Below are 57671 nucleotides of genomic sequence, written 5' to 3'. Positions count from 1 at the left end.
GGGATTGCTGCAGACGATCTGCCCTACGCCTTATCCTCCGTCGCCTGCAGCGCCACGAGTGCCGCCTTGGTCTGCTCGACGATTTCGTCCAGCAACTCCTCGCGGCTGATCTGCGCGGACTCGCCGGTCAGCAGTCCCTGCTCGGCGAGCATCACGATGCCGTGCAGCCCGGCCCAGATCTTCAGCGCCTGCCGCTCGCGCAGCAGCCCGACCGCGGGCGCCTCGAACGACTCGATCAGCAGTGCCAGCGTTTCCATCGCCGCGGTGTGCAGCTCGCTGCCCTTCGGCGCGCAGGCCATGGTGCGCGACGCGAACATCAGCCGGTAGATGCCGTGGCGCTCGAGCCCGAAGGCGAGCGCGGCCTGGGCAAAGCGCGACAGCTTCGAGCCCTTGCTCGACTGCTCGATCGCCTCGCGCATGATCACGTTGAACTGCCGGAATGCTTCCGCGGTCACCGCCTCCAGCAGCGCCTCGCGGTCGGCGAAATGCCGGTACGGCGCCGGCTGCGAGACGCCGAGCTGCTTGGCCAGCGCCTTGATGCTGATCGCCTCGGGACCACCGAGCTCGACCTCGCGTAACGCGGCCTGGATCAGGGCTTCGCGGAGGTCGCCATGGTGGTAGGTTTTGAACGGCTTACGAACGATTTGTCCCATTGCGGCAATGATCGCTGAATTTTCGCTTGACGCGCAAGCGCGACGATAATGTAATATACTATAACTTGGCGATCCGGTTAAGAGGGCCGGCCGCCCAAGCAAGCCAAGAGCTTGCCTAAACAAGAACTTGCCTAAACAAGGCTTGCATAAACCGGAATGAGGAAACCCGGCGCAACCCACAATGCGCCAGAGCCGAGGGAGGTGCTTGCATGTCCAAGCTCAGAATCCGCGTCGACCAGGACAAGTGCCAGGGTCACGCCCGCTGCAAATCACTCGCCCCCGAACTGTTCGAGCTCGACGAATACGGCAACGCCCATGAGGTCGGCGACGGGACGGTCCCGGCCGGGCTCGAGGACAAGGCCTGGCTCGCGCAGACCAATTGCCCGGAAATCGCGATCGAAGTCACCGAGGAATGACGGCCAGCCGGGGACGGCCGCGCGCCGCCCGTTGAGCCGACCAGCGTTTTGATCGAACGAGAAGGAAACGAGCTGATGTCCGATTCCCCGTCCGCAAGCTATCTGCCCGAACATCCCCCGGTCTCCGACTGGGTCCATGATTTCGACCACACCGATCCGGTCTGGACCGACGACCCGTTCCCGATCTGGGAGACGCTGCGCGCGGCTTCGCCCGTCGTGCATACCGAGCGCTTCCTCGGCTGCTACATGCCGACCACCTATCAGGCGGTGAAGGAGATCGCCTACGACACCGAGCACTTCTCCTCGCGCCGCGTCATCGTGCGCGACATCCGTCCCGAGATCACCGCTCGCGCGCCGCCGATCACCTCCGATCCGCCGGAGCACAAGCCCGCCAAGCAGGTGCTGCTGCCGCCGTTCACGCCGGACGCGATGAAGCGGCTGGAGCCGCGGGTGCGCGCGATCTGCAACGAGCTGATCGACGAATTCATCGCCGATGGCCATTGCGACGCCGCCGCGCGCTACACCAAGCACATCCCGGTGCGCGCCATCGCCCACATGCTGGGGATTCCCGAGAAGGACGGCGATCTCTTCATCAAATGGATCCACCAGATCCTCGAGCTCGGCATCAAGAACGAAGACGAACTGATGAACGGCGTGCGCGAGATGACCGGCTACTTCGTGGCCCATCTCGAGCAGCGCAAGCTTGAGCCGGGCGACGATCTGATCTCGCAGCTGCTGCGGGCCAAGGGCCCCGGCGGCCAGCCGCTCACCGACGAGCATGTGCTCGGCTCGCTGCGGCTGCTTCTGATCGCCGGCATCGACACCACCTGGAGCGCGATCGGCTCCTCGCTCTGGCACCTCGCCAAAACGCCGACCGATCGCGAGCGCCTGATCGCGGAGCCGGCGCTGATCCCGACCGCGATCGAGGAATTCCTGCGCGCATATTCGCCGGTGACGATGGCGCGCGAGGTGATGAAGGAGACCACGATCTCCGGCTGCCCGGTAAAGGCGGGCAACATGGTGCTGCTGTCCTTCCCCGCCGCCAATCGCGATCCCGCCATGTTCCCCGATGCGGACAAGGTGGTGATCGACCGCAAGGAGAACCGCCACGCCGCCTTCGGCCTCGGCATCCACCGCTGCGTCGGTTCCAACCTTGCGCGGATGGAGATGCAGGTCGCGATCGAGGAATGGCTGAAGCGAATCCCTGATTTCCGGCTCGATCCGGCCGGCAAGGTCACCTGGTCGGAAGGCACGGTGCGCGGCCCGCGTCAACTGCCCGTTCTGTTCGGCAACAACGCCTGAGGAACCGGACAGCGGTTACATCACGTCACCCAATGAGGTAGCTTGCCCCGGAATCGAACCGACGAGTCCGGGAGCAATGCCATGTCCGAACAAACCGCTCAGCCCGCGAGCGATCATCTCGACATCCACGACGTCGAGCGGCGGGTGAAGGCGATCTTCATCGGCTCGGTCGGCAATCTCGTCGAGTGGTACGATTTCTACGCCTACACGGCGTTTGCGCTGTATTTCGCGCCGGCATTCTTCCCGCACAGCGACCCGGTGGTGCAGCAGCTCAATGCGGCCGTGCTGTTTGCCGCGACCTTCCTGATGCGTCCGCTCGGCGGCTGGCTGTTCGGCTTCATCGCCGACCGCTATGGCCGGCGGCTGTCATTAACGCTCTCGGTGGTCTGCATGTGCTTCGGCTCGCTGATCATCGCGGTGACGCCGACCTATGCCTCGATCGGCATCGCGGCCCCGGCGATCCTGGCGCTGGCCCGCGTGATCGAGGGCCTGAGCCTCGGCGGCGAATATGGCGCCAGCGCCACCTATCTCAGCGAGGTCGCCGATCCCAAGCACCGCGGCTTCTACTCCAGCTTCCAGTACGTCACGCTGATCGGCGGTCAGCTCACCGCGATCATCGTGCTGCTGTTGCTGCAAAAGGTGTTTTTGACGCCGGACGAGCTGAAGGCCTGGGGCTGGCGGATTCCGTTCGTGATCGGCGCCATGCTCGCGATCGTCGCGGCGGTGATGCGCCGCAGCCTGCATGAGACCGAGGCCTTCGAGGAGGCCAAGAAGGTTTCCAAGCCGACCGGCTCGATCGTCGGCCTGTTGAACTATCCGCGCGAATTGCTGCTGGTGGTCGGCCTCACCGCCGGCGGCACCGCGGCGTTCTATACCTTCACCACCTACATGCAGACCTTCGTGAAGCTGTCGGTCGGCCTCACCGAGGACCAGACCACCTTCGTGATCTTCGGCTCGCTGATCTTCGCGACCATCCTGCAACCGATCTATGGCGGGCTCTCCGACAAGATCGGCCGCAAGCCGCTATTGATCTTCTTCGGCATCGCCGGCACGCTCGGCACCATCCCGATCCTGACCGCGCTGAAGGACACCAAGTCGCCGTTCATGGCCTTCCTTCTGATCTGCGGCGCATGGATCTTCGTCGCCGGCTACACCTCGATCAACGCGATCGTGAAGGCCGAGCTGTTTCCGACCAATGTCCGCGCGCTCGGCGTCGGCCTGCCCTACGCCATCACGGTGTCGATCTTCGGCGGCACCGCGCCGGCGGTCGCGCTCTACTTCAAGAGCATCGGGCATGAGGACTGGTTCTACTACTATCTCAGCGGCATGATCTTCCTGTCGCTGCTGATCTACTCGACGATGCGCGATACCAAGCGCGACTCCGCGATGCACCGCCACGAATGATGGCCTGACGCGATGACCGACGATAACGAACCGCCCGAGAGCAAGCTGACGCGCAGCAAGCAGCGCTGGGCACGCGAAGGCAAATTCCTCACCGGCAAGGTCACCCGGCCGGAGGAGCAGCGCCTGCCGCCGGGCCAGCATCTGACGGCGGATTGGCCGGTGCTCGATCTCGGGCTGATGCCGAACATCTCCCAGGAGCGCTGGCGGCTCGACGTCTACGGCGCGGTCGAGCAGACCATCTACTGGACCTGGCAGCAGTTCATGGCGCAGCCGCAAACGCAATTCGTCTCCGACATTCACTGCGTCACGACCTGGTCGCGCTACGACAACCAGTGGGAAGGGCTCGCCACAAGCGACCTGCTCGCCGCCTGCCAGCCGCGCGAGGACGCGCGCTTCGTCGCGCTGCATTCCTATGACGGCTATACGACCAACCTGCCGCTCGAAGACTTTGCCGCCGAGGACGCGCTGCTCGCCCATAGCTGGTCGGGCAAGCCGCTGGAGCAGGAGCATGGCGGCCCGGTGCGGCTCGTGGTGCCCCACCTCTATTTCTGGAAGAGCGCGAAGTGGCTGCAGCGCATCGAATTCCTCACCGAGGACGCGCCCGGCTTCTGGGAGGTCCGTGGCTATCACAATCGCGGTGATCCCTGGGCCGAACAGCGCTATTCTGGCGACTGACACACCAACAGAATGATGGAGCCTGCCCGTGCCGCACGAACGCTTTCAATTCACCGGTGTTGGCGGCCATCAGCTTGCCGCCGCGCTTGACACGCCCGACGGGCCGATCAAGGCCTATGCGCTGTTCGCGCACTGCTTCACCTGCGGCAAGGACGTGCTGGCCGCAAAGCGCATCGCGGTCGCGCTCGCGGCCAAGGGCATCGCCACGCTGCGCTTCGACTTCACCGGCCTCGGCTCCAGCGAGGGCGAGTTCGCCAACTCGACCTTCTCGTCGAACGTCGCCGATCTGGTCCGCGCCGCCGACCATCTGCGCGTGATGCGCACAGCACCCGCGATCCTGATCGGCCACAGCCTCGGCGGCGCCGCGATCCTCGCCGCCGCGGGTCAAATCCCCGAGGCCAAGGCGGTCGCGACCATCGCCGCGCCGTCAGATCCCGTCCATGTCACGCATTTCTTCAGGGACCGGATCGAGGACATCCGCACCCAGGGCGAAGGCAAAGTCTCGCTCGCGGGCCGCCCGTTCCGCATCAAGCGCGAATTCCTCGACGACGTCGCCGAGCAGAAGTTGATGGCGCAGGTGAAGCAGCTGCACAAGGCGCTGCTGATCATGCATTCGCCGACCGACGACACCGTCGGCATCGACAACGCCACGCATATCTTCAGCGCCGCCAGGCACCCCAAGAGCTTCGTCTCGCTGGCCGAGGCCGACCATCTCTTGAGCGGCAAACAGGATGCCGCCTATGTCGCCGACGTGATCGGCGCCTGGGCCGAACGCTACATCGATATCGCGCCGCAGCCGGCGGCAGATACCGGCACTGCGCCGCGCAACGTCGTGGTGCAGGAGACCCGCGCCGGCAAGTTTCAGCAGATCATCACGGCAGGCCCGCATCGCATGCTGGCCGACGAGCCGATCGCCGTCGGCGGTCAGGATTCCGGCCCCGGGCCGTACGACTTCGTGCTGGCCGGGCTAGGCGCCTGCACCTCGATGACGATGCGGATGTATGCCGACCGCAAATCGCTGCCGCTCGATCGCGTCACCGTAACGCTGACGCACAGCAAGATCTACGCGAAGGATTGCGAGGAGTGCGAGACGCGCGAAGGCATGCTCGACCAGATCGACCGCGTCATCAGGATCGAGGGCGACCTCGACGCCGACCAGCGCAAGCGGCTGATGGAGATCGCCGACAAGTGCCCGGTGCACAAGACGCTGACGTCGGAGGTACGGATCGTCACCAAGGCCGCGGAGTAAGCCTGCGACACAGCGAGACGGGCCGTGCCGTAGCAGCATCTGGGCGGCGTCCCTCTCCCGCACGGGGGCCGTCGCAGGGGCGTGCTGAAAAATATCGAAAACAACCCCATGCAAAGGAGCCGGCGGCCGCCGGCGCTCGAATGGCGACTGTCCGTAGCGGGTGAAGATGTCGTGTTTTTGTAGCTCGTGATCTGTCGCCTTCGTTTCTGATTTGCAGGGGAGCCGGAAGGCGGGGACGGCTTTCCCTGATTGATCATGCCACGGCTGTTGTGGCGGTTTTAGCCCTGTGGGTGAGTTTCTTTGTTCGACTTGAAGCCCGTTTCTCCGTCCCGCCCCGCGCTTTCTCGACGGCGGCGCGCGCAGGAGCGGTCAAGGACGCGCGCTTGCGCGCCCGCCAGGGCTTGTCCTTGACGGCTCCGAGCACGCCGCCAGGCTGAAGCGCGTCGGGGCTGATCTGCTGTCCGTTGGCGCTAAACATCGCCACAAGGAACACGCTGACGGTGCCATCGGGATACTCATGTAGGCGCACCACAGCCTTGACGAAGTGAGGCCTGAGCCGGCTCTGCGGCAGCTGCAGCCGCCGACCGTTCCATGCAACGGTATTGTCGTTGGCGACGGTTCGCTCCTCGATCACGCACAGCGCCTCGCGCCAGGCCTCATGCCGGTCGGCTACGAATGCCGAGCCTTCCTGTTCGGGCTTGATCGCAAACGCGGCGTTGTGCCCGGGGATGTAATGCGCCTTCAGCCACGCGTTGGCAGCTTCGAGCGTCGTGATCCCGGCAAGCCGCAGCTCCTTCGGCAGCCGATCCTGCAAGGTGCCGAATACCCGCTCGGAGCGCCCGCGCGCCTGCGGCGAATAGGCTGCGATATGCTCGATCCCAAGATGCGACAAAGCCCGTCCCACCTGGGTTTGTTGCGTCTTCGAGACCTTCTCGCCAGCTTTTGGGGTCAGGAAATAATGGCTGCCGCGGTCGGTGTAGAGCGCGCAGAACAGGCCATGCTCGCCAATCACTTCGCGCAAGGCCTGGAAGGTCGAGGCCGTTCCTTCTTCCTCGACCAGCACCATCGAGTAGATCTCGCTCGTCGCATCGTCCATCGTGACGATCAGGTCCCTCGCGGGCAGGCCTTCGATCCAAACGTGGCGCGATCCGTCCTGGTGCAGCAGCATGCCCCGAAGCGGCCGCCGCGGCCGCTTCTTGCGGTGCGCCGAACGCTTCGGAGCCTTCCGCACCAGCCCTGCCGCGTGCAGCGCCAGCTTCGTCACCGTATAGCCCAGCACATAGTCGTGCCGCTTTTGCATCTGCTCGTGGAAGTGCTTCACCGTGAAGTCCGCGTACTTGTCCCGGTACAGCGCAAGCATCCGTTCCAGCTCCTCCTCCGGCGCCCGCCGTGGCGAACGACGCCCCAGCCGGCGGTCGACAAGCCCGTCGTCGCCCTCCGCCTCATAGCGCTCCGCCCAGCGTTGAAACGTCCGAACACTGATCCCAAGAACCTCCGAAGCTGCCTCCTGCGTCAGTTCCTTCGCCTCCGTCCGATCCAGCAAATCTGAAAACCGCATCCTTCGTACACCCTCGTGAATGGATGCCGTGCCCATCGTGCCCCCCTTGTTCCGGAGCACCGAAAACACGACACTTCACGAGCTACAAACAGGCGACAGATCACGAGCTACTGACACGGTCGAGACGGCAACTTGACACGTCGGGCAACTCAGGGATATTCTTCCATTATTCCGAAATCGCGCGAACGCCCCTCTCTCCACGCGCCGCGCTCTTGCCGGTCAGGCAGTTCGCCATGATCCGCACCGCGGCGCCGATCTCGTTCTCGCGCCAGGCGGCGAAGCCGAGCAACAGGCCGTGGTCGCGCGGCCGCTCCAGCGCGAGGCTCGACAGTGCGCGCACCTCGACGCCGGCGGCCACCAGCCGTGCCACGGCGTTCCGGTCCGCGGTGCCATCCTTGAAGCGGGCAATCAGCTGCATGCCGCCCGGCGGCACCTCGGCGGTGAGCACCTCGCCGAGCTGCCGCGCCAGCGCCGCCGCGAGGTGGTCGCGGCGCGCGCGATAGATCCGCCGCATCCGCCTGACATGCGCCGGGAAATGCCCGTCGGCCATGAAACCGGCCAGCGCCTCCTGGACATGCACGGAGGCGATCAGCCCGAGATGGCGCTGCGCGATCTCCATCGTCCGCGCCAGTGATGGCGGCACCACCAGATAGCCGATGCGGATATCGGCGGTCATCGCCTTGGCGAAGGTGCCGAGATAGAGCACGCGTCCCTCGCGATCGAGCCCCTGCAGCGCCGGCATCGGGCGGCTGTCATAGTGAAACTCGCCGTCGTAATCGTCCTCGACGATCCAGGTCTTGCCGGGCTCGGCAGAAGCCAACAGCTCGGTGCGGCGCGCGACCGGCATCACGCGCCCTGTGGGGTGCTGATGTGACGGCGTCGCGAAGATGAGCTTCGGCGCGCGCGCCGCGCGCGTCCGCATCATGCCCCATTGATCGAGCCTGACACCGACGACGTTTGCACCGGCGGCACGAAACGCCGCCGCCGCACCGGGATAGCCGGGATCCTCGGTCCACACCGCATCGCCGGCGACGATGGTGGTCGCGGCGATCAGCGTCAGCGCAGCCTGCGCCGTCGGCAGCACCAGGATCTGATCGGCCTCGGCGCGCACGCCGCGGCTGACTTCGAGATAATCGCGCAAGGCTTCGCGCAGGCTCGGCCGGTTGACCACGGTCTGGTCGTTGAAGCGGCGGCGCAACGCGCTGCGGCGCAGGCAGCGCGCCCAGATCTCGTGTGGAAACTCGCGCGCATCCGCAAGCCCGGGCCGCAGCGGCCGGAAATCGGCCTGGTAGGACAGCGGCCAATCCGTATCGGAGAGCTGCAAGGCCCAGGGCGACAGCAACGGTTTGCGGGCGGCATCACGGCGTGGCGCAGGCAGAGCCTTGGCGAAGCGCGCCTCGATATCGTCGGTCACAACCGGCCGCCGCCGCGCCGCGACCCGCAGATACCCCTCGGCGACGAGCTGCTCATAGGCATGCGTCACGGTGTTGCGCGCCACGTCGAGCTCTGCCGCAAGGCTGCGGCTCGATGGCAGCATGGCGCCGCTCCTGATCCGGCCGCTCGCCATCAGCGCGCGCAGCTGCTGGGTCAACTGCGCGGCCAGCCCGGCATCGTCCGATCGCTTCAGCGCGAGCAATTCGGCGAGGATCAATCTGGCTCCACTATTCTACCAAATCTGGCTCTTTCGAGAGAGCCAGCATGATCCTATTCACAAGCGGTATTGCCTGCAAGGATCCTGCCGTGAACCAGTCACTCTCCCCCGCCAAGGCCGCCGCCCTGTTCATCGTCGTGGTGCTGGCCTGGGGCATCAACTGGTCGGTCACGAAATCGCTGGTCGAGGCGGTGCCGCCGCTGTGGACCGCATCGATCCGCAGCTGGGTCGCCCTGATCGCGCTGCTGGTGATCCTGCGCGCCAGCGGCAATTTGATCATTCCGCGGATCGCCGATGTCCCGGTCGTGCTCAGCGTGGCGCTGCTGCACATGACGTTTTTCTCGACGCTGGTCGCCGCCGGCCTGCGCTATCTCCCGGCCAGCAAGGGCGTCGTGCTCGGCTACACCACGCCGCTCTGGGTCGCGCTTGCCGCGGCCGCCGCGCGCACCGAACGGCTCGGGACGCTCAAGCTTGTCGGCGTCGCGCTGGGACTCGCCGGGCTCGGCGTGATCCTCAACCCGGCGTCGCTGGACTGGAGCAATCTGCATGTCCTCGCCGGCGCCGGCATGATCATCATCGCCGCGATCTGCTGGGCCGCGAACATCATCTATATCCGCTCGCACCGCTGGATCGCGACGCCGCTGCAATTGCTGCTGTGGCAGGTGCTGGTCGCGACGCTGGTGCTGACGATGTCGGCGCTCGTCACCGAAGGCATGCCCGAGGTGAAATGGTCGCCACACCTGCTGCTGCTGTTCCTCTATTCCGGCTTCATCGGTACGGCGTTGGCCTATTGGGCGATGTCCATGGTCAACAAGAGCCTGCCGGCACTGACCACCTCGCTCGGCACCACGGCGACGCCGATCGTCGGTATCGTGACCGCAGCCCTCTTGCTCGGCGAGCCGATCGATCTCTCGCTGGCGATTGCCGCGGCCCTGATCGTCGGTGGGATCGCGCTGAGCTCGCTCGCGGATGCGCCATTACGTGCGTAATTAGGGCCTGTGCTCATAGATTCGTCACGTCCGCTTCGGTCTCGGAAGCTGACGTCGAAACCGACGCGCTGCATGTCGGCCTTGGGCCAGAAGCAGCCATAACGGCTTGTAGCAGACCGCGATCGTTTCCGCGCATTGCACTAGCGAGGTTTGACGCGTGTTTCTGAGAGGTGCTTGTCCCAATGTGGGTGGATTTGGCCGTCTGCTGTTGGCAGGTATTGGACCCATTCGGCTAGTATGCCTCTCGGGTCGATATCTCTGTTCGACACGACGTAGTCAATCTCGCTTCGCGTCGTGCCAATATCCATTAGCTCGCGGTCCGTCAGGCGGCATAATTCCGTCTGCAGCCTCCGGCGTTTGCGCCACATCTGAAATGCCTGCCAGTAGGCTTCGAGCGGACTATAGACCGGCTGGTTAGTAGTTGCTGGATGCTGAAACTTGGTGATCTCGTGGACCGTGCTCATTGCGGTACGTCCTGTCTGCTTTTTCACAAGATGAACATGCCGTACGGTGAGCCACCGCGCCTGACATCCGGCTTACATTTTCCTTACCTCCGGCTTATTCTTTGCCCCCGAACAGCGTTAAAGCCTGAAAATAGAGGGCCGCCTAAGGGATCCTGAGATGCGCTATTTCTTCGAGGAGTACGCATTCGATACTGACCGTCGCGAGCTACATCGCGGGACGATCCCTGTTCCCATCGCGCCACAGGTCTTCGATCTACTCCAATATTTGATCCGGCACAGAGAGCGCGTCGTTAGCAAGGACGATCTCATCAGCGCCGTTTGGAATGGACGCATCGTCTCTGATGCCGCGCTGACAACCCGCCTGAATGCCGCTCGGGCCGCGATCGGTGACGACGGTGATAAGCAGCGCCTAATCAAAACATTGCCGCGCAAAGGCTTCCGCTTCGTTGGCGCAGTGCACGAAGGGCGGAAGCTCTCAACTGCGTCGGTCAGTTCGGCGGTGCAGAACGACGGCGCGGTGCAAAGGCCGGCATCACCGCCTCGTCTTTCCATTGTTGTGTTGCCATTTGCTAACCTCAGCGACGACCCGGACCAAGACTACTTCGTCGATGGTGTGACGGAAAGCCTCACTACGGATTTGTCGCGGATCAGCGGCTCCTTGGTGATCGGGCGACACACCGCATTCACCTACAAGGGCAAAGCGGCTGACCTCAAGCAAATCGGTCGCGAGTTGAACATCCGGTATGTGCTAGAAGGCTCCGTACAGCGCCACGAAAGCCGACTTCGCGTCAACGTGCAGCTGATAGACGCTGAAACCGGCACGCATTTATGGGCGGACCGCTTTGACAAACCCGTCGCCGATCTGTTCGATATGCAAGACGAGATCATATCTAGGCTAGCTAACTCCTTGGACGCGCAGCTCGTCGCAGCCGAGGCCATGAGAGCACAACGTTCGGCGCATCCCAATTCAATGGAGTTGTACTTCCAGGGCAGAGCTAAGCTCAATATGGGCTTGACTTCCGAATATATCTTGCAGGCGCGCCACTTTTTCGAGCGCGCCCTGACGCTTGATCCCGGCAATATCGAAGCGCGTCTGGGCTTAGCGCATGTTGATGGCACTGTTGGTGCCGGCTACATGACCGACAATCGGATGAAGTACCTTACCGTGGCAGAAGTGGCCGTTATGCATGTCCTGACCCTCGCGCCGAGCCACCCCTTGGCTCACTTACATTTGGGAACAGCAAAAATTTTCACGAACCGCGTGTCCGAGGGCATTGATGAACTACAACACGCTTTGGGGCTGGACCGAAATCTGGCCCATGCGCACGGGTTAATCGGTCAAGCCAAGATTTTCCTCGGTCGCGGCGGGGAGACTGAGGCGCATGTCCTAGAGGCACTCCGCCTGTCTCCCCGCGACATTCATGCCTTCATGTGGATGCAGTATGTCGGCTTCGCTAAGTTGCAACTTAGTGCCGACAAGGAAGCCGTCTGTTGGCTCCGCAGGAGCATCGACGCCAACCGAAATTATCCGTTTGCGCATCTTGGGCTCGCCGCTGCCCTAGCACTGCTTGGAGCACTCGATGACGCGCGGGCCGCCGCGCAAGCAGGGCTCGCGCTTCAACCTAATTTCAGCATCCGCCGCTTCCGCGCCAGCCCGTCGACCGATAATCCAGCTTATCTCGCCAAACGTGAGCGCATTTATGAGGGCATGCGATTGGCAGGAGTACCGGAGGGGTAATGTCGCAGATGGGTCATAAGCCGCCGATAACTACCGAACCGGGCAACTTCCGCTTTATGACGGGAAGCCGACGGTTATGAGTACACGCCTAGGCCGTCGCAAGCGGCCTGACCCGCAAGCTCCCGCGCAGGCCGGCGCCGGTGCCGAGCATGATGCCGGCGATCGCGATGAGGGACGACAGCGAGAGCGTCGACAGCCCAGTCAGCCCCTGCCCGACCGAGCAGCCGAACGCCATCACGCCGCCCGCGCCCATCAACGCGGCGCCGCTCGCCGAGCGCAGCATATGCTGCGGCGACCGGTAGCCTTCGAGCTGGAAGCGCCCGGTGGCGATGGCCGTGATCAGGCTGCCGGCGAACACGCCGAACACGGTGACGATGCCGAAATTGAGCGTCGAGCCGGTCGACAGCATGACGTATTGCAGGGCGTCGGCGATCGGTGCGATGAAGGTCAGCGAGGTCACCGGCACCGGATTGAAATCATCGGCGCCGAGATAGCCTGTCGCGTACCAACCGCCCGCCACCAGCAGGCCGACGATCAGGCCGGCCGCGATCTGGCCGGGCGATTTTCGGAACGGCGCATGGGCAAAGGCGAAGATGATCAGGACGGCTGCGAGCACTGAGGCCGCGACCATCCGCGCCGGCACCGTGCCGAGGCCGATCCCTGCCAGCAGCGCCGGCACCGAATTGGCTGACACCGTGGCCTGCGACGCCTGTACCATCGCGATCCGCAGCGGTGCGATCAGGCCCTTCAGCGTCATCTCGGCGAAGATGCCGAGCACGATCACGACCACGAAGGAGCGCAGATTGCCGCGCCCGAGCAGCACCAGCGCTCGGGAGCCGCAGCCGTTCGACAGCACCATGCCGTAGCCGAACAGCAGCCCGCCGAGGAACATCACCGGCGCCGAGAAGGACGGCTGCAGATAGATCGACTTGCCGAGATCGACAAGGCCTGCCGCCGCCAACAGCTGCGAGGCTGCGATCGCGACGCCCATCGCCAGCGCATAGGTGCGCGCCAGGCGGCCGTCGCCCTCCGCCCACCAGCCGCGCAGGCCGCTCATCATGCAGAAGCCGCTGAGCAGCCCGACCGAGCCATAGATCAGGCCGATGATCAGGGCGGCGAGGATGACGATCGTGGCGGGGTCCATAATAGTCCTTCAATTACGTTCGTCATTGCGAGCGACGCGAAGCAATCCATACTATCACGCTGGAGAGAATGGATTGCTTCGTCGCTTCGCTCCTCGCAATGACGGTGAACTAGGGTCGCAGGATCACGCGGTCGCGCGACGATCCTGCCACGGCAACAAACGCCGCCTTGGCCTGTTCCAGCGGATAGATCGCGCTCGGCTTGATCGGGAATGGCTTCAGATGTCCGCCGGCAAAGCCCGGCGCGAGCTCGCGCAACACCTCGCCGGTCGCAACCGACGACAGCGCAAGCGTGTCGATGCCGACATAGGTGTGCTGGCCGCGGTAGAATTCGAGGATGTTGAACTGCACGATGCGGTCGACCGCCGCGATCAGGATCTGGCGGCCGCGCAACGCCAGCGACTTGTGCGCGGCCTGGAAATAGGGATCGCCGACCGTGTTGTAGACGATGTCGGCGCCCCTGCCGCCGGTCAGCTCGCGCACGCGAGCGGCGACGTCGGTGGTCGAGGCGTCGATCACCTCGACCGGCGAATTGCTGTGGCCTTCATAAGGCTCGCTCTTGCGCACCACGCCGATCACGCGCGCGCCATGCCAGCTCGCGATCTGCACCGCGGCCTGCCCGACCTTGCCGTTGACGCCCATCACCAGCACGCTCTCGCCCGTCTTCGGCAGGCCGGCGCGGCGCAGGCCCTCCATCGCGGTGACGAAGGGCACGCCGATCCCGGCGGCTTCGTCCCAGGAAATGCCGGCGGGTTTCTCCACCACGGCATCGCGCTCGACCACCAGACGCGTGGCATGGGTGCCGTCGCGGCGGATGCCGAGGTCTCCGGACGAGCCGAACACGTCGCGCCCGATGAATTCAGCGGGACCATCGATTACGACACCGGCGTAGTCGCGACCCGAGGTACGCGGGAATACGGCATAGGGCATCAGCCCGGTCGCGGCCTTGACGTCGGACGGATTGACCGCGGCGGCCTTCACCTCGATGAGCAGATCGTCCGCCCCGCGCGACAACACATGGGTCTCGACCACCGGCGCCACCGCCGCAGCGTTCTCCGCCTTTGTCAGCAGGCGGACGCAGCGCGAGTCGACAGGATGACGATTTGCTTGCGGAGCCGGCGGCATCAGCGTTCCAGTCCTGGTCATGAAGCGCGCCGTTGAAGCGCGCGGATGGTGGCGGCCAAGTGGCCTCCGGTCATGACTAATCGACTGACCGATCAATTCAAGGGGCTTGTTGCGGCCGGCGGTGTCGGAGCTTCGGCGGCGGGGCCGTGCCCAGGGTCGCCTCGATCGACAGGCCGAGCCCGAGCAGCCTGGCATCGCTTCCGACCGGACCGTCGAGCTCGAGCCCAACCGGCAGGCCATCGGACGTCATGCCGGCATAGAGCGACAGCCCGGGAAGGCCGGCATTGCTGCCGGGATCGGTGTTGCGGATCATGGTGCCGAAGGTCGGCACCGGCGCGCCGCCATTGACCGACATCTCGCCGGATCCATTCTTCTCGTCGATGACCGGTGCAGGCGCGACCGTGGTCGGAAACAGGATCGCATCCAGCCTGTTGTCCCTGAGATACGCGGCATAGATCGCCTGCAGCGCCGGCCGCTGCACGTTGATTGCATCATCATAGGCGGCGCCGAACGCATCCGCCGTGATGGCACCGAATGCGCCGACGACATCAGGACTGGCGACGCCGGCCGCGATGTCGGACAGCGTGATCCCCTCGATCCCTGAAGCGGCAAGCCAGGCCGGGATATCGGCGATCGGTTCGTGCAGCGCGACCACGAAGGACACCTTGCCGTTCTGCTCAAACAGATCGGGCATATCGACATCGACCAACACCGCGCCGGCCGCCGAGAGCCGGGCACAGGCTGCGCGGGCGACGGCTTCGACATCGCGATCGAGGCCACTCCAGAAACAGGCGGGAATGCCGAGACGCACGCCGCGTAGCGGGATGCTCGTTGCCAGCGGCGTGCCTGTCATCACGGCATCGAGCAGCGCGACATCGGCGACGGTGCGTCCCATCGGGCCGACGGTGTCGCGGGTATGGCTGATCGGAACCACCTGGTTGTCATCGTGATAACGCCGCTCGGCGCCGCCATCGCCGACTGAAGGCCGAAGGCCCACGGTCCCGGTCAACGCCGCGGGCACGCGGGTCGAGCCGCCAGTGTCCGATCCGAGGCCACAGGTGGCGATGCGCGCGGCGATCGCCGCCGACGTTCCGCCGGACGACCCGCCCGGGATCCGGCTCGTGTCGTACGGATTCCGCACCGGTCCTGCGAACGGTGCGAGATTGGTACTGGTGATGCCGAAGGCAAGCTCGTGCAGATTGGTCTTGCCGATGACGACGGCACCCGCATCGAGCAGCTTTTGCAGCGACGGCGCATTGCGCGCAGGCCGCGCGTGTTGCAGCGCCGGCGTGCCGCCCGATGTCGGCAGATCTGATGTGTTGATATTATCCTTCACGACGATCGGAAGCCCGGCCAGCACGCCGGTCCGCGTCCCGGCATCGACCTCGCGCGCCGCAGCAAGCGCGCCGTCGCGGTTCAGCACGATGAAGGCGTTGAGGTGCTTGAGCCGCTCCGCACGATCGAGCGCGGCCTCGACGACACTGACCGCCGTTACCTTGCCGGCGCGGATATCAGCCAGGATCTCCGCAGCGGTCGTTTCATTGGTGTCGGCCATACCCTGCGCCCTGTTGAATTGCAGGGATTAGGCTATTCTTTCGGCCGCTTGTCGTAAACACGTTTCGCCTTGCCGAGCGAACGCTCCAGCGTCTCGGGCGCAACGACGCGGACGCGGGTGGAGATGCCGATCGTGTTCTTGATGAAGGCGGAGACCTTCTCGGCGTGTGCAGTCAGCCCCTCGCCGTCCCAGCTCTCGGGCCGGGCTTCGGCGAGCACCGTCATCTCGTCCATACGGCCCTCACGGGTCAGCTCGATGACAAAGTGACCGCCGCACCAGTCGGTCGCCAGCAGCGCTTCCTCGATCTGGGTCGGGAACACATTGACACCGCGCAGGATGATCATGTCGTCGGAGCGGCCGGTCACCTTCTCCATCCGCCGCATGCCGGGCCGCGCCGTGCCGGGCAACAGCCGCGTCAGATCGCGGGTGCGGTAGCGGATGATCGGGAAGGCCTCCTTGGTCAGCGAGGTGAACACCAGCTCGCCCTTCTCGCCGTCGGGCAGCACCTTGCCAGTCATGGGATCGATCACCTCGGGGTAGAAGTGGTCCTCCCAGATATGCAGGCCGTCCTTGGTCTCCACGCATTCCTGCGCGACGCCGGGACCGATCACCTCGGACAGGCCATAGATGTCGGTGGCGTCCATATCGAACGCCTGCTCGATCTCGACGCGCATCGCATTGGTCCAGGGCTCGGCGCCGAAGATGCCGAACTTGAGCGACGATTTGCGCGGGTCGAGGCCCTGCCGCTTGAACTCGTCGAGGATCGCCAGCATGTAGCTCGGCGTCACCGTGATGATGTCGGGCCGGAAATCATTGATGAGCTGCACCTGCCGCTCGGTCATGCCGCCCGAGATCGGGATCACCGTGCAACCCAGCCGCTCGGCGCCGTAATGCGCGCCGAGGCCGCCGGTGAACAGGCCGTAGCCATAGGCGTTGTGCATCAGCATGCCGGTGCGGCCGCCGGCGGCGCGGATCGATCGCGCCATCACGTCCGCCCAGGTGTCGATGTCGGCTTTGGTGTAGCCGACCACGATCGGCTTGCCGGTCGTGCCCGAGGAGGCATGGACCCGCACCAGCTGCTCGCGCGGCACCGCGAACATGTTGAAGGGATAATTGTCGCGCAGATCGGTCTTCACCGTGAACGGAAATTTGGCGAGATCGGGAAGCTGCCTGAAATCGGACGGATGCACGCCGGCGGCATCGAACGCCTTCCTGTAATGCGCGACATTGTCATAGGCATGCTTGAGCGACCAGGCCAGCCGCCTGGTCTGCAGCGCCATGATCTCGTCGCGCGAGGCGCGCTCGGCCGCATCGAGCTCGGCGTGATAACCGCTGTCCTTGACCTTGAGCTTTGCCGTTGCCATCGACGTTTCCCCTGAAGCCTTTATGCCTTGATGTCCGTGTCGGGCAGCCAGGTGCCCGCTATCACGCGCGAATGCCCGCGGAATTCGGCGATCACGCTGTCGCCGGAGGTCACGCTCACGTCGTAGATTCCCGAGCGGCCATTGCGCGAGATCTCGCGCGCGGTCGCCACCAGGCGGTCGCCAAGCTTGCCGGGCCGGATGAAAGTGACGTTGCCCTGCGCCGCCACCGCGCGATCGTTGCGGCTGTTGCAGGCAAAGGCGAAGGCTGAATCGGCCAGCGTGAAGATGTAGCCGCCATGACAGATGCGCTGGCCGTTGACCATGTGCGGCTGCACCGTCATCGCCATCACCGCCTGCCCCGGCCTGATCTCGACGAGCTCCATGCCGAGGCCCTTGCTGGCGTCGTCTTCCTTCCACATCGCGTCCGCGCAGGCGCGGGCAACGTCCTCGGGCGATAGCGTGGCCTTCACGTTCACATCGAACTCCCTGTGCCCGGGCCCGTTGCGGAGGGCCTCTTGGTGTCAAGCGTCAGTGTTGGGCGCGACGCACGAGGCGTCAACGCTACTTCCGTCATTCCGGGGCGATGCGCAGCAGCGAACCCGGAATCTCGAGATTCCGGGTTCGCTTCGCGCCCCGGAATGACAATCAACAACTAGACGTGGTCGTAGTCGACCACGACCTTCTCAGAGCACGGCTTGGCCTGGCAGGTGAGGATGAACCCCGCCTTCAGCTCCCACGGCTCCAGCGAATAATTCAGGTCCATCGGCGCCTCGCCTTCGACCAGCTTGGCGCGGCAGGTCGAGCACATGCCGCCCTTGCAGGCGAACGGCAGGTCCATGCCGGCGCGCAGCGCGGCGTCGAGGATCGACTCGCCGTCGGCCACCGGGACCTCGCGGCGCTTGCCGTCGATGATCAGCCCGGCAATCGCCTTGGGCGGCGCGCCGGCCGGAACGACGACCTTCGGACGCGGCTTGCCGCCGAATTCCGACACGAAGCGTTCGACATGGATACGCTCGTCGGCGATGCCGATCTCGCGGCAGGTCGCCTCGATCGTCTCGCTCATCGCGGCCGGTCCGCAGACGAAGACGTGATCGACGGTCGCAGCCGGCACCAGCGAGCGCAGCAGCACCCGCACCTTCTCGCCGTCGAGCCGGCCGTGCAGGATCGGAATGTCCTGCTCCTCGCCCGAGATGACGTGGAATACCGAGAGCCGCTGCATGAAGCGGTCCTTCAGCTCCTCCAGCGCCTCGCGGAACATGACGCCCTCGGTCGAGCGATTGCCGTAGAACAGGAAGAAGCGGCTGTCCGGCTCGCGCGCCAGCACGCCCTTGATGATCGAGAGGATCGGCGTGATGCCGCTGCCGGCGGCAAAGCCGACATAGGTCCGCGCCTCGCCCGGCGCGTGGGCGACGCCGAAACGCCCGGTCGGCGTCATCACGTCGAGCTCGTCGCCGGTCTTCAATTCCTCGGCCGCCCAGTTCGAGAATGCGCCGCCGTCGACCTTCTTCACCGCGATGCGCAATTCGCCGTCGTCGGGACCGGAGCAGATCGAATAGGACCGGCGAACCTCCTCGCCGTCCATCGTGGTGCGCAGCGTCAGATACTGGCCGGGCGTGAAACGGTAGTCGCCTTGCAGATCGTCAGGAATCGCAAAAGTCATCGAGATCGCGTCCGACGCCTCGCGGCGAAGGTCGCTAACGGATAGGCGGTGGAATCGTGGCGTAAGGGACATCGCTTATCTCTCCCCGTCATTGCGAGGAGCGAAGCGACGAAGCAATCCATCGCTCAGCGTACGCCGAACCATGGATTGCTTCGCTTCGCTCGCAATGACGGCCTTGGCGGCAAATAACGACATCATAGTCAATGACACTTGAAGTAGTCGAAGGGTTCACGGCAGCTCCTGCAGCGCCACAGCGCCTTGCAGGAGGTCGAGCCGAATTCGGAAAGCAGCTCGGTATCAACGGAGCTGCATTGCGGGCACATCACATGCTGCTCGCCGAACAGCGCGCGGCGCGAGGAGCCCGGCAGCGGCGGCGCGATGCCGTATTCCCTGAGCTTGCGGCGGCCGTCCTCGCTCATCCAGTCGGTGGTCCAGGCCGGCGCCAGCACGGTGCGGACCTTCGGCTTATGAATGCCTTCACGCTCCAGCGCGAGCTCGATCTCGAGCGCGATCATGTTCATGGCGGGACAGCCGGAATAGGTCGGCGTGATCGCGACCTCGACATGCCCGTCGTGGACCGCGACATCGCGCAGCACGCCGAGATCGGCGATGGTCAGCACCGGGATCTCGGGATCGACCACCTGCGCGGCCGCGCTCCAGGCGCGCCGGCGCAGATCGGCATCGCTGAGCGCAACGGTCACCATGTTGCCCCCGGAAAGGTCCGCTGCATCGATTGCAGCTCGCTGAGGAGATGGCCGAGATGTTCGCTGTGGCTGCCACTGCGGCCGCCCTGCTGCATCCAATCGCTCTTCGGCAACGACAGCGTCGCCTCTTTGATGATGCCGGTGACCGTCTTCCGCCAGCGCGGCTGCAGCGCCGCGGGATCGATCGCGATGCCGGCATCGATCAGGCCGCGCTCGCCGTCATCGATCGTGAACATCTCGCCGGTATAGGCCCAGAGGTCGTCGATCGCATCCTGCGCGCGGCGATGGCTCTCCTCGGTGCCGTCGCCGAGGCGAACGATCCATTCCGACGAATGCCTGACATGATAGGCACTCTCCTTCTCCGACTTCGCCGCGATCGCGGCAAACGTCGGATCGGACGAGGCCATCATGGCGCGCCAGTAGAGATCGGCAAATGCCGCGTAGAAGAACTGCCGCACCATGGTGCGGGCAAAGTCGCCGTTCGGCTGCTCGACCAGCAGCAGATTGCGGTACTGCCTGACGTCGCGCAGATAGGCGAACTTGTCTTCGTCGTTGCCTCGGCCTTCGACCTTGGCCGCGTAGCTGTAGAGCTCACGGGCCTGACCGAGCAGGTCGAGGCCCATATTGGCGAGCGCCATGTCCTCTTCCATGGCGGGCGCATGGCCGCACCATTCGGACAGCCGATGGCCGAGGATCAGCGCATCGTCGGCGCGGCGCAGCGCGTAGAGCACCAGCGGCGTTTCGGAGACTTCGATGTTGGCGGTTGCCATGTTCTCTATTCCACCTGCATCCACTTGCTCGACGTCATCCTGAGGAGCCTGCGCAGCAGGCGTCTCGAAGGATGGCCGCGGTTACGATCGGGCGTCATGGTTCGAGACGGCGCTGCGCGCCTCCTCACCATGACGGGTGAAATTCACATGTGCCCGACTTCGTCGGGGACGTCGTAGAAGGTCGGGTGACGGTAGATCTTGGATTCCGCCGGCTCGAACATCATGCCCTTCTCGGACGGATCGGACGCGGTGATCGCGTTCGAGGGCACCACCCAGATCGACAACCCCTCGCCGCGGCGGGTGTAGATGTCGCGCGCGGCCTGCAGCGCCAGCGTCGCATCGGCCGCGTGCAGCGAGCCGACATGCTTGTGCGCCAGCCCATTGCGGCTGCGGATGAAGACTTCCCAGAGCGGAACGTTCGGCGTGGCCATGGCGGCGCTCCCTTATTCTGCGGCTTGCGCGAGCTGGCGGCGCTTGCGCTTCTCGGCATAGGCCATCGCGGCCTCGCGCACCCAGGCGCCCTCCTCATGTGCCTTGCGGCGCGCGGCGAGACGATCGCGGTTGCAGGGGCCGTTGCCTGCCAGCACCTGCTTGAATTCGTCCCAGTCGATCGGGCTGTGTTCCCAATTGCCGTTTGCGTTCTGCTTCATGCCGGGATCGGGGATCGTCAATCCGAGGAACTCGGCCTGCGGCACGGTGGCGTCGATGAATTTCTGGCGCAGCTCATCATTGGAGAAGCGCTTGATCTTCCATTTGGTCGAGGTGTCGCTGTGCTGGCTGACCTGGTCCGGCGGACCGAACATCATCAGCACCGGCCACCACCAGCGATCGAGCGCGTTCTGCGCCATCGCCTTCTGCTCCGCGGTGCCGCGGCACAGCGTCACCATGATCTCAAAGCCCTGGCGCTGGTGGAACGATTCCTCCTTGCAGACGCGGATCATCGCGCGCGCATAGGGGCCGTAGGAGCAGCGGCACAGCGGGATCTGGTTCATGATCGCCGCGCCGTCGACCAGCCAGCCGATGGTGCCGATGTCGGCCCAGGTCAGCGTCGGATAATTGAAGATCGAGGAATATTTCGCCTTGCCCGATAGCATCGCGTCGACCAGCTCCTCGCGCGAGGTGCCGAGCGTCTCGGCGGCGGCGTAGAGATAGAGGCCGTGGCCGCATTCGTCCTGCACCTTGGCGAGCAGCGCGGCCTTGCGGCGCAGCGACGGCGCGCGGGTGATCCAGTTGCCCTCGGGGAGCATGCCGACGATTTCGGAATGGGCGTGCTGGGAAATCTGCCGCGTCAGCGTCTTGCGGTAGGCGGCGGGCATCCAGTCGTTCGGCTCGATGCGCTCGTCGGCATCGATGCGGGCCTGGAACTGACTGGCACGGGCGACATCCTCGACGCCGCGATCGTCGCCGTCGGATGAGTTGAGCGCCTGCGTGTACATGGCCGACCTCCCAATGTGTTGTTAGGTAGGAATATATAACATAAATTTCCAAATGCAAGATATTTTTGTAATATATTCAGGCGCCCTCGAAACGGCGCGCCACCGCCCCGTTGGACTTCGGCAGCGGCCCGTCCTCGTTGGTTGCGTGGTCGTCAAGCCATTGTTCCGACGGCGAAAGCAGCCCGCGATAGATCTCGCCGCAGAGTTTGCGCGCCGCCCTGCCCGGCCAATCCTTCGGCAGCAGCTGATAAGGCAGCAGCGGATCGCGCAGCACGACGCGGCGGTAATGGTGGATCAAGAGAATGCGCGCGGTGAAGGCGTCGGCGTCGCTCAGCGTCTCGCCGCGGATGATTGAGCCGTGCAGCGGCTCGAACGTCTTCATGAACTTCAGATAGGCGTCCGCGGTGCGGTCGAGCGGCCAGCTTTCGCTGAGCAGCCGGCGTCCGCTGTCATCTTCCGCGGAGACTTCGAGCCGGATCGCACGCGACGCTTCATCGGGGATCGGCACGCCCGACGGCGCGACCCACACGCCGGGCAGCGGGCTGCCGAAGCCGGCATTCTTCAATGCCTCGCGCGCGGCGTCGCGGTCCTCGGCATTGCCGATCAACAACAGCTCGAAGCGGCCGGTCCAGTCCGACGGCGGCGGATCGTAGATGTGCCGCGTCGCGGTGTCGAAGGTCTGCCGGCCCTTGGCGTTCAGCCGATAAAAACTGTTGCGGCCGACCTTGTTGCGCTCGAGCCAGCCGTCGGCGGCGAGCCGCGACATCGCGGTGCGCACCACATTGCCGTCGATGTCGAGCGACTTGAAGAATTCGAGCAGCGTGCCGAGCCACACCGAGCCGCCGCGCGGCACGATGGAATCTCCGAACACGGTGATGATGATCGAGCCGGTGCGTGACGGCTCGCGCTTCAGCTGATCGACGATGCGGGCAAGCGGCTGTGGCATGCCCAACGCATAGCGCGTTTTGTCGATTCACGACAATGCGGGTTCTTCTCCTTCTCCCCGCGTGCAGGGAGAAGGTCGGGATGAGGGGGCTCTCCGCAATCACGGTGCGAGTTGCGCTCGTGGAGACTCCCCCTCACCCGGATCGCATTGCGCTGCGCTTCATGCGATCCGGCCTCTCCCCGCAAGCGGGGCGAGGCAAGCAAGTCAGCGATTGGGATCCGGATAGACGATGCTGCGCCAGCCGCTGCGATCGAACGGCGCCCACTCGCCTTCCTTCTGCGCGAGGCGATCGGCGACCGCGTAGACCACGGCCGGGTGATGACCCATGCCGCAATGGCTGCTCTCGACCTCGATGCTGTCGGTCATCGACGAGGCCTGCTCGCGGCAGCCCTGCCAGGCGCAGACGCCGTCGGTGCGGCTGAAGATCGCGGTGGTCGGCACCGGCGGCGCGCTGGCGAGCGAGCCGCCGAAACGCGAATCCTCTTCATCGGCGCGCCGGCCGCTGGCCATCTCATAGACGCGCCAGGCGTTGGTCGACTTCGGGCCGGCGGCAAACGGGCTGCCGAGCGTGATCACCTGGCGCACGCGCTCCGGCATCATCTTGGCGAGCTGGCGCGCATAGAGGCCGCCGAGGCTCCAGCCCACCACCGAGACCTTGCGGCCGGTCGTTTCATTCATCTGCTGCAGCAGCTCGATCATCCCGTCCTGCACGCCGGCGCGAAGCCCGAGATTGCGGCCCTGGCGCCAGCCGCTGACGGCGTAGCCCTTGCTCCTGAGAAAGTCGCGCAGCGGCCGGGTCGACATGTCGGAAGCGATCAGCCCCGGCAGCACCAGCACCGGATGCCCATCGCCGCGCGGCGCGAGGCTGAGCAGCGGCAATGCACCAAGAAAGGCGCCGAGCTCATGAATGGCGCGGCCTTCCAGAAACATCAGCGTCCTGGACGGCGGGCGTAGCGTCTGCGCAGCAACGGACATTTCAGCTCCTCTTCCGGCAGGACCGCCGGCAATGGGACCAACGAGAATGGTCAACGGAATTGACGCAAACCCGGCGGAATCGTTCCGCAACGCAACAATCTGTCCTGAAAAGCTAGGGAACCGGACACTTTCGTGCAAGCGGTCCAGGTCACACTTGCCACAACTAAAGTGACTTTCGTGCCCAATCGGTCACAGCAGCCGCAGCGTGTACTCCAGGGTGTAAAGCGCAAGCCCGGCAAGCCCGCCGATCAGCGCGCCGTTGAAGCGGATGTATTGCAGGTCCTTGCCGACATTGACCTCGATCAGGGAGATCAGCTGCTCCATGTCCCAGCTCTTCATCTGGTCGGCGATAAAGCCCGAGACGCCGCTCTTCTGCTCGGCGACGACGGTGCGCAGGATGGCCACCAGGCCCTGATTGATCTCGCCGCGCAGATCGGCGTCGCCGTCGAGCGCGTCGCCGGCCTCGACCAACATTCGCGCCAGCTGATGCTGCAGCACCTGCGACTCGCCCGAGGCGCTGCGTTCGATGAAGTCCTTGACGTTGGCCCAGATGGTGCGCCCGAGATTGGCAAGCTCGGGCCGCGCCATCAAATCGCGCTTGAGACCATCGATGCGATCGGCGAACGCCTTGTCGCTGCCGAGCCGGTCGACAAAGGACAGCAGCATGCGGTCGAATTCGCCGCGGAACGGATGCTGCGGGTCGTTGCGCACTTCCTCGAAGAATTTCGTGGCGGACGCGATGATCCGGTTCACCACGAACTTGTCTGCACGATAGAGCCTGAGCAGCGTCGGCATCTCGGCGCGGACCTTGTCGCGGATCACGGCCATGGTCTCCTGCTGCGTCAGCGTCTGGTGCAGCACGCGCAGGATGTCGTCGAGCAGGCCGCCATGCTTGCCCTCCTGCACGAAGCCGCGCAGCGCGCCGGCCGCAAGCGGCGCGAGGTCGATCGAGAGCACCTGCGTCGTGACGCGGCGGCTGATGAACTGCATCAACCCCGAGCTCTCGGTCGCCGCGAATGCCTCGGGCAGCATCCGCAGCACGAAGCGGGCGAGATCCTCGGAACGTTTGCGGTCGCGCAGCCAGTCGGCGATGAACGAACCGAAATCGATCTCGCGCAGCTTGGCCTCGACCGGCCCGGATTCCAAAAAGTTGTTCTCGATGAACTCGCCGAGCTTCTCGGCGATGCGCGCCTGATTGCTCTGGATGATCGCGGTGTGCGGGATCGGCAGGCCGAGCGGCCGCTTGAACAAGGCGACGACGGCATACCAGTCGGCGAGCCCGCCGATGGTTGCGGCCTCGGCAAATGCAGCGATGAAACCGAACACCGGATGCACCGGCAGCAGCGCTTTCGCTGCGATGAAGATGACGAAGGTTGCCGCCAGCACGCCGGTCGCCAGCCACTTGACGCGCCGCAGCTCGGCGGCGCGTTCGACGTCGACTGGCGTTGCGATGAGGGCGGCGGGAAGGGTCATGTGGTTTCGCGGGGGTGACGAACGAAGCATAGCATGGCTCACCGCCGTCATTCCGGGGCGTGCGAAGCACGAACCTCAGGTGCGCAATTGCGCACCGGGGAATCTCGAGATTCCGGATCGCCGCTTCGCGTCGTCCGGAATGACGGTGGACACATGAGCTATGAAGGACACCGCCAAAAAAGAAGGCCCGCAAAATGGCGGGCCTTCGAAAAGGGCAGTTGGTCAGCGCGGCCGCGATCAGGCGGTCTTGCCGTAGACCTTGGCGAAGTTGTCCTGCGCGGTCTTCGCACCGTCGGTGACGAGCTTGCCGAGATACTCGGTGGTGGCCTTCGCCCGCGAGACGAACAGTTCGCCACGCGCACGGGCCAGCTCCGACTGGATCTGGGCGGCTTCGCTCAGCGACTTGGCGGACGCGAGCTTGTCGATACCAGCGAAGAACGCCTCGGCGTCCTGGTAGATCGCCTGCTGGATGTTGCGGCTGATCTTGGCGGCTTCGGTCACCGAACCGGCAACAGCGGACTCGATCACGTTGGTCACCTTCTCCGAGCCGGCATAGGCATCGGCAGCGCGGGTCTTGGCCGCCTCGGCCTGCTTCTTCACGAACTCACGGGCGGCTTCCGGAACTTCCAGGTTCTGAAGCTTGGTGAACGCCTCGGTGACGGGCGCGAAGGCTTCCTTGACGCCGTTCAGCACGGAATTGGTTTCGGTGGTCATTGGGGTCTCTCCATCCTCAGGTTTGAGCTATGGGCTCACCCCGTCCGGTTTGGCCCGGGGCAACGGTGTTATGACACACCTCATGGTGCACCGCAACATCGATGTTGCGGCGCGATATCACAAACCTGTGAACAGCACGAAGATCCGGCAGATTGCCTAGAGAACCAGCAGAATGAGGTTTCTAATTACCTCCGACCGCGTCGGACACCCCGTAAGCCTCCATTTGGGCCCGGACCTGAGCCACATTGTGCCCCAACACGACGATGTCGTGGGTCTTGCCCTCGACGTCGCGGACATGGTCGCGCAGCAGGGCCTCCGCCTTGAAGCCGAGGCTCTCGAACAGCGCGATCGCCGCCCGCTGGTCGACGGTCATCTGCACCGAGAACTTCTCCAGCCCGGCACCGAGCGCGATGGCGAAGGTCTCCTGCGACAATGCCCGGCCGACGCCCTGCCCGCGCACGTCGAGCGACACCACCATCCGGATCTCGCCGACATGCGGCGACCAGGAATGCGGATCGCGCACCAGGGTGCCGCAGCCGACCACCTTGCCGTCCTTGATCGCGAGCAGGCTCGTGATGTCGCCGCGCTCGATCTCGTTGATCCAGGCCGACAGCACCTTCGGCTGGCTGATATTGCGCGGCAGGAACAAGAGATCATGCGTCGGCAGCTTTTGCGCGAAGGCCAGCACCGCGGCCTCGTGGTCCCGAATCATCAGGCGAAACTCGATGTCGCCCGCCTCGGTCTTGACGCGGCGCGGATAGGAACGTTGTTCGGTCATGTCGATCTCTCTCAAGTCGACCCTTCTTAGGTCGATCTCTTGCTCAACCAGGAGTCCAGTTTCGGCCACAGCCGCTTGATTGCATTGGCGCCGGCGACCAGCGAGACGTGACCGCCTTTCAGCATCACCTCCTCCTTGTCCTCGGAGCCGATCTTGGTGATCAGATGCTTTGCCGCATCATACGGCACGATGTGGTCGTGCTCGGCGACCGCGTGCAGGATCGGCACCTTGATGTCGGCAAGCTTCGCCTCGCGGCCGCCGACCGTCATGGTGTCGTTGTAGAGCTTGTTGTCCCACATCAGGTCCTTGGTGATGGCGCGGAAATATTCGCCCGCGAGCGGCAGCGTGTCGGTCGCCCAGCGATCGAACATCCGGTACGACTTGACGAACTCGTCGTTCCAGATGTTGTCCCAGAGCTGGATCTGGCCGACGACACGCGCGGCCGGCCGCAACATGTCGAACGATTGCAGGATCAGTTCGGGCGGCATGTTGCCGGTGCTGTCGATCAGCCGGTCGACGTCGAAATAGCGGCGGTCGGCGAAATTCGAGAACAGCTTCATCTCGCGGAAATCGATCGGCGTGGTGAAGCAGATCAGATTCTTCATCGGCCCGTCGTTGAAGATCGAGCCATACAGCAGCGACAGCACGCCGCCGAAGCAATAGCCGATCACCGAGACTTCCTTTTCGCCGGAATCCTGCTGTACGCGGCGGACCGATTCCGGGATGAAGTCGAGGACGTAATCCTCCATGCGAAGCGATTTTTCCTCGGGCTTCGGCGCACTCCAGTCCAGCATGTAGACGTCGAAGCCACGCTTGAGCAGGAACTCGATGAAGCTCTGCCCCGGCACCAGGTCGAGGATGTAGCCGCGGTTGGTGGTCGCCATCACGATCAGCACCGGCACGCGATAGACTTCGCTGGCCAGCGGCCGGTAGTGATAGAGGTTCATGGTGCCGCGCGAATACAGCACGTCCTTCGGCGTCGAGCCGAGCGACGGGCCGGAGCTCGAGAAATACTCGACGCCCTTGATGCTGCGCTGGATCGCGCGCTGCACCTCGGACTGGACCCGCTCGGAGATCGAGGCGAAATCAAAGGGGGTGGGAGCATTCATTTGCTGCCTCCCTCCGCTGGCGGCTGCTTGGTGCGCGGTGGCCGCGGCGTTGCGCCGTGGCCGTCGTCCGGCGCCAGCGAATTGTGGTGCACCTGCTGCAGCAGCGTCTTGATCTCGTTGAGCTGGTTCTCCATCGATTGCAGGCGCTCCGCCATGCCGACGAGCTGGGCGCGGCTCGGCAGGTTCATCGCCAGCAGATATTTCTCCATCAGCTCGCCGAGCTGCTTCTGCGCGCCGGCCGCAACGCCGCCGGCCTGGTTCATCGCCTTGGAAAATTCCGGCGAGCTCATGAGCTGGTTGCCGAAGGAGTTGAACCCCTTCTCCATCTCGCCAATCATCGTCTGCCAGATCACGGCAGGGTCGTTGCCCTTGTCGGCCATGCGGCGCTCCTCCACACCAATTTCGAGCGCTTGCCGCGCTTCCATTTGTTTCTGCCATACGACACTGTTGCTGCTGATCGGTCAACTGCGCGGCGCGACCAGCGACGCCGAGGCTCTTCTGCGCTGCGTCAATCCGTGGCATAGAGGTTCCTGACCGCGACACCAGCAGGGGACGCCCGTGACCACGCTCGCCCATCAGCCGCCGCAGATCATCCGCGCCAATGGCATCGACATCTGCTACGAGATGTTTGGCGATGCGAATGCCGAGCCGCTGCTCCTGATCATGGGCCTCGGCGCCCAGATGATCCATTGGGACGACGAGTTCTGCCGCCAGCTCGCCGCGCGCGGTTTTCACGTCATCCGATTCGACAACAGGGATATCGGAAAATCCTCCCGCCTGAGCGGCGGCAAGCGGCTGACCGCGCTCGAACTGCTCAAGCTCCGCTTCCTGAAGATCCCGGTCGCAGCGCCCTACAAGCTGGCCGACATGGCGAGGGATACGATCGGGCTGATGGATGCGCTCGGCATCCGCACCGCGCATCTGGTCGGTGCATCGATGGGCGGCATGATCGCGCAGGAGGTTGCGATCACCTTTCCCGAGCGCGTGCGCTCGCTGACCTCGATCATGTCGACCACGGGCAATCCAAAGATCCCGGGGCCGACCCGCGAGGCGACCGCGGTGCTGATGGCGCCGCCGCCGAAGAGCAAGGAAGAGTATTTCGTCCGCTTCGGGCAGACCTGGAAAGTTCTGCGCAACGGCTCGTTTCCCGAGGACGAGGCGCTCGATCCCGAACGCGCGCGGCGCACCTATGAGCGCGGCCTCAATCCGGAGGGCGTCGGCCGCCAGCTCCGCGCCATTCTCGCCTCCGGCAGCCGCAAGGAGCGGCTGCGCGGCGTCAAAGCGCCGACGCTGGTGATCCACGGCACCATCGATCCGCTGGTGCATCCCGAAGGCGGCAAGGACACCGCGGTCTCGATTCCGGGCGCGAAGCTTGTGATGATCGAGGGCATGGGCCACGCCCTGCCAATTCCGATGTGGCCGCAGATCATCGACGCCATCGACAAGCACGCGCATGGCGCGGCGGCGAAGGCGGCGTGAGGCCAGAGCGTTTTCGAGCGAAGTGGATCCCGGTTCGCGTGAAGAAAACGCCCCAAAGCCAAAATCGAGAGCCCCGTCCCGTTTCAATCGGAACGGGGCTCCGGTATCTTCCGGTAACCATGTGAGCCGGGAGTGCGTTCTTCCGGCGCCCGCGCGAAGGCGGTAGACAGCGCGATGCATCGCGCGGGTTGCGCGCCATCAGCCACCGGGAGCAACCAGATGAAGACCATCCTCCGGCCACAGACAGCCGTCGCCGCTCTCCTCCTCGCGCTCGCGTCTTCATCGGCAATGGCGGCTGCCAGCGACGCGCAGCAGGAAGCCAACCGCAAGGCCGTGCTGGCGTTCTACGAGAAGGGGTTGAACCAGAAGGACGCCGACGCAGCGCTCGCCTATGTCGGCAACCGCTATGTGCAGCACAATCCCGGCGCGGCCGACGGCCCCGAAGGATTCCGCAAGTTCATCGGCTTCCTGCGCGAGAAGTTTCCGAACTCGCACAGCGAGATCAAGCGCTCATTCGTCGACGGCGACTACGTGATCCTGCACGTCCACGCCGTGCGCGAGCCCGGCACCCGCGGCAATGCGATCGTCGACATCTTCAAGCTCGAGGACGGCAAGATCGTCGAGCACTGGGACGTGGCGCAGCCCGTTCCGGAGAATCCCGCCAACAGCAACACGATGTTCTAAGGCATCGTGATGGCTTGTGTTCAGCCACTGACATGATCAGGCTGGCGAGCGCGCCGGGACGCCGGCTAGTCCTTGACCGCGATCCAGATCACGTGGCGGACTCCGCGGCCCCGGCCGGTGGCGCGGAGGGCAATTTCGTTGACCGCGAACCCGGCACGAGTCAGCGATTTCGGGAACTTGGCGTTCGGACCGGACGACCAGACCGCAAGCACGCCGCCGCGCCGCAATGCCGCGTGTGCGATCTTGAGCCCGGAGACATCATACAGCGCGTCATTGGCCTTGCGGGTCAGGCCTTCAGGCCCGTTATCGACGTCGAGCAGGATGGCATCGAAGCCGAGCGGCTGGCGGTCGATCACGCTGGCAACATCCTCCTCCCGGATGCTCACGCGCGGATCGTTCAGGCTGTCGCCGAAAATCTCCGCCATCGGACCTCGCGCCCAGGCAACGACCGCCGGCACCAGCTCGGCCACCGTGATCCGCGCCTCGGGTCCGAGCACGGCGAGCGCGGCCCGCAGCGTAAAGCCCATGCCGAGGCCGCCGATCAGAAAATGCGGCCGTGCGACCTTCTCGATCTTCTTCGCGGCAAGCGTCGCCAACGCCTCTTCCGAGCCCGACAGGCGGCTGTTCATCAGCTCGTTGGTGCCTAGCATGATCGAGAATTCGCGGCCTCGCCGCATCAGACGCAATTCACCCTCGGTTCCGGGAATGCGCGCGGTATCGATCTTTTCCCATGGAATCATGCGGCGGCTTGTAACATGGCCGGCACCTCTGCCGTAGCCCGGATGGAGCGAAGCGAAATCCGGGGTCTGCCCCGTCCGCATAAGACGCTGTCCCGGATTACGCTTCGCTTCATCCGGGCTACGAAGGCGTGAGCCTAGCCGCCTGTCCAGACGTCGAGCACGTAGCGGTTCCTGGTGCCCATTTCCTCGATCCAGCGCGCGGCGGCGTCGGTGTCGACACCGGTGCGCTCGCGATAGATCGAGATCAAGGTCGCCTTGACGTCGGGCTCCATCCTGCCGCCGTCGCCGCAGACATAGACGATCGCGCCCTTCTGGATCAGCTCCCAGACCCGGTCCTTCTGCGCGGCGACGAGGTGCTGCACATAGGTCTTCGGGCCGTCGGCGCGCGAGAAGGCGGTGTGGAGTTCACTGACGCCGTCGGCTGCGAACGCCTTCAGCTCATCCGCATAGATGAAATCCTGCTCAGGATGCCGGCAGCCGAAGAACAGCATCGCCGGCCCCAGCGTCGCGCCCTGCGCCCTGCGCGCGGCGCGCTCCTGCAGGAAGCCGCGGAACGGTGCGAGCCCGGTGCCCGGCCCGATCATGATGATCGGCACGGCATTATCATCGGGCAGGCGGAAGCCTGCCTTGGTCTCCTTGATGGTGGCGTGGACGGTGTCGCCGGCGCGGCGGCGCGCCAGATAGTTCGAGCACACGCCCTTGTAGATGCCGCGGCCGGAACTTGCCGGCGCCTCCACCACGCCCACGGTGACACTGCAGCGCTGCGCCTCGCCGGCCGGAGACGACGAGATCGAATAATAGCGCGGCGCCAGCAGTGACAGCATTTCGAGATAGAGGTGGAACGGCAGCTCGCAAGCCGGATATTCCTCGAGCAGGTCAAACACCGATTTGCGCTTGGCCAGCACCTCGGCGCGATAGCGCGCGGCCGAGGCATCGTCGTCGCCGACATAGGCCATCAGCTTCGGTTTGGTCACCGGGCAGCGGGTGTGCTCGGCCATGATCTGGATCTGCTTGCGGGTCGCGACCTGTTGCAGCTCGACGAACTCGGTGAGCAGCCGTCCGACCGACACGGCGTTGCCGACCGGCAATTGCGCGCGGCGGCCTTCTGAGACCTGCAGACGGATCTGGTCGGCCGGCAGGAAGCCGAAGCGGCGCGCAACGGAATCGACCAGGGTCGGATCGTTGCGCGGCACCACGCTGAGATGATCGCCGACGCGATATTTCAGGCTGGTCGGCAGCTCGACCTCGATATGCCGGGTCGAACGCTCCGACGGATGAGCGCCTGCCTTGGTCTGCAGCTCGCTGTTGGCGAGCACCTTCATCGGCACCGCGCCGCCTTGCGTCACGATGGTGTTGACCGCACCCTGCGCCACCGGCTCGATCGCATAGAGCGGCTCGTCCTCGGCGGTGCGGGTGAAATTCCAGTCGATGCCGAATTCCTTGGTCGCGACCTTGGCCGCCTCCGGGAACCATTTCTGGAACTGGCCGTCGAGATCGCTGCGCGCATCGCCCTCGCCGCGCGGATAGACGGCGCGTGCGCCATGCTTGGTGAGCTGCTCGTCGATGAAACGCGGCACCGACTGGTAGGTCGCGGCCCAATCGCTGTTGCCGCAGCCGAACACCGCGTAGCGGACCTTGGCGAAGGCATCCTTCGGCAGGTCGCTCTCGAGCCATTTGACGAACTGCGTCGCGTTGTCGGGCGCCGCGCCATTATAGGAGGCGCAGATGATCAGCACGCCGCCCTCCTCCGGCAGCTTGCCGACATAATCGTCCAGCGGGCCCAGCCGCGTCGCGAAGCCGTTGATCTCGGACAGATCGGCCATGCGGGTCGCCAGCTCCTCGGCGGAGCCGAGATTGGAGCCGTACAGCACCAGCATCGGCGTGTTGTGGCCGGGGCGCGTGGTCGGCGCGCGCGGCGCCTTTGGCGCGGCCGCAACCGCGCCCGTGCTGCCGGCGAACGCGCCGCGGTCCTTGTCGTCGCGCGGCCGTACCTTGATCCTGAAGCCATCCGGCTTGACCGTCAGCGTCTCCTTCAGATGCATCTGGTAACGATGCACGTCGATCAGCTTGAAGCGCTGCAGGATCATCCCGATCGCCAGCGCCGCCTCGTGCATGGCAAAGCCGCGGCCGATGCAGGCGCGCTGGCCGTTGCCGAACGGCTTCCAGGCGTTGATCGGGCGCTTGGCCTCCGCCTCGCGGCTGAAATTCTCGGGATCGAACACGTCGGGGTTCGGGCCCCAGACGCTGGGATCGCGGTGCAGCGCCATCACCAGGATGGTGATGAAGGTGTTCTTCTTCAGCTTGTACTTGCCGCCGATCATCTCATCGTTGAGCGGCGCGATGCCGTAGGCCGGCGCCGGCGGCCACAGCCGCAGCGCCTCCTTCAGGCATTGCGTGATGTAGGTGAGTTGGGTCACCTGCTGATAGGTTGGCCGCGCATTGACGTCGGGACCGAGGACGCGATCGACCTCCTCATAGGCCTTCTTCAGCACCTCCGGGTGCTTCAGCAGCGCGTAGATCGTGCACGACAACAGGCCGCTGGTGGTCTCGTGGCCGGCGATCAGGAAGGTGTTGATCTGGTAGCGGATGTTGACGTCGTCGAGCTGCTCGCCGGTGGCGCGGTCGACGCCGGTCATCATCGCCGCCAGCATGTCCTTCTTGTCGTCGGTCGCGGCGGTGCTGCCGCGCCGCTCGGCGATGATCTCGTCGACCATCTTGTTCATGAAGGCGACGTCGTCGGCGAGCGTCTTGCGCCGCTTCTGCATCCACAGACCCTCGAGCGGCAGGCCGCGGGTCATCATGATGGTTTCGAGCGAGCGCACCAGCGATTCCACGAACGGGTGGTAGTCGCGGCGGTAGAACGAGTTGAAGCGGTAGTCGAAGCCGCAGAGGCCGATGGTGTCGAGGGTGAGCGCCGTCATGTCGTGGACGACCTCGATCTCCTCGTCGGCGTTGAGGCGCTCCCATTTCTTGACCAGCTGCTCGGCGATGTCGACCATGCTCGGGTGGTACGACTGCATGGCGCGGTTGCCGAACGGCTGCATCAGGATGTTGTGCGCCTTGCTCCAGTTCGGCTCCTTGGTGTCGGCGGTGAACAGGCCGTCGCCGCCGACCGCGCGGACCCGGCGCAGCGAGCCGCGCACGGCCTTGTCGAAGCGCTTCTCGTCGGAGAGCTCGTCGACGAGATCGTGACCGGACACGATCACGAGCGGCGCGCCCATCATGTCGAGCCAGAAGATCGGTCCGAGCTCCTTGGAGAGCTTGACGAGATGCTGCACCGGCGCGGTCGAGTCCAGCGACAGCATGTTGCCGACCACCGGCTTCGTCGGCGGATGCGGAATCGGACTCAGTCTGTTGCCGGACGCCATTTTCGAAGTGCCCCCTCTAACCTCAGTCATTCCGGGATGGTCCGAAGGACCAGACCCGGAATCTCGAGATTCCGGGTTCGATGCTGCGCATCGCCCCGGAATGACGACGTCATCGTCACCCAAACCGCTTTCTGCGCCATTCGATCAGCTTCGCGCTGACTTCGTCAGGCTTTTCCTGCTGCGTCCAATGGCCGCTGTCCTTGACCAGGTACTTCTCGAGGTCCGGCACCAGCCGCTCCATGCCGTCGGCGGCCGAGGGCGGCAGCACCGCGTCGTTCTCGGCCATGATCATCAGCGACGGCACCCGGACGTGATGGTCCAGCCCGGCCGAGCGCTCCCAGTTGCGGGTGAAATTGCGATACCAGTTGATGCCGCCGGTGAAGCCGGTCTTGGTGAAGGTGTCGACGAACACCTTTTTCTCGTCCGCGGACAGGATCGGCTTGCGCGGGTCATGCTTGGCGTCGTAGTTCGCGATCATCTGCGGAAACGCCAGGTTGAGCCGCGCCGAGGCGCCAACGCCGGCGATCGGCTGTTCGGGTGGCGCGTCCGCCGGACGTGGCACCGGCTTGCGCATGAAGGCGTCGAAGGTCTGCTCGACGCGGCTGCCGAAGATGCGGTCGGGCTCGCGCGCCGGATCCTGGAACTGGACGATGTACATGTGATCGCCGAAGCGCTGGCGAAACAGCGCGATCGGATCCATTGGCGCACGGTCCCAATGCGGCGTGTTGACGCCGACGACGCCGGCGACCCGCTGATGATGCCTGAGCGGCATCTGCCAGACGACAAAGCCGCCCCAGTCGTGCCCGACGAAGATGGCCTTGTCGATCTTGAGATGGTCGAGCAGGCCGACGAGGTCGCCGGTCAGGTGCTCCATGTCGTAGGCCTCGACCGGCTCCGGCCGGTCGGTCGCGCCATAGCCGCGCTGATCCGGCGCAATCACCCGGATGCCGGCCTCGCCCAGCGCCTTGATCTGGTGGCGCCAGGAGAACGCCAGTTCAGGCCAGCCGTGGCACAGCACCACCGGCGGCGTGTCGGTCTTGGGGCCTGCTTCATAAAACCTCATGCGGATGCCGTTCGTCTCGGCGAACTGCAGCGGTGGCATTTCAATCATCGACCGGGATCCTTATTCAGCTGCGCCCTTGATGTCCGCAGGCGGGGGAGCGAACGCCGCCTCGAGTACATCGAACTCGAGCGGCAGCATGTCGCACATCACCTGCACGTGGGGAATGATGTTGGCGCCCACGATGAAGCCGAAATCGAGCTGATCGCGGTAGCTCTGCACGGTGATGTTGAGCGCCACGCCGTGGGTCGAGATCGAAACCGGGAAGATGTGCAGCAGCTCGGCACCCGCCGCATACAGCGTCTGCCGCGGCCCCGGCACGTTCGAGACCGTGATGTTGGTGGCCGGCGGCAGCACGTTGGAGAGGTCGGAACGGCTGTAGAGCAGCGCCAGGATCTGCACCAGGATCGGCGCGCCCAGCAGCGAGATGTTGGTGACCTGCGGCACCAGAGCGCGCAGCGGATGCGACATCTCCTTGGACTTGGTCGACTGCGCGATGATGGTTTCCAGCCGCTTCCTTGGGTCCTCGATGTCGGTTGCGATCGAGCAGATCATGCCGAACACCTGGTTGTTGGATTCGGCATTGCCCTCCTCGCGCAGCGAGATCGGAACACCTGCCGTCAGCGACTTGTTCGGCAGCGCGCCCTGGCTGATCAGATAGCGCCGCACCACGCCGGAGGCGAGCGCCAGCACGACGTCGTTGAGCTTGCCGCCGGACGCCTTCGCCAGAGCCTTGGCACGCGACAGCGAGATCGAGGTGCCGGCAAAGCTGCGTTCGGACGAGATCGCCTTGTTGAGGATGGTCGGCGGCGAGGACATCGCCTGCAGGCTTTCGCGCGATCTCGGATCGGCGACCTTGGCGACGACGTCGGACAGGCTCTTCATGACCGTCGGCATGGAGCCGGCGAACTTCACCGCGCTTTCGATCTGGAACATGGCGTTGTCGAACAGGATCGAGCCGAGGTCGCTCTTGCCGGAACGCGGCAGCTCCAGGCTCTTCTGCGCGGCGGCGGCCGCCTCGAACGGCTGGGTCCAGAGTTGCTGATAGGCATCGATCAGATTGGCCGCGATGTCGCGCGGTTCCTGCGCGACCTTCTTCGCGCTCGGCGGCTCGATCTCGCGCGGCACCGGCGTCAGATCGTAGATCATGCTGGTCAGCGCCGCACCGGCGCCGCCGTCGATGCAGGCATGGTGCATCTTGGAATAGAGCCCGATCTCGTTGTCCTTCATGCCCTCGAAGACGTAGAACTCCCAGAGCGGGCGGGCGCGGTTCAACAGCTTGGCGTGCATCCAGCCGACGATACGCTCCAGCGTCGCGCGATCGCGCGGCGCCGGCAGGCTGGCGCGGAAGATGTGACGGTCGATGTCGAACTGGTCGTCCTCGACCCAGGACGGGTGATCGATGTCGAGCGGCGCCTTCTGCAGCCGCGCCTTGAGGATCGGCGCGATGTGCAGCCGCGAGGCGATCATCGCCTTGAACTCCTCGAAGAAGTCGCCCTTGTAGCCGTCGGGCAGGCGGAAGATCGCCATGCTGCCGACATGCATCGGCATTTCCGGCGTTTCCAGATAGAGAAACGATGCGTCCAGCGAGGACAGCTTCTTGGCGTCGCTCATGATCTCCTCCCGAGAGCCTACTTACGCGGGCGCCTTGGGCGGCGCTTCTCGTCGTTTGGTCAGGATAGTGCCTGTTCTGCCGGCCCGTAGGCAATGGCAAAGGGGCCCGAGCGGTCAAAATGCCGGAATTCCCCTTCCGGCTGGGCCAGCCGGTCCGCAATCGCCCACAGCGCCGCGGGATTGACGCCGAGGCCGATATGGCTGGCGAAATGCACCTCGATGTTCTCGGCGGTGGCCGACGGCCGCACGCGCGAGGTCCGCCAGTTCACGATGCCATCGGTGCGGGAATAGATCGAGGTCGTCGGCACCGGCATGTCGCCGGCGATCGCGGTGCGGATCTCAGGGATGTCGTCGACACCTTCGCCGGACAACAGCTCATAGAGCCGCGTCGCATTGGTGGCGCGGATGTCGTCGGCGAACGGGCTGCCCAGCGTGATGATGGAGCGCACCAGCTCCGGCATCTGCGACGCCAAGTCGCGCGCATAGACGCCGCCGAGGCTCCAGCCGATGATCGAGACCTTGCGCCCCGACGCCTCATGGACCCGCTTCAGCAGGTCGCGCAGCGCAGCCCGCCTGCTGGAAATCCCACCGAAATTGCGGCCCATGTTCCAGGCATAGGCGTCGTAGCCGAGCTCCTTCAGATAGCGCCGCATCGGCGCCATCGACAGGTCGCTGGCAAGGAAGCCCGGCAGTGCCAGCACCGGATGACCATCGCCCTTCGGCGCCTGCATCAGGAGGGGCGACAGCAGCAGGCTCGAATTGAGTTCGAGCACGCCGCGCGCCTCCGCCAGCATCAGGAACAGGCTCGGCGGGCGCAACCGGCGTTCGGTCCCATCAACGCTCCTGTCCATGTCGGTCACTATTTCTTCTTGCTCGTGCCGCCGAAGCCGGCCATCGCCACGAACATGTCCTGGAAGCGCTCGGCGAGCTTGGGATCGAAGGTGAACCAGCTCTGCATCAGCGATTCCGGCGAAATCTTCTCGATGTTCGACGTCATCTGCTGCTGCAGCTTGTCCATCACCGCCGCCTGCATCGGCCCCACATCGGGCAGGCCGAAGAATTGCCGCGCTTCGAGGGGCGTACAATCTATCTCGACGTTGACTTTCATATCCGCCTCCTCAAATGCGCCTTGGCCCGCCACAGTATCGCCGGGACGGGGCGAGTTGCGCAAGCGAGCCGTACCTGCCCCGGGGGGCAGTCGGCCTCAATCATCCGTTATGGTCAACCAAACCGTTTGGAGCGGTTGCTCGAGGCGCGCCGGTGATCATTCCCGTGACCGACAAGCGGCACTCCGAAAGTCGAATGTCACGCGTTCGCGCCGACAGCCTACTCTCCAATCCGGTTCATTGCGCTGCACCCGCGCGGACGGGTTAACCCTTTGGCAAATCGCGCTTGCGCGGCCGGTAAACTCTGGCAACATGGATCAATAATACCAGCCGGACAAAGCAGCCGGCGGACAAGAACGGGGACGCGGGATTACATGTCGGTACGTTGGAGTTTGTTTGCGGCGACTGTCGCCGCACTCGCCGCCTTTGCTTTGCCGGCATCGGCCCAGACGTTGAAGTATGCGAACCAGGGCGAGCTGAAGTCGCTGGATCCCTACACGCTGAAGGAAACCACGACGATCGCGCACCACGCCCACGTCTACGAAGGCCTCACCGCGCGCGACAAGGACCTCAAGATCATTCCGGCCCTGGCGGAAAGCTGGGAGACGCTGAGCCCGACCAAATGGCGCTTCCATCTGCGCAAGGGCGTGAAATTCCACAATGGCGATCCCTTCACCGCCGACGACGTGCTGTTCTCGGCCGAGCGCGTCCGCGCCAAGGGCTCCAACTTCCTCAGCAACGTCCCGGCCGACGCCAAGTTCAGCAAGGTCGACGACTTCACCGTCGACGTGACGCTGGACTCGCCCAATCCCATCCTGATCTCGCAGTGGGATAGCTGGTACATCATGGACAAGAAGTGGAGCGAGGAGAACAATTCGGTTGCGCCGACGCCGGCCTCCGCAACCACGCCGAGCTACGCGGCGCTGCACGAGAACGGCACCGGCCCCTTCACGATCGAGAGCCACCAGCCCGGCGTGAAGACCGTGTTCAAGGCGTTTCCAGGCTATTGGCGCAAGCCCGAGCATAATCTCAAGGAGATCATCTTCACCCCGATCGGCTCCGACGCCACCCGCGTTGCCGCACTGCTCTCGGGCGAAGTCGACGTGATCGAACCGGTTCCGCTCCAGGACATCCAGCGCGTCAATTCCAGCGGCGTCGCCACCGTCATGACCGCGCCGGAGATTCGCACCATCTTCATCGGCATGGATACGGCGCGCGACGAGCTGCTGTATTCCAACATCAAGGGCAAGAATCCGTTCAAGGACATCCGCGTCCGCGAAGCCTTCTACAAGACCATCGACGTCGATCTGATCAAGACCCGCGTCATGCGCGGCATGTCGACCCCCTCGACGTTGATGATCGCACCCGAGCTCTATCCGCTGTCGAAGGAATTCACCCGGCCGAAGCTCGATCCTGATGGTGCCAAGAAGCTGCTGGCCGACGCCGGCTATCCGAACGGCTTCGAAGTCACGATGGACTGCCCGAACGACCGCTATGTCAACGACGCCGCGATCTGCCAGGCGGTGGTCGGCATGCTGGCCCGCATCGGCGTCAAGGTGAACCTGCTGGCGCAGCCGAAGGCGCAGTATTTCGCCAAGGTGCTGAAGCCCGGCGGCTACCAGACCTCGTTCTTCATGCTGGGCTGGACGCCCGCGACCTCCGACTCGCACAACGTGCTGCACGACATCCTCGGCTGCCGCGACGATCCGAAGGATGCCACCCGGGGCGAGGCCAATCTCGGTGGCTATTGCAACAAGGAAGTCGACGCGCTCACCGACAAGGTGCTGGTCGAGGGCGACACCGCCAAGCGCGACCAGTTGATCAAGCAGGCCTACGACATCGTCATCAAGGATTACGGCTACATTCCGCTACATCAGCAACCGCTGGTGTGGGGCGTGTCGAAAAAGGTCAAATTGACCCAGCGCGCGGACAACCAGGTGCTGCTCTACTGGGCGACCAAGCAGGGTGAATAGTGGCTCTGGCGAATTGGGTCCCGGAAGCGCAGGCTTCCGGGACCGCTCGTTTTCCGGCCGCGCAAGGCCGCGCGCCAATGTCAAAAGCAGTGAAAGGTAGAGATGCTGGCTTTCACTCTTCGCCGCTTCCTGCAGGCAATCGGCGTGATGCTCGCCGTGGGCGTGATCGCGTTCGCGATGTTCCGCTTTGCCGGCGACCCGGTGAACCAGATCGTCTCGATCGACACCTCGGCCGCGCAGCGCGCCGAAATCCGGCAGTCGCTCGGCCTTGACGATCCGGTGCTGGTGCAGTTCGGCCGCTACTTCATCAATGCGCTGCAGTTCAAGTTCGGCGTCTCCTACCAGTTCCGCCTGCCGGTCTCCTCGCTGCTGGCGGAGCGGCTGCCGGCGACGCTGGAGCTTTCGATCTGCGCCACGCTGTTCGCGATGGTGGCCGGCATCCTGATGGGGGTCTATTCGGCGCTGCGCCGCGACACAGTGCTTGCCAAATTATTCCAGGCGGTATCGCTGATCGGCATTTCGCTGCCGACCTTCCTGATCGGCATCCTCCTGATCTATCTGTTCGCGGTGACGCTGGGCTGGCTGCCCTCCTTCGGCCGCGGCGAGGTGGTGAAGCTCGGCTGGTGGACCACCGGACTGCTGACCGTCTCGGGCCTGAAGGCGCTGATCATGCCGGCGATCACGCTCGGGCTGTTCCAGATGACCCTGATCATGCGGCTGGTGCGCGCCGAAATGCTGGAAGTGCTGCGGACCGACTATATCCGTTTCGCCCGCGCCCGCGGGCTGACCACGCGCGCGATCCATTTCGGCCATGCGCTGAAGAACACCCTGGTTCCGGTCATCACGGTGGCCGGTCTGCAGTTTGGCTCGGTTATTGCTTTCTCGATCATCACCGAAACCGTGTTCCAATGGCCGGGTATGGGACTTCTCTTCGTGCAGGCCGTGCAAAATGTCGATATCCCGATCATGGCCGCATATCTGTTGATGGTCTCGCTGATCTTCGTCACCATTAATCTCGTGGTCGACATCCTCTACACCGTGGTCGATCCGCGCTTGCGGTCGACCGTCGGCCGCGCGGCGTGAGGGGCTGACCGATGTCCGATGCCGTCGTCCCTCATCGTTCCCAAGACCACCAGGCCCCTGCCGGCTGGTTCAGGCGCGCGCTCGACAGCGACATCTTCTATTCGTTCCGCCGCTCCAGGCTGACGATGGTCGCCGCCGTGATCACCTTGCTGTTCTTTCTGCTCGCAATCTTCGCGTCGTGGCTCGCGGTGCAGAACCCGTTCGACCCGGCGCAGCTGCAGCTGATCAACTCGCGGATCGCGCCGCTGTGGACCGCCGACGGCCAAAGCCCGTTCCTGCTCGGCACCGACGAGCAGGGCCGCGACGTGCTCTCGGCGATCCTTTACGGCCTGCGCATCTCGCTTGCGGTCGGCCTGGCCGGCGTGGTCTTTGCCGGCGCGCTCGGCATCGCCCTCGGGCTGATCGCAGGCTATTTCGGCGGCGTGGTCGACACCGTGATCATGCGGATCGCCGACGTGCAGCTCACCTTCCCCGCGATCCTGATCGCACTGCTGGTCAACGGCGTTGCCAAATCGCTGCTCGGCAACCGGCTCGACGAGATGAGCACGCTCGGCGTCCTCATCATCGCGATCGGACTCAGTTTCTGGGTGCAATATGCCCGCACCGTGCGCGGTTCGGTGATGGTCGAGAAGAACAAGGACTACGTCGCCGCGGCGCAGCTGATCGGCCTGCCGGCGCCGAAGATCATGCTGCGGCACGTGCTGCCGAACACGATGGGCCCGATCCTCGTCATCGCCACCATCAACCTCGCGCTCGCGATCATCACCGAGGCGACGCTGTCGTTCCTCGGCGCCGGCATGCCCGACACCATGCCCTCGCTCGGCACCCTGATCCGGATCGGCAACAACTATCTGTTCGCCGGCGAATGGTGGATCGTCGCCTTCCCCGGCATTGCGCTGGCCGGCCTGATCCTCTCCATCAACCTGCTCGGCGACTGGTTGCGCGACGCCCTCAATCCGAAGCTCCGATGACCAAGCCTGTTCTTTCCGTGCGCAATCTCGAGGTGGAATTCGTCACCCGCCGTGCGACCTTGCGCGCCATCAACGGCGTATCGTTCGACATCGCCAAGGGCGAGGTGCTCGGCGTGGTCGGCGAGTCCGGCGCCGGCAAATCGGTCACCGGCCTTGCCGTGATCGGCCTGATCGATCCGCCCGGCCGGATTTCCGGCGGCGAGATCGAACTGTCGGGCACGCGGATCGACCATCTTCCGCCGGAAGAGATCCGCCGCATCAGGGGCAAGCGGATCGGCATGATCTTCCAGGATCCGCTGACCAGCCTCAATCCGCTGTACCGGATCGGCGACCAGATCATCGAGACCATTCGCACCCACAGCAATCTGAGCGAGAGCGCCGCGCGCAGGCGCGCCATCGATCTGTTGGCCGAGGTCGGCATTCCCGCGCCGGAAAAGCGCATCGACGGCTACCCGCACGAATTCTCCGGCGGCATGCGCCAGCGCGTCGTGATCGCGCTTGCGATCTGCGCCGAGCCCGAGCTGATCATCGCGGACGAGCCGACCACCGCGCTCGACGTCTCCGTGCAGGCACAGATCATCGCGCTGATCAAGCGGCTCGGCCGCGACCACGGCACCGCCGTGATGCTGGTGACCCACGACATGGGCGTGATCGCCGAGACCTGCGACCGCGTGGCGGTGATGTATTCCGGCCGCATCGCCGAGATCGGCCCGGTGCAGGAGGTGGTGCGCAATCCGCTGCATCCCTATGCCAGGGGCCTGATGGGCGCGATCCCGACGCTTGCCGGCGAGGACAAACGCCTGGTGCAGATCCCCGGCTCGATGCCGCGGCTGTCGGCGATCCCGCCGGGCTGCCCGTTCAATCCGCGCTGCGCGTTTGCCTTCGATCGCTGCCACGTCGATCGCCCCGAGCCGATCCGGCAGGGCACGCAGTTCGTTGCCTGTCATCTGTTCGAGCCGGCGAAGGAGACGGCGGCATGAGCGGAACATTGATCGAGGTCAGGAACCTGCGCCGCGTCTTCGACGTCTCCAAGCCGTGGCTCAACCGCGTGATCGAGGGCGGCCATCTCGAATTCCTGAAAGCCGTCGACGGCGTCTCCTTCGACATCAAGCGCGGCGAGACCTTCGCGCTGGTCGGCGAATCCGGCTCCGGCAAGACGACCGTCGCCCGCATGGTGGTCGGCCTGCTGCCGCCGAGTTCAGGCGAGGTCGTCATCGACGGCGTCTCGATGACCGATCCGCGGCAGGGCCAGGCACGCCGCCGGCTGCGCCGGCGCATCCAGATGGTTTTCCAGGATCCCTATGCGAGCCTCAATCCGCGCTACCGGGTCGCCGCCATCGTCGCCGAGCCAATCCGCGCCTTCGACCTGATCCAGGGCGAGCGCGACATCAAGGCCCGGGTCGGCGAATTGCTCTCGCTGGTCGGCCTGCACCCCGACGACGGCCAAAAATTCCCGCACGAATTTTCCGGCGGCCAGCGCCAGCGCATCGCGATCGCCCGCGCGCTGGCATCCGAGGCCGAGTTCATCGTCTGCGACGAGCCGACCTCGGCGCTCGACGTTTCCGTGCAGGCGCAGATCCTCAATCTGATGCGCGACCTGCAGGACAAGTTCGGCCTCACCTATCTCTTCATCAGCCACAATCTCGCAGTGGTCCGCCACATGGCGAGCCGGATCGGCGTGATGTATCTCGGCCGCATCGTCGAGATCGCCGAGGGTCGGGAATTGTTCGAGAACCCGCGGATGCCCTACACGAAGATGCTGCTCGGCGCGGTTCCGGACCTTGCGATGTCCGGTCGCCAGCGTATCCCGGTAAAGGGCGAAATTCCGAATCCGATCGATCCTCCGCCGGGCTGCTCGTTCAACCCGCGCTGTCCCCTCGCCTTCGATCTCTGCCGCCAGAAGACGCCGGAACTGATCGACGGCGTCGCGTGCCATGCCGTCAACAGTCCCGCCGTCGTTCCGGCATGATCACGCGGATGGGAGCGGCCATGTGCACCAAGCGGTTGGCATACCAGCCGGCCTGTGATCAAGTGCGCCCGCCGAGAAGGCCCAACAACAAACCGACGAACGGTCAATCGCCATGAGCAACATCAACCCCGATCCGTTCACAACCCGGCCCGAGATCGAAGGCACCTTCGGCGTCGTCACCTCGACGCACTGGATCGCCACCGCGGTCGGCATGGCAACGCTGGAGAAAGGCGGCAACGCCTTCGACGCCGGAGTGGCCACCGCCTTCACGCTGCAGGTGGTCGAGCCGCATCTGAACGGCCCCGGCGGCGACGTTCCGATCATCGTGCACGACGTCAAGCGCGGCAAAAGCGAAGTGATCTGCGGCCAGGGCCCGGCGCCGGCGAAGGCAACCATCGCGCATTATCGCAGCGAGGGCCTCGAGATGGTGCCCGGCACCGGCCTGCTCGCGGCCTGCGTGCCCGGCACATTCGAATCCTGGATGCTGCTGCTGCGCGACTACGGTACCATGAAGCTGCGCGACGTGCTGGAGCCCGCGATCGCCTACGCACGCGACGGCTATCCGCTGGTCGAGCGTGCATCGGCCACCATCAAGACCGTCGAACAACTGTTCCGGAAATACTGGACCACATCGGCCGACGTCTATTTGCCTGGTGGCGAGGTGCCGAAGCCTGGCACCATCTTCACCAACAAGAAGCTCGCGGAGACCTATGCACGCATCCTCACCGAGGCGGAGAGTGCCGGCGGCGATCGCGTCGCGCAGATCGAGCGCGCGCGGCAGGCCTGGTCGAAGGGCTTCGTCGCCGAGGCGATCGACAAGTTCTGTCGCACCCAGGAGGTGATGGACGTTTCCGGCTCGCCGCATAGCGGCGTCCTGTCGGCCGACGACATGGCGCGCTGGCAGCCGACCATCGAGGCGCCGCTCACCTACGACTACGGCCGCTACACCGTGCAGAAGGCCGGGGTCTGGAGCCAGGGTCCGGTGATGCTGCAGCAGCTCGCGCTGCTGAAGGGTTTTGAGCTCGACGGGCTCGATCCCGCAGGCCCCGACTTCATCCATCTGCAGATCGAAGCAGCCAAGCTCGCCTATGCCGATCGCGAGACGTTCTACGGCGATCCGAAATTCACCGACATCCCGATCGAAACGCTGCTGTCCGATGCCTATAACAACGAACGGCGCAAGCTGATCTCGAAAGACAAGGCTTCGCTCGACTTCCGCCCCGGCGCGGTCGAGGGCTTCGGCGGCGTTGTGAAGTTGCGACACGCCGAAGGGCATCGTGAAGCGGTCGGCGCCATGGGCGCGGGCGAGCCGACCGTCGGCCGGTTCGGCGAAGTGCGCGGCGACACCGTGCATTTCGACATCATCGACAAGGCCGGCAACATGATCTCGGCGACGCCGTCCGGCGGCTGGCTGCAGTCCTCGCCGGTGATTCCCGAGATCGGTTTCTGCCTCGGCAGCCGCGCCCAGATGTTCTGGCTCGAAGAGAACCACCCTGCTTCGCTCGCGCCGGGCAAGCGGCCGCGCACCACACTCTCGCCGACCATGGCGCTGCGCGACGGCGAGCCGTATCTCTCCTGGGGCTCGCCGGGCGGCGATCAGCAGGACCAGTGGATCACGCAGTTCTTCCTGCGTCATGTGCACGCCAGGCTCAATCTGCAGGAGGCGATCGACGCGCCGGCCTGGCACTCCGAGCATTTCCCGATCTCGTTCTGGCCGCGCACCTCGCGGCCCGGCGTCCTGGTGCTGGAAAACCGCGTGCCAAAATCGACCATCGACGAATTGAAGCGCCGCGGCCATGTGGTCGAGATTGGTCCCGATTGGTCGGAAGGCCGCCTCACCGCAGCCTCGAAGGTCGGCGCCCGCCGCCGCGCCGCCGCCAATCCGCGCGGCATGCAGGGTTACGCCGCAGGCCGCTAAACACGAAGGTTTGAGATGACCTGGTCGATCATCGCCCGCGACAGCGCCACCGGCCAGCTCGGCATCGCCGTCGCGACGCGGTTCTTCGCGGTCGGCGCGCTGGTGCCGCACATCGCACCCGGGATCGGCGCGGTGGCGACGCAGGCGCTGGTCAATCCCTATTACGGCATCGACGGCCTCGCGCTGCTGCGCGGCGGCAACAGCCCGCATGAGGTGATCGCGGCGCTGATTGCGCCCGACAGCGGCCGCGAGAGCCGGCAGCTCCACGTCATGGACGCCAGGGGCCGCATCGCTGCGCATTCCGGCAAGGACTGCGTCGACTGGTTCGGCCATATCGCCGGCGACGGGTTCTCGATCGCCGGCAACATGCTGGCCGGCCCCGCGGTGCTCGACGAGACCGCGCGCGTCTATGCCGCGAACGAGAAGCTGCCGTTCGCGGAGCGGCTGATCAAGGCGATGTTCGCCGGCGAAGCGGCCGGCGGCGACAAGCGCGGCAAGCAGTCGGCGGCTCTCTTAATTCACGGCGCGGAGGAATGGCCATTGCTCGACCTGCGCGTCGACGACCACGCCGATCCCCTGCGCGAGCTCGAGCGGCTGGAGGCCGTCAGCCGCGAGCACTGGGCGCCATTCCGGAGCTTCATGCCGACCCGCGACAACCCGGCCGGAACCAGCGATCGCGCCACCATCGACGCCGGCATCGCGGCGGCAACCACGAGCCGTAAATGACAGCAGGCCCGCTGATCGAGATCGAAGGCCTGCGCGTCACCTTCCAGGGCGATGACGGCCGCACCACGCATGCCGTCGACAGCGTCGATCTCTCCGTCGCCAAGGGCGCCACGCTCGGCCTGGTCGGCGAGTCCGGCTGCGGCAAGAGCGTGACCTCGCTCGCGATCATGGGGCTGTTGCCGAAGCAATCCGCCGCGGTGTCCGGCGCGATCCGCTTCGACGGCTTCGACCTGCTCGAGGTGCCGGACGAGACGTTGCGCGACCTGCGCGGCGATCGCCTTGCGATGATCTTCCAGGAGCCAATGACCTCGCTCAATCCGAGCTTTACCATCGGCGACCAGATTACGGAGACGATTCTGCGCCATCGCGGCGGCTCCCGCCGCGCGGCGCGCGAACGCACCATCGAGCTGCTGCGCCGCGTGCATATTCCCTCGCCCGAGAAACGCATCGACGAGTTTCCGCACAAGCTGTCCGGCGGCATGCGCCAGCGCGTGATGATCGCGATGGCGCTGGTCTGCGATCCGCAGCTTCTGATCGCCGACGAGCCGACCACCGCGCTCGACGTCACCTTGCAGGCGCAGATCCTCGATCTGATGCGGGAGCTGAAGGCTGCGAGCGGCGCCGCGATCATCCTGATCACCCACGATCTCGGCGTCGTCGCCGAAGTCTGCGACGAGGTCGCGGTGATGTATGCGGGCGAAATCGTCGAGCGCGCGCCGGTCGACGAGCTGTTCGCCAATCCGCAGCATCCCTACACGGTCGGCCTGCTCGGCTCGATCCCGCGGCTCGACCGCCGCACCAGCCATCTCGCCACCATCGAGGGCATGGTGCCGAACATGGCGAACCCGCCCGCCGGCTGCCGCTTCGCCGCGCGCTGTCCGTTCGTCGAGGATGCCTGCACCCAATCGCCGCCGCCGCTCGCGATGCTGAGCGCGACCCACTCCTCGCGCTGTATCCGAGCGCCGCTGGAGCGGCTGGTGTCATGACCGTGCTGCTCGAGGTCGAAGGGCTGGTGAAGCATTTCGTCGCCGAACGCTCGCTGTTCGGCCGGCCGACCGCCCATGTGAAGGCGGTCGACGGCGTCAGCTTCACGGTCGAGGCCGGCAAGACGCTGGCGCTGGTCGGCGAATCCGGCTGCGGCAAATCCACCGTCAGCCGGCTGGTGCTGCGGCTGATCGAGCCGGATGCCGGCCGGATCCGCTTCGAGGGCCGCGACCTCGGCACGCTCAATGCCGAGCAGCTGCGCGCATTCCGCCGCGACGCGCAGCTGATCTTTCAGGACCCCTACGCCTCGCTCAACCCGCGTATGACGGTGAGCCAGATCCTGACCGAGCCGCTGGCACTGCACAATCTCGTGCCGCCGCCAGCCCGCCGCGAGCGGGTCGAGCAGCTGCTGCGTCTGGTCGGGCTCGAGCCGCGCTTTGCGCGGCGCTATCCGCACGAATTCTCCGGCGGCCAGCGCCAGCGCATCGCGATTGCCCGCGCGCTCGCGGTCGAGCCGAAGCTGATCATCTGCGACGAGCCGGTGTCGGCGCTCGACGTCTCGATCCGCTCCCAGATCCTGAACTTGCTCCGCGACCTGCAGGACCGCCTGAAGCTTGCCTACATCTTCGTCTCGCACGATCTCGCCGTGGTGAAGCACATCGCCGACCGCGTCGCGGTGATGAATCTCGGCACCATCGTCGAGACGGCGGATGCCCAAGCGCTGTTCGCCGCGCCGCGCCATCCCTATAGCCGCGCGCTGCTGTCGGCGATCCCGGTGCCGAAGCCGCGTGCGAAGCGCAGCCGCATCGTGCTGGAGGGCGAACTGCCGAGCGCGCTCAATCCGCCCTCCGGCTGCCGCTTCCATACCCGCTGTCCCTATGGGATCGCGCGCTGCCGCAGCGAGGTTCCGCAATTGCGCGAAGATGGCACCGGTTATGCATCGGCCTGTCACCGGACGGGCGAGCTGCCCGACGCGGAGGCGATCGTGCCCTCCGATGGCGGGTTCTCGCCGACACTGGAAAAGCTGGTGGCGGCGTTCAATGCGGCGGAAGCCTCGGGACAGCCCGGGGTTATTTCACAGGGAACAGAGGCGTAGGGAACAAGGGGTTGGCGATGAGATTTTGGCGCTTGGCGGTCCTGATGGCGGCCCTCGTGACCTGGTGCGGAACGAGCGCGCGTGCCGAGACGACACTCCGCATCGGGCTCGCCGAGGACCCGGACATCCTCGATCCTTCAATCGGACGCACCTATGTCGGCCGCATCGTCTTTTCAGCCTTCTGCGACAAGCTGTTCGACATCGACGAGAAGCTGAACATCGTTCCGCAACTCGCGCTGTCCTACGAGAACTCGGCCGACGGCAAGGAGATGACGATCAAGCTCCGGCCGGGCGTCAAGTTCCACGACGGTGAGCCGTTCGACGCCGAAGCCGCCAAATTCTCGCTGGAGCGCCATCTGACACTGCCGACCTCGTTTCGCAAACCGGAATTGGCTGCTCTCGACCACGTCGACGTCGTTGATCCCCTGACCATCAAGCTGGTGCTCAAGACGCCCTACTCGCCGCTGATCGCCCAGTTGACCGACCGCGCCGGCATGATGGTTTCGCCGAAGGCGGTGAAGGAAGCGGGTGACAAATTCGGACTGCATCCAGTCTGCGCCGGACCCTACAAGTTCGTCGAACGCGTACAGCAGGACCGCATGGTGTTCGAGAAATTCGGGGATTACTGGAACAAGGACAACGTCTTCATCGATCGCATCGTGTTCCTTCCTATCGTCGATGCCACGGTGCGGCTCGCCAATCTGAAATCCGGCGGGCTCGATCTGATCGAGCGCGTGCTTGCCACCGATATCAAGGACGTCCGAAGTGACAAGCGGCTCGTGCTGTCGACCGCACCTGAACTCGGCTATCTCGGCCTCACCATCAACATCGGCAACGACAAGAGCAAGGGGCCGCTCAGCCAGTCGGAAAAGGTGCGCCAGGCGCTCGATCTGTCGATTGACCGCGAGGCGCTCAACCAGGTCGTCTTCAACGGCGAGTTCACGCCGGGCAATCAGTGGGTCAGCCCGACGCACCCTTACTATCAGAAAGCGTTTCCGGTTCGGGGCCGCGACATTGCCAGGGCCAAGGCGCTGCTGAAGGAGGCCGGTGTCACGCTGCCCGTCGCCATCGACTACATGGTCCCCAAAGGCGCCGAGAACGAAGCCGTAGCCCAGGTCGTGCAGTCGATGGCGGCCGAAGCAGGCTTTGACATCAAGATCCGCGTGGTCGAATTTGCGACGACTTTCAAGCAGGCCCAGGCCGGCGAATTTCAGGTGTTTCAGATCAACTGGAGCGGCCGGATCGATCCCGACGGCAATTCCTATGTCTTCCTGCACACCAAGGCGCCGCAGAACGACGGCGGCTATTCTAACGCGGAAGCCGACAAGCTGATGGAAGATGCACGGCTGATCAACGATCCCGCCCAGCGCAAGGCAATCTACGAGAAGATGACCAGGATCGTGCTCAATGACGAGCCGATCATCTACATCTATCACCGCACACTCCTGATCGCCCACTCCACCAAGGTCGAGGGTTACCGGCAGATGCCGGACGGATTGGTGCGCGTGGTCGGGCTGAAATTGAAATGATCGCCACAGCGCAGGACACGCGGGGCCGACAATGCTGAACTTCCTCGCCAAGCGGCTGGTTCAGCTGGTCCCGACGCTGTTCTTCGTCTCGCTCCTGATCTTCTCGCTGCAACATTTGCTGCCCGGCGATCCGGCACTCGTCATGGCCGGCGAGGAGCGCGATCCGGCCGTCATCGAACAGATCCGCCAGCAATATCACCTGGATCAACCGATCCCGGTGCAATATGCCTATTGGGTCAAGGGCGTGCTCACGGGCGACCTCGGCGAGTCCCTGCGCAACAAGATGCCGGTGTCGAGCCTGATCGCGCAGAAGCTGCCGGTTACGATGCAAATCGCCGGCATGGCGATCGTGGTCGCCTTCCTGATCGGCATTCCCGCCGGCATCATCTCGGCGGTGAAAATCGGCACGGCGTGGGACTATGGCGCCAATTTGTTCGCGCTGTGGGGTATCTCGACGCCGAATTTCTGGCTCGGCATCATGCTGATCTTCCTGTTCTCCGTCGAACTTGGCTGGCTGCCGGCCTCCGGCTACGTGCCGCTCAGCGAAAACTGGCGCGCGAGCCTCGCCGCATCGGTCATGCCGGCCTTCGTGCTCGGCAATGCGATCGCGGCGATCCTGATGCGGCATACGCGAAGCGCGATGCTGCAGGTGCTGGAGAGCGACTATGTCCGCACCGCGCGCGCCAAGGGCCTGTCCGAGCGCACCGTGATCCTCAAGCATGCGATGCGCAACGCGCTGACGCCGATCATCACGCTCGGCGCGCTCGAGCTCGGCACGCTGCTGTCGGGCGCGGTGCTCACTGAGCAGATCTTCTCGATCCCGGGCTTCGGCAAGCTGATCGTCGATGCCGTGTTCAACCGCGACTATGCGGTCGTGCAGGGCGTGGTGCTGACCACGGCGACGATCTACATCACGCTCAACCTGATTGCCGACATCGCCTACATCCTCGTCAACCCGCGGCTGAGGGGCTGATCGGATGACCGACGCTGCGCTCAGCCCCCTCGCTCCGCTTGCCGCCGCCGAAACGCTCGAGAGCCCGGCGCGGCGCGCCTGGCGGCGGCTGATCCGGCGCAAGGGTGCCGTGCTCGGCCTCGCCGTGATCGCGCTCTTCATCCTGCTCGCCGTGTTCGCGCCGCTGATCGTGCCCTATGATCCGGTCGCGACGAGCTGGTCGCTGGTGCGCAAGGCGCCGTCGGCGCAACACTGGTTCGGCACCGATGAACTCGGCCGCGACGTGTTCGCCCGAATCGTGTTCGGCGCTCGCGCCTCGCTGCTTGCCGGCGTCATCTCGGTCGGCATCGCGCTTGCGATCGGCGTGCCGCTCGGCCTCGTCGCCGGCTATCGCGGCGGCTTCATCGACGCGCTGATCAGCCGCATCACCGATGCGATGCTGGCCTGCCCGTTCCTGATCCTGGCGATCGCACTCGCGGCGTTCCTCGGCCCGAGTCTTAGCAATGCCATGATCGCGATCGGCGTCTCGGCGACCCCGATCTTCATCCGCCTGACCCGCGGCCAGGTGATGAGCGTCAAGGTCGAGGACTATGTCGAGGCGGCGCGCGCGATGGGCAACCCGCGCTGGCGCATCGCGCTGGTCCACATCCTGCCCAACATCCTGCCGGCGCTGCTGGTGCAGGCCACGCTGTCGATCGCAGCCGCGATCATCGCCGAGGCCGCGCTGTCGTTCCTCGGCCTCGGCCAGCAGCCGCCGGCGCCGTCCTGGGGCAGCATGCTCAACGCCGCGCAACGCTTTTTGACCAGCGCGCCATGGATGGCGGTCTGGCCAGGGCTTGCGATCTTCCTGGTCGTGTTGTCGTTCAATCTGGTCGGCGACGGCCTGCGCGACGCGCTCGACCCGAAGGCGCGGTAGTGGATTCGTGCCACAGCGAGCGCCTATGCTCTCTCCGTCACCCCCGCGCAAAGGCTCGCCTTTGTCGCTGGAGGAGCGCGCATCTTGCGCGCGTCTCGAAGGGTCGACGGCCACCGACCGGGCCGTTCATCCTTCGAGACGCGCTACGCGCTCCTCAGGATGACGGGATTCGTAGCATGCGCACCCACTAAAGCTCGTCAGTCAAATCACCACTTCCCGCAGCACCCTGCGGCAATCCATCTCGTATTCGAGATCGACCACCGGCGGGCGGCAGAAGTGCCAGGTCAGGCCGGAGCGGGTGGCGCCGCGGCGGACCAGCTCGTCCACGAGCACGGGATGGATGTCGTGCACGGTGTAGGCCTGCACCGCCGTCGTCTCCTGCCAGCCGAAGCTGAACTCGGCGAGACGGCGTTCCATCTCGCCGGCGGTGAAGCGGACCTTCTCCCGCCACGCGCCGGGGCTGAGATCGCGATAGCAAACGATGCGGTCCGGATAGCTGGCGGTGCCACTGCGCGCCTCAGCGCCGCCGGCGATCACGAAGGACGGCGACGTCGTCGTGCTCGGCCGCGTGAACGAGAACGCATGGAACGACGGCTCGGCCGGCGGATCGATCTCGGGACAGACGTTGCTGCGCGCCACCGGATTGATGGTGCCGTCGAACAGGCCCCATTCGGCGAGCGTCTTGACGTAGTGCTGGTTGAAGGCGCGGAAGCCGTCCTCGGTGAAGGCGGCCGGCGAACGCAATTCGCAGGCGCAGAACGCGGTCAGCGGCCGGCCGGCATCGCGGATGTAGGCCGCGATCCGCGCAAAACCTTCCGCGAGCGGCAGCAGGCGATCGAAGCGCACCCGCTCGATCTCATAGCCCGCGTTCGCCTGCGCGCCGCTTGAATATTGGAAGACGGCCGGAATGAACCGGTAATTGCCCGCCGCAAACTCGCTCGCCATGCCTGTTTCCTCCGGATTTCCTTGAGGCGAGTATTTTCTGCCCGCCGTCGGCAAAGGCTATCACGAGACAAAGAAAAGGCGGCAGTGGCTTTCGCCAGTGCCGCCTTCCCTGCGAGCATGAGCTTGGAGGGCTCAGGTCGGTTTCAGCGCGCCGCCGCGACGGTCGAGCTCGTAGTCGGCGATCTGCTTGGCGCGATCGGAATGGGCCGCGGCCTGGTGGTCGGTCGCAATCACCGTGTAGACCATCGGCAGCACGAACAGCGTGAACAGCGTGCCGATCGTCATACCGGCTACGACCACGAGCCCGATCGAGAAGCGGCTGGCAGCGCCGGCGCCCGAGGCCGTGAGCAGCGGCAGCAGGCCGGTGACCATGGCCGCCGTCGTCATCAGGATCGGACGCAGGCGGATCCGGGCGGCCATCTCGATCGCCGCGCGGCGGTCCAGTCCCTCGTTGAGCTGCAACTCGTTGGCGAACTCCACCATCAGGATGCCGTGCTTGGTGATCAGTCCGACCAGCGTCAGCAGGCCCACCTGGGTGTAGATGTTCATGGTGGCGACGCCGAAGAACAGCGGGATCAAGGCGCCGACGATCGCCATCGGCACCGAGATCATGATCACGAACGGATCGCGCAGGCTCTCGAACTGCGCCGCCAGCACCAGGAAGATGATGATGATGGCGAACGCGAAGGTGACCAGCAGCTGGTTGCCTTCGTGGACGTATTGCCGGGAGTCGGCCAGGAAGTCGTAGCTGAAGCCCGACGGCAGCTTCTTGGCTTCACCCTGCAGGAACTCCACCGCCTGGCCCATCGAGACGCCGGGCATCGGCACGGCCTGGAAGGTCGACGAGTTGAGCTGGTTGTAGTGGGTCAGCGCATTCGGATCGACGCCGGTCTCGACAGAAACCACGGTCGACAGCCGCACCAGCTGCCCGGTCGCCGTCGGGACGTAGTAATCGTTGAATGCCTCGGGCGCAAGCCGGCTGGCGCGCGGCACCTGCGGGATCACCTGATAGGAGCGTCCTTCCAGATTGAAGCGGTTGACATAGTTGCCGCCGAGCAGCGTCGCCAGGGCGCCACCGATCGACTGCATGGTGATACCGAGGTCGCTCGCCTTGGAGCGATCGACCTTCACCCGGACCACCGGCTGGTTGAAGTCGAGGTCGCTGTCGGTGACGATGAACAGGCCGCTCTTGCGCGCCGCATCCTTCAGCTTGCTCATCTGGTCGAACACCTGCTGGAATCCGGCCGTCGAAGAGATCACCATCTGTACCGGCAGACCGCCGGGGCCGCCGGGCAGCGGCGGCAGGCTGAACGCGAACGCGCTGATGCCCTCGATCTTGGACAGCTCGGCCTGAACCAGCGGCTGCAGCGCCTGCGCGCTGCGCTTGCGCTCATCCCACGGCTTGAGCAGCATGCCCGCGAAGCCGCCCTGCGGACCGGTGATGCCGTTCAGGATGAACCGCAGGTCGGTCTCGGGAAACTTCTGGAACTCCTTGTCCATCTTGTCGCCGTAGAAATCGATGTAGTCGATGTTGGCGTATTTCGGCGCCTTGGTCACCGCGAACACGATGCCCTGGTCCTCCTGCGGCGCCAGCTCCTTCTGGATGTGCATATAGAGGAAGCCGACCAGACCGAGGATGGTCACGGCGAACAGCGCCGTGATCGGGCGGTAGTCGAGCGAACGGTCGAGCTGACGGCCATAGGCCCGCGTCAACGCGCCGAACACGCGATTGACCACCTTGGCGAAACGCCCCTCCTCCGCGCTCTTGAGGAACACCGAGCACATCATCGGCGACAGCGTCAGCGCGATCACGCCCGACACGATCACCGAGCCCGCCAGCGTGAAGGCGAATTCGCGGAACAGCGTGCCGGTCACGCCGCCGAGGAAGCCGATCGGCGCGTACACCGCCGCCAGCGTGATCGTCATGGAGATGACGGGACCGACGATCTCCCGGGCACCCTTTAGCGATGCCTGCACCGGTGGCAGGCCCTCCTCGAGATGTCGATGGATGTTCTCCACGACCACGATCGCGTCGTCGACCACGAGGCCGATCGCCAGCACCATCGCCAGCAGCGTCAGCAGGTTGAAGCTGAAGCCGGCGGCCAGCATCAGGATGCAGACGCCGATCAGCGACAGCGGGATGGTGACGACGGGAATGATCACCGACCGCAGCGAGGCCAGGAACAGGAAGATGACGACGACGACGATCAGGACCGCTTCAGTGAGCGTCTTCTCGACCTCATCGATCGACGATTGAATGAACTTCGTGGAATCGTAGGCCACCTTCATCTTCATCGACGGCGGCAGGTTGCGCTCGAGGTCGGGGAACAGCGCGCGCACGCCCTTCACCAGGGTCAGCGGGTTGCCCTGCGGCGTCGCCTTGATGCCGATGAAGATCGCATGCTCGCCGTTGAAGGCGACGCTGGCGTCCGTGCTCTGCGCGGCGAGCTCCACCGTCGCGATGTCCTCGATGCGCACGAAGCCGCCGTCCTTCGCCTTCACGATCATCCGCTTGAACTGATCGATGTTCTGAAGGTCGGTATTGGCCGAGACGTTGGAGACGATGAAGAAGCCCTTGGTCTGGCCGGCGGCGGCCTGGAAGTTGTTGGCGGCGATCGCGGCGGCGACGTCGTTGGGCGACACGCCGCGTCCGGCCATGCGGGTCGGATCGAGCCAGACGCGCATCGCGAAGGTCTGGCCGCCGAGGATGTCGGCCGAGGCGACGCCATCGACCGTCGAGAGCACCGGCTGCACGACGCGGGTCAGGTAGTCGGAGATCGACGATCCGGTCAGCTCCTCGCTGGAGAAGCCGAGATACATCACGGCGATGGTGTCACCGGTCGCCTTGGTCACGACGGGGTCGAAGGCTTCCTTCGGGATCAGGTATTTGACCGAGTTGACCTTGGCGAGCACCTCGGTCAGTGCCTGGTTCGGATCGTGATTGAGCTTGACGTAGACCTGAATCGTCGAGGTGCCGAGCACCGAGTTCGACGTCATGTAGTCGACGCCTTCGGCCGACGCGACGGCCTGCTCGATCGGCGTGGTGATGAAGCCGTTGATCAGCTCGGGCGACGCACCGGGATATGACGTGGTGATCGTCACGACAGTGTTCGAAAGATTCGGATATTGCCGGATCGGCAAAACCATCGCCGCGCGCAGGCCGATCAGCAGGATCAGCAGGCTGACGACGACCGACAGCACCGGGCGCTTGATGAAAATATCAGTGAAGGCCATCGCCAACTCGATTCGTGTTCTGCCGGCTTGCGGCAAGATGTGGCGGAGGGCCGATGGCCCTCCGAGTTCGATGAATGAAGATCAGTAGCGCGGCGGTTCGGCCGGAACCGGCGGCGGCGGATCGGTCGAGATCGCAACCGGCATGCCCGACTGCAGCTTGATCTGGCCGACTGCGACGACCTTGTCCCCCGCCTTCAGACCCTTGAGGATCTCGACACGGCCCTCGACGCGGTTGCCGGTCTTCACGAAGGTGCGGTCCGCGGTCAGGGTGGTCTTGCCGTCGTCGCCCTTCTTCTCGGTGATCAGGAACACCGAGTCGCCGTACAGCGTGTAGTCGACCGCGGTTTCGGGAATGGTCACGACCGGCGGCTTCCCGGGCAGCACGATCGTGGTGGTCGCGAACATGCCGGGCTTGAGGATGCTGTCCGGATTCTGGATCGTGGCCTGCACCCGGATGTTGCGGGTGTCGGTCGCGATCTGCGGCTCGATGGTCGTGATCTTGCCCTCGAAGGTGCGGCCCGGATAGGCGTCGACCGAGACCCGTACGGCCTGGCCGACCTTGATCTGCGAGCTCTGCTTCTCGGTGACGGTCAGGTTGGCGTACAGCACCGACAGATCGGTCAGCGACACGATCTGCGTGCCGGCCGTCAGATACTGGCCAACTTCGACCTGGCGCACGCCGAGATCGCCTTCGAACGGTGCGCGCACCAGCTTCTGCGAGATCAGCGCTTCGGTCTTGGCAATGCCCGCCTTGGCCTGGTCGTAAGCCGCCTGCGCCGTATCGACGGTCGACTGCGGACCGAACTGGCGCGACGCGAGTTGCTTGGCGCGGTCGAGCTGCAGCTCGCCCACGGTCGCCTGCGCCTTGTAGTTGGCGAGGTCGCCCTGCTCCGGTGCGTCGAACAACTGCACCAGCGGCGTACCGGCCTTTACGTGGCTGCCGGCGGTGAACTGGATCTCGGTGATGCGGCCCGGCACGTCGGTCGTGACGTTGACCTGGTGCACGGCGACGAGATCGCCGACAGCGGTCAGCAGGTTCGGAATCACCTCCGTCTTCGCCTCGACGGCCGACACGTTCGCCGGCGGCGGCTTATTGTTGGCAAAGAACTGCGCGATCATGTGGCTGCGGAAGGCGTTGAAGCCGACCAGCGCACCGACGAGCAGGGCCAGCAACAGGCCTACGATGATGAACCAGCGCACCATGCGGACGGGACGCTTGGCTTGCTTCTCCTTGATCGGTTGCCCCGAGATGTGGCTTTCGGTCTGAATATTCATGTCATGCACTTTCTGCAGTTACCGACGGTCCTGCGATCGGCGACGGCTGGCGGCCCAAATGAGTTGAAATTGCGGCTTCGGTAAGTCCGATGCCGCGAAGGATGAATTGGCAAAGCTGCCGCTCGGCCGCAGCGGCATCGCCGTAGGGGAGACATGGTGTCGCAGGCAGCTGGGTCAGCGCACCCATCAGCACGGTATG

Annotated in this window: 52 protein-coding genes (1 of these 52 only partly in view); 21 read left to right on the top strand and 31 right to left on the bottom strand. The window is 64.9% G+C overall.

All coding sequences use genetic code 11. The annotated features are described in order from the left end of the window. Positions 1-23: 23 nt before the first annotated feature. Positions 24-653 carry a TetR/AcrR family transcriptional regulator gene (locus ACVIHF_RS06890; RefSeq protein ID WP_253609638.1) on the bottom strand — a complete coding sequence of 210 codons (630 nt, stop codon included), beginning with the start codon at positions 651-653 and terminating at the stop codon, positions 24-26. Positions 654-862: 209 nt separating this feature from the next. On the opposite strand from ACVIHF_RS06890, the gene ACVIHF_RS06885 reads away from it, so the two are divergent. The 5 genes from ACVIHF_RS06885 to ACVIHF_RS06865 all read left to right on the top strand — a co-directional run bounded on the left by ACVIHF_RS06885 (position 863) and on the right by ACVIHF_RS06865 (position 5699). After that, a complete protein-coding gene (locus ACVIHF_RS06885) occupies positions 863-1069 on the top strand; it encodes a ferredoxin (RefSeq protein ID WP_016842874.1) in 207 nt (68 codons plus the stop codon). 75 nt (positions 1070-1144) lie between these two features. Then, on the top strand, positions 1145-2371 hold the full coding sequence (locus ACVIHF_RS06880; protein WP_253609639.1) for a cytochrome P450: 1227 nt from the start codon (positions 1145-1147) through the stop codon (positions 2369-2371). A gap of 81 nt (positions 2372-2452) precedes the next feature. Beyond that, positions 2453-3775: an MFS transporter gene (locus ACVIHF_RS06875; protein ID WP_253609640.1), complete on the top strand. Its 1323-nt coding sequence runs from the start codon at positions 2453-2455 to the stop codon at positions 3773-3775. A gap of 12 nt (positions 3776-3787) precedes the next feature. Then, complete coding sequence (locus tag ACVIHF_RS06870) at positions 3788-4450, top strand: sulfite oxidase-like oxidoreductase (RefSeq protein ID WP_253609641.1); 663 nt, start codon at positions 3788-3790, stop codon at positions 4448-4450. 28 nt (positions 4451-4478) lie between these two features. Beyond that, positions 4479-5699 (top strand): bifunctional alpha/beta hydrolase/OsmC family protein, encoded by a 1221-nt coding sequence (locus tag ACVIHF_RS06865; protein WP_253609642.1) that lies wholly within the window; start codon positions 4479-4481, stop codon positions 5697-5699. 253 nt (positions 5700-5952) lie between these two features. Here ACVIHF_RS06865 and ACVIHF_RS06860 read toward each other — a convergent pair whose 3' ends face one another. Then, positions 5953-7257 carry an ISNCY family transposase gene (locus ACVIHF_RS06860; RefSeq protein ID WP_456791874.1) on the bottom strand — a complete coding sequence of 435 codons (1305 nt, stop codon included), beginning with the start codon at positions 7255-7257 and terminating at the stop codon, positions 5953-5955. 166 nt (positions 7258-7423) lie between these two features. Continuing rightward, positions 7424-8908: a MocR-like pyridoxine biosynthesis transcription factor PdxR gene (pdxR, locus tag ACVIHF_RS06855; protein WP_253609643.1), complete on the bottom strand. Its 1485-nt coding sequence runs from the start codon at positions 8906-8908 to the stop codon at positions 7424-7426. A gap of 47 nt (positions 8909-8955) precedes the next feature. Between pdxR and ACVIHF_RS06850 the strand changes: the two genes are divergently transcribed. Next, positions 8956-9897 (top strand): DMT family transporter, encoded by a 942-nt coding sequence (locus tag ACVIHF_RS06850; RefSeq protein WP_253609644.1) that lies wholly within the window; start codon positions 8956-8958, stop codon positions 9895-9897. Between the two features lie 140 nt (positions 9898-10037). Here the strand turns inward: ACVIHF_RS06850 and ACVIHF_RS06845 are convergent, their stop codons facing one another. Next, entirely contained in the window at positions 10038-10361 is a 324-nt protein-coding gene (locus ACVIHF_RS06845; RefSeq protein WP_256558770.1) for a DUF1127 domain-containing protein, read from the bottom strand. Positions 10362-10518: 157 nt separating this feature from the next. Here ACVIHF_RS06845 and ACVIHF_RS06840 point away from each other — a divergent pair, with 157 nt between their 5' ends. Continuing rightward, entirely contained in the window at positions 10519-12099 is a 1581-nt protein-coding gene (locus ACVIHF_RS06840; protein ID WP_253609645.1) for a winged helix-turn-helix domain-containing tetratricopeptide repeat protein, read from the top strand. An 88-nt stretch (positions 12100-12187) separates the two neighbouring features. On the opposite strand, the gene ACVIHF_RS06835 is transcribed toward ACVIHF_RS06840, so the two are convergent. The 17 genes from ACVIHF_RS06835 to ACVIHF_RS06755 form a co-directional block, all read right to left on the bottom strand. Beyond that, positions 12188-13243, bottom strand: coding sequence for a YeeE/YedE family protein (locus ACVIHF_RS06835; RefSeq protein ID WP_253609646.1), 1056 nt, complete (start codon positions 13241-13243; stop codon positions 12188-12190). A gap of 109 nt (positions 13244-13352) precedes the next feature. Continuing rightward, entirely contained in the window at positions 13353-14387 is a 1035-nt protein-coding gene (locus ACVIHF_RS06830) for a zinc-binding alcohol dehydrogenase family protein (protein WP_375166972.1), read from the bottom strand. Positions 14388-14463: 76 nt separating this feature from the next. After that, positions 14464-15921 carry an indoleacetamide hydrolase gene (gene iaaH / locus ACVIHF_RS06825; protein WP_253609647.1) on the bottom strand — a complete coding sequence of 486 codons (1458 nt, stop codon included), beginning with the start codon at positions 15919-15921 and terminating at the stop codon, positions 14464-14466. 32 nt (positions 15922-15953) lie between these two features. Next, positions 15954-17285 (bottom strand): phenylacetate--CoA ligase PaaK, encoded by a 1332-nt coding sequence (gene paaK, locus ACVIHF_RS06820; RefSeq protein ID WP_253609648.1) that lies wholly within the window; start codon positions 17283-17285, stop codon positions 15954-15956. A gap of 20 nt (positions 17286-17305) precedes the next feature. Beyond that, complete coding sequence (gene paaI / locus ACVIHF_RS06815; protein WP_057017660.1) at positions 17306-17761, bottom strand: hydroxyphenylacetyl-CoA thioesterase PaaI; 456 nt, start codon at positions 17759-17761, stop codon at positions 17306-17308. A 176-nt stretch (positions 17762-17937) separates the two neighbouring features. Then, positions 17938-19017, bottom strand: coding sequence for a 1,2-phenylacetyl-CoA epoxidase subunit PaaE (gene paaE / locus ACVIHF_RS06810; RefSeq protein ID WP_253609649.1), 1080 nt, complete (start codon positions 19015-19017; stop codon positions 17938-17940). A 128-nt stretch (positions 19018-19145) separates the two neighbouring features. Continuing rightward, positions 19146-19649 (bottom strand): 1,2-phenylacetyl-CoA epoxidase subunit PaaD, encoded by a 504-nt coding sequence (gene paaD / locus ACVIHF_RS06805; protein WP_253609650.1) that lies wholly within the window; start codon positions 19647-19649, stop codon positions 19146-19148. Beyond that, positions 19643-20419 carry a 1,2-phenylacetyl-CoA epoxidase subunit PaaC gene (gene paaC, locus ACVIHF_RS06800; protein WP_253609651.1) on the bottom strand — a complete coding sequence of 259 codons (777 nt, stop codon included), beginning with the start codon at positions 20417-20419 and terminating at the stop codon, positions 19643-19645. Before paaC ends, paaD begins: the two co-directional genes overlap by 7 nt. A gap of 143 nt (positions 20420-20562) precedes the next feature. Beyond that, positions 20563-20850, bottom strand: coding sequence for a 1,2-phenylacetyl-CoA epoxidase subunit PaaB (paaB, locus tag ACVIHF_RS06795; RefSeq protein WP_016842890.1), 288 nt, complete (start codon positions 20848-20850; stop codon positions 20563-20565). A gap of 12 nt (positions 20851-20862) precedes the next feature. After that, on the bottom strand, positions 20863-21855 hold the full coding sequence (paaA, locus tag ACVIHF_RS06790) for a 1,2-phenylacetyl-CoA epoxidase subunit PaaA (protein ID WP_092083264.1): 993 nt from the start codon (positions 21853-21855) through the stop codon (positions 20863-20865). A gap of 76 nt (positions 21856-21931) precedes the next feature. Continuing rightward, the gene (paaX, locus tag ACVIHF_RS06785) at positions 21932-22801 is read right to left on the bottom strand and encodes a phenylacetic acid degradation operon negative regulatory protein PaaX (RefSeq protein WP_253609652.1); all 870 of its coding nucleotides are present in this window, start codon (positions 22799-22801) and stop codon (positions 21932-21934) included. A gap of 204 nt (positions 22802-23005) precedes the next feature. After that, positions 23006-23776, bottom strand: a complete 771-nt coding sequence (locus ACVIHF_RS06780) for an esterase/lipase family protein (RefSeq protein ID WP_253609653.1) — start codon at positions 23774-23776, stop codon at positions 23006-23008. Between the two features lie 189 nt (positions 23777-23965). Continuing rightward, a complete protein-coding gene (locus tag ACVIHF_RS06775) occupies positions 23966-25249 on the bottom strand; it encodes a DUF445 domain-containing protein (RefSeq protein ID WP_253609654.1) in 1284 nt (427 codons plus the stop codon). A 237-nt stretch (positions 25250-25486) separates the two neighbouring features. Further along, positions 25487-25963 carry a phasin gene (locus ACVIHF_RS06770; RefSeq protein WP_253609655.1) on the bottom strand — a complete coding sequence of 159 codons (477 nt, stop codon included), beginning with the start codon at positions 25961-25963 and terminating at the stop codon, positions 25487-25489. A gap of 181 nt (positions 25964-26144) precedes the next feature. Then, positions 26145-26741, bottom strand: a complete 597-nt coding sequence (locus tag ACVIHF_RS06765) for a GNAT family N-acetyltransferase (protein ID WP_225647966.1) — start codon at positions 26739-26741, stop codon at positions 26145-26147. Positions 26742-26767: 26 nt separating this feature from the next. Beyond that, positions 26768-27850 (bottom strand): PHA/PHB synthase family protein, encoded by a 1083-nt coding sequence (locus ACVIHF_RS06760; RefSeq protein WP_253609656.1) that lies wholly within the window; start codon positions 27848-27850, stop codon positions 26768-26770. Further along, entirely contained in the window at positions 27847-28230 is a 384-nt protein-coding gene (locus ACVIHF_RS06755) for a hypothetical protein (RefSeq protein WP_057017659.1), read from the bottom strand. The genes ACVIHF_RS06760 and ACVIHF_RS06755 overlap by 4 nt, the downstream gene beginning before the upstream one ends. Positions 28231-28408: 178 nt before the next feature. On the opposite strand from ACVIHF_RS06755, the gene ACVIHF_RS06750 reads away from it, so the two are divergent. Then, a complete protein-coding gene (locus ACVIHF_RS06750) occupies positions 28409-29329 on the top strand; it encodes an alpha/beta fold hydrolase (protein ID WP_253609657.1) in 921 nt (306 codons plus the stop codon). A 219-nt stretch (positions 29330-29548) separates the two neighbouring features. After that, a complete protein-coding gene (locus tag ACVIHF_RS06745) occupies positions 29549-30013 on the top strand; it encodes a nuclear transport factor 2 family protein (protein WP_253609658.1) in 465 nt (154 codons plus the stop codon). Between the two features lie 65 nt (positions 30014-30078). Here ACVIHF_RS06745 and ACVIHF_RS06740 read toward each other — a convergent pair whose 3' ends face one another. From ACVIHF_RS06740 to ACVIHF_RS06715, 6 genes are all read right to left on the bottom strand, one after another. Beyond that, positions 30079-30753 (bottom strand): spermidine synthase, encoded by a 675-nt coding sequence (locus tag ACVIHF_RS06740; protein ID WP_253609659.1) that lies wholly within the window; start codon positions 30751-30753, stop codon positions 30079-30081. A gap of 134 nt (positions 30754-30887) precedes the next feature. Next, positions 30888-34121 (bottom strand): bifunctional cytochrome P450/NADPH--P450 reductase, encoded by a 3234-nt coding sequence (locus tag ACVIHF_RS06735; protein WP_253609660.1) that lies wholly within the window; start codon positions 34119-34121, stop codon positions 30888-30890. A gap of 115 nt (positions 34122-34236) precedes the next feature. Then, positions 34237-35232 (bottom strand): alpha/beta fold hydrolase, encoded by a 996-nt coding sequence (locus tag ACVIHF_RS06730; RefSeq protein WP_253609661.1) that lies wholly within the window; start codon positions 35230-35232, stop codon positions 34237-34239. Between the two features lie 12 nt (positions 35233-35244). Further along, positions 35245-36795 carry a WS/DGAT/MGAT family O-acyltransferase gene (locus tag ACVIHF_RS06725; RefSeq protein ID WP_253609662.1) on the bottom strand — a complete coding sequence of 517 codons (1551 nt, stop codon included), beginning with the start codon at positions 36793-36795 and terminating at the stop codon, positions 35245-35247. Between the two features lie 59 nt (positions 36796-36854). Further along, the gene (locus ACVIHF_RS06720; RefSeq protein ID WP_253609663.1) at positions 36855-37646 is read right to left on the bottom strand and encodes an alpha/beta hydrolase; all 792 of its coding nucleotides are present in this window, start codon (positions 37644-37646) and stop codon (positions 36855-36857) included. An 8-nt stretch (positions 37647-37654) separates the two neighbouring features. Then, complete coding sequence (locus tag ACVIHF_RS06715) at positions 37655-37903, bottom strand: DUF6489 family protein (protein ID WP_253609664.1); 249 nt, start codon at positions 37901-37903, stop codon at positions 37655-37657. Positions 37904-38275: 372 nt separating this feature from the next. Between ACVIHF_RS06715 and ACVIHF_RS06710 the strand changes: the two genes are divergently transcribed. From ACVIHF_RS06710 to ACVIHF_RS06655, 12 genes are all read left to right on the top strand, one after another. Next, positions 38276-39874: an ABC transporter substrate-binding protein gene (locus ACVIHF_RS06710; protein ID WP_253609665.1), complete on the top strand. Its 1599-nt coding sequence runs from the start codon at positions 38276-38278 to the stop codon at positions 39872-39874. 102 nt (positions 39875-39976) lie between these two features. Continuing rightward, complete coding sequence (locus ACVIHF_RS06705; RefSeq protein WP_038383837.1) at positions 39977-40957, top strand: ABC transporter permease; 981 nt, start codon at positions 39977-39979, stop codon at positions 40955-40957. Between the two features lie 11 nt (positions 40958-40968). Beyond that, positions 40969-41928, top strand: a complete 960-nt coding sequence (locus ACVIHF_RS06700; protein ID WP_225160751.1) for an ABC transporter permease — start codon at positions 40969-40971, stop codon at positions 41926-41928. After that, positions 41925-42908, top strand: coding sequence for an ABC transporter ATP-binding protein (locus ACVIHF_RS06695; protein ID WP_253609666.1), 984 nt, complete (start codon positions 41925-41927; stop codon positions 42906-42908). The genes ACVIHF_RS06700 and ACVIHF_RS06695 overlap by 4 nt, the downstream gene beginning before the upstream one ends. Beyond that, the gene (locus ACVIHF_RS06690; protein WP_253609667.1) at positions 42905-43897 is read left to right on the top strand and encodes an ABC transporter ATP-binding protein; all 993 of its coding nucleotides are present in this window, start codon (positions 42905-42907) and stop codon (positions 43895-43897) included. The genes ACVIHF_RS06695 and ACVIHF_RS06690 overlap by 4 nt, the downstream gene beginning before the upstream one ends. Before the next feature lie 112 nt (positions 43898-44009). Continuing rightward, positions 44010-45815 carry a gamma-glutamyltransferase family protein gene (locus tag ACVIHF_RS06685; protein ID WP_253609668.1) on the top strand — a complete coding sequence of 602 codons (1806 nt, stop codon included), beginning with the start codon at positions 44010-44012 and terminating at the stop codon, positions 45813-45815. Positions 45816-45830: 15 nt separating this feature from the next. Beyond that, complete coding sequence (locus ACVIHF_RS06680) at positions 45831-46541, top strand: DUF1028 domain-containing protein (RefSeq protein ID WP_092083247.1); 711 nt, start codon at positions 45831-45833, stop codon at positions 46539-46541. Further along, complete coding sequence (locus tag ACVIHF_RS06675) at positions 46538-47527, top strand: ABC transporter ATP-binding protein (RefSeq protein ID WP_456791873.1); 990 nt, start codon at positions 46538-46540, stop codon at positions 47525-47527. Before ACVIHF_RS06680 ends, ACVIHF_RS06675 begins: the two co-directional genes overlap by 4 nt. Further along, positions 47524-48621: an ABC transporter ATP-binding protein gene (locus tag ACVIHF_RS06670; RefSeq protein WP_456791872.1), complete on the top strand. Its 1098-nt coding sequence runs from the start codon at positions 47524-47526 to the stop codon at positions 48619-48621. The genes ACVIHF_RS06675 and ACVIHF_RS06670 overlap by 4 nt, the downstream gene beginning before the upstream one ends. Before the next feature lie 17 nt (positions 48622-48638). Beyond that, positions 48639-50150 (top strand): ABC transporter substrate-binding protein, encoded by a 1512-nt coding sequence (locus ACVIHF_RS06665; protein ID WP_253609671.1) that lies wholly within the window; start codon positions 48639-48641, stop codon positions 50148-50150. Positions 50151-50181: 31 nt separating this feature from the next. Next, positions 50182-51123: an ABC transporter permease gene (locus ACVIHF_RS06660; protein WP_016842919.1), complete on the top strand. Its 942-nt coding sequence runs from the start codon at positions 50182-50184 to the stop codon at positions 51121-51123. Between the two features lie 4 nt (positions 51124-51127). After that, positions 51128-52018 carry an ABC transporter permease gene (locus ACVIHF_RS06655; RefSeq protein ID WP_253609672.1) on the top strand — a complete coding sequence of 297 codons (891 nt, stop codon included), beginning with the start codon at positions 51128-51130 and terminating at the stop codon, positions 52016-52018. Positions 52019-52219: 201 nt separating this feature from the next. On the opposite strand, the gene cnbZ is transcribed toward ACVIHF_RS06655, so the two are convergent. From cnbZ to ACVIHF_RS06635, 4 genes are all read right to left on the bottom strand, one after another. Continuing rightward, complete coding sequence (gene cnbZ, locus ACVIHF_RS06650; protein ID WP_253609673.1) at positions 52220-52963, bottom strand: 2-amino-5-chloromuconate deaminase CnbZ; 744 nt, start codon at positions 52961-52963, stop codon at positions 52220-52222. A gap of 132 nt (positions 52964-53095) precedes the next feature. Continuing rightward, positions 53096-56197: a multidrug efflux RND transporter permease subunit gene (locus ACVIHF_RS06645; protein ID WP_253609674.1), complete on the bottom strand. Its 3102-nt coding sequence runs from the start codon at positions 56195-56197 to the stop codon at positions 53096-53098. A gap of 81 nt (positions 56198-56278) precedes the next feature. Beyond that, positions 56279-57472, bottom strand: coding sequence for an efflux RND transporter periplasmic adaptor subunit (locus ACVIHF_RS06640; RefSeq protein WP_076827115.1), 1194 nt, complete (start codon positions 57470-57472; stop codon positions 56279-56281). Between the two features lies 1 nt (position 57473). Beyond that, positions 57474-57671: the final stretch of a TetR/AcrR family transcriptional regulator gene (locus tag ACVIHF_RS06635; protein ID WP_026192475.1), read on the bottom strand. The gene runs 504 nt beyond the window's last position; 198 of the gene's 702 nt are visible here — the last part of the coding sequence; its start codon lies beyond the right edge, outside the window; the stop codon is at positions 57474-57476.

Source organism: Bradyrhizobium sp. USDA 4506, from assembly GCF_054058795.1.
The sequence above is the reverse complement of the archived record's forward strand: the minus strand, read 5'-3'. Positions and strand labels throughout refer to the sequence as shown.

Bases quoted from the DNA above. Each gene is read 5' to 3' on its own strand.
- ACVIHF_RS06890 (WP_253609638.1), bottom strand. From the start codon at position 653: ATGGGACAAATCGTTCGTAAGCCGTTCAAAACCTACCACCATGGCGAC.
- ACVIHF_RS06885 (WP_016842874.1), top strand. From the start codon at position 863: ATGTCCAAGCTCAGAATCCGCGTCGACCAGGACAAGTGCCAGGGTCAC.
- ACVIHF_RS06880 (WP_253609639.1), top strand. From the start codon at position 1,145: ATGTCCGATTCCCCGTCCGCAAGCTATCTGCCCGAACATCCCCCGGTC.
- ACVIHF_RS06875 (WP_253609640.1), top strand. From the start codon at position 2,453: ATGTCCGAACAAACCGCTCAGCCCGCGAGCGATCATCTCGACATCCAC.
- ACVIHF_RS06870 (WP_253609641.1), top strand. From the start codon at position 3,788: ATGACCGACGATAACGAACCGCCCGAGAGCAAGCTGACGCGCAGCAAG.
- ACVIHF_RS06860 (WP_456791874.1), bottom strand. From the start codon at position 7,257: ATGCGGTTTTCAGATTTGCTGGATCGGACGGAGGCGAAGGAACTGACG.
- ACVIHF_RS06850 (WP_253609644.1), top strand. From the start codon at position 8,956: ATGATCCTATTCACAAGCGGTATTGCCTGCAAGGATCCTGCCGTGAAC.
- ACVIHF_RS06845 (WP_256558770.1), bottom strand. From the start codon at position 10,361: ATGAGCACGGTCCACGAGATCACCAAGTTTCAGCATCCAGCAACTACT.
- ACVIHF_RS06840 (WP_253609645.1), top strand. From the start codon at position 10,519: ATGCGCTATTTCTTCGAGGAGTACGCATTCGATACTGACCGTCGCGAG.
- ACVIHF_RS06835 (WP_253609646.1), bottom strand. From the start codon at position 13,243: ATGGACCCCGCCACGATCGTCATCCTCGCCGCCCTGATCATCGGCCTG.
- ACVIHF_RS06830 (WP_375166972.1), bottom strand. From the start codon at position 14,387: ATGACCAGGACTGGAACGCTGATGCCGCCGGCTCCGCAAGCAAATCGT.
- iaaH (WP_253609647.1), bottom strand. From the start codon at position 15,921: ATGGCCGACACCAATGAAACGACCGCTGCGGAGATCCTGGCTGATATC.
- paaK (WP_253609648.1), bottom strand. From the start codon at position 17,285: ATGGCAACGGCAAAGCTCAAGGTCAAGGACAGCGGTTATCACGCCGAG.
- paaE (WP_253609649.1), bottom strand. From the start codon at position 19,017: ATGTCCCTTACGCCACGATTCCACCGCCTATCCGTTAGCGACCTTCGC.
- paaD (WP_253609650.1), bottom strand. From the start codon at position 19,649: ATGGTGACCGTTGCGCTCAGCGATGCCGATCTGCGCCGGCGCGCCTGG.
- paaC (WP_253609651.1), bottom strand. From the start codon at position 20,419: ATGGCAACCGCCAACATCGAAGTCTCCGAAACGCCGCTGGTGCTCTAC.
- paaB (WP_016842890.1), bottom strand. From the start codon at position 20,850: ATGGCCACGCCGAACGTTCCGCTCTGGGAAGTCTTCATCCGCAGCCGC.
- paaA (WP_092083264.1), bottom strand. From the start codon at position 21,855: ATGTACACGCAGGCGCTCAACTCATCCGACGGCGACGATCGCGGCGTC.
- paaX (WP_253609652.1), bottom strand. From the start codon at position 22,801: ATGCCACAGCCGCTTGCCCGCATCGTCGATCAGCTGAAGCGCGAGCCG.
- ACVIHF_RS06780 (WP_253609653.1), bottom strand. From the start codon at position 23,776: ATGTCCGTTGCTGCGCAGACGCTACGCCCGCCGTCCAGGACGCTGATG.
- ACVIHF_RS06775 (WP_253609654.1), bottom strand. From the start codon at position 25,249: ATGACCCTTCCCGCCGCCCTCATCGCAACGCCAGTCGACGTCGAACGC.
- ACVIHF_RS06770 (WP_253609655.1), bottom strand. From the start codon at position 25,963: ATGACCACCGAAACCAATTCCGTGCTGAACGGCGTCAAGGAAGCCTTC.
- ACVIHF_RS06765 (WP_225647966.1), bottom strand. From the start codon at position 26,741: ATGACCGAACAACGTTCCTATCCGCGCCGCGTCAAGACCGAGGCGGGC.
- ACVIHF_RS06760 (WP_253609656.1), bottom strand. From the start codon at position 27,850: ATGAATGCTCCCACCCCCTTTGATTTCGCCTCGATCTCCGAGCGGGTC.
- ACVIHF_RS06755 (WP_057017659.1), bottom strand. From the start codon at position 28,230: ATGGCCGACAAGGGCAACGACCCTGCCGTGATCTGGCAGACGATGATT.
- ACVIHF_RS06745 (WP_253609658.1), top strand. From the start codon at position 29,549: ATGAAGACCATCCTCCGGCCACAGACAGCCGTCGCCGCTCTCCTCCTC.
- ACVIHF_RS06740 (WP_253609659.1), bottom strand. From the start codon at position 30,753: ATGATTCCATGGGAAAAGATCGATACCGCGCGCATTCCCGGAACCGAG.
- ACVIHF_RS06735 (WP_253609660.1), bottom strand. From the start codon at position 34,121: ATGGCGTCCGGCAACAGACTGAGTCCGATTCCGCATCCGCCGACGAAG.
- ACVIHF_RS06730 (WP_253609661.1), bottom strand. From the start codon at position 35,232: ATGATTGAAATGCCACCGCTGCAGTTCGCCGAGACGAACGGCATCCGC.
- ACVIHF_RS06725 (WP_253609662.1), bottom strand. From the start codon at position 36,795: ATGAGCGACGCCAAGAAGCTGTCCTCGCTGGACGCATCGTTTCTCTAT.
- ACVIHF_RS06720 (WP_253609663.1), bottom strand. From the start codon at position 37,646: ATGGACAGGAGCGTTGATGGGACCGAACGCCGGTTGCGCCCGCCGAGC.
- ACVIHF_RS06715 (WP_253609664.1), bottom strand. From the start codon at position 37,903: ATGAAAGTCAACGTCGAGATAGATTGTACGCCCCTCGAAGCGCGGCAA.
- ACVIHF_RS06710 (WP_253609665.1), top strand. From the start codon at position 38,276: ATGTCGGTACGTTGGAGTTTGTTTGCGGCGACTGTCGCCGCACTCGCC.
- ACVIHF_RS06705 (WP_038383837.1), top strand. From the start codon at position 39,977: ATGCTGGCTTTCACTCTTCGCCGCTTCCTGCAGGCAATCGGCGTGATG.
- ACVIHF_RS06700 (WP_225160751.1), top strand. From the start codon at position 40,969: ATGTCCGATGCCGTCGTCCCTCATCGTTCCCAAGACCACCAGGCCCCT.
- ACVIHF_RS06695 (WP_253609666.1), top strand. From the start codon at position 41,925: ATGACCAAGCCTGTTCTTTCCGTGCGCAATCTCGAGGTGGAATTCGTC.
- ACVIHF_RS06690 (WP_253609667.1), top strand. From the start codon at position 42,905: ATGAGCGGAACATTGATCGAGGTCAGGAACCTGCGCCGCGTCTTCGAC.
- ACVIHF_RS06685 (WP_253609668.1), top strand. From the start codon at position 44,010: ATGAGCAACATCAACCCCGATCCGTTCACAACCCGGCCCGAGATCGAA.
- ACVIHF_RS06680 (WP_092083247.1), top strand. From the start codon at position 45,831: ATGACCTGGTCGATCATCGCCCGCGACAGCGCCACCGGCCAGCTCGGC.
- ACVIHF_RS06675 (WP_456791873.1), top strand. From the start codon at position 46,538: ATGACAGCAGGCCCGCTGATCGAGATCGAAGGCCTGCGCGTCACCTTC.
- ACVIHF_RS06670 (WP_456791872.1), top strand. From the start codon at position 47,524: ATGACCGTGCTGCTCGAGGTCGAAGGGCTGGTGAAGCATTTCGTCGCC.
- ACVIHF_RS06665 (WP_253609671.1), top strand. From the start codon at position 48,639: ATGAGATTTTGGCGCTTGGCGGTCCTGATGGCGGCCCTCGTGACCTGG.
- ACVIHF_RS06660 (WP_016842919.1), top strand. From the start codon at position 50,182: ATGCTGAACTTCCTCGCCAAGCGGCTGGTTCAGCTGGTCCCGACGCTG.
- ACVIHF_RS06655 (WP_253609672.1), top strand. From the start codon at position 51,128: ATGACCGACGCTGCGCTCAGCCCCCTCGCTCCGCTTGCCGCCGCCGAA.
- cnbZ (WP_253609673.1), bottom strand. From the start codon at position 52,963: ATGGCGAGCGAGTTTGCGGCGGGCAATTACCGGTTCATTCCGGCCGTC.
- ACVIHF_RS06645 (WP_253609674.1), bottom strand. From the start codon at position 56,197: ATGGCCTTCACTGATATTTTCATCAAGCGCCCGGTGCTGTCGGTCGTC.
- ACVIHF_RS06640 (WP_076827115.1), bottom strand. From the start codon at position 57,472: ATGAATATTCAGACCGAAAGCCACATCTCGGGGCAACCGATCAAGGAG.